Source organism: Aeromonas sp. R7-4 (assembly GCF_040908055.1).
Classification (GTDB): Bacteria; Pseudomonadota; Gammaproteobacteria; order Enterobacterales; family Aeromonadaceae; genus Aeromonas; species Aeromonas sanarellii.
In genome coordinates this window covers 54,144-108,550 of the sequence record NZ_JBFODA010000041.1, presented here as the reverse complement: position 1 = coordinate 108,550, position 54,407 = coordinate 54,144, and the positions used below count along the sequence as shown (strand labels likewise).

Annotated in this window: 55 protein-coding genes and 1 pseudogene (1 of these 56 only partly in view); 20 read left to right on the top strand and 36 right to left on the bottom strand. The window is 65.0% G+C overall.

Annotated features, from left to right (window positions below):
- The 12 genes in view from AB5Y72_RS11795 to AB5Y72_RS11740 are tightly spaced (at most 24 nt apart) and all read right to left on the bottom strand, a layout consistent with a single transcriptional unit that may run on beyond the window.
- A protein-coding gene (locus tag AB5Y72_RS11795) for a TrbI/VirB10 family protein (RefSeq protein ID WP_008786881.1) crosses the window boundary here: on the bottom strand, nt 1-918 show its 5' portion. The gene continues 357 nt to the left of window position 1, outside the view; 918 of the gene's 1,275 nt are visible here — the first part of the coding sequence; it begins with the start codon at nt 916-918; the stop codon falls past the left edge of the window.
- 2 nt (nt 919-920) lie between these two features.
- Nucleotides 921-1,919, bottom strand: a complete 999-nt coding sequence (trbG, locus tag AB5Y72_RS11790) for a P-type conjugative transfer protein TrbG (RefSeq protein WP_008786882.1) — start codon at nt 1,917-1,919, stop codon at nt 921-923.
- Entirely contained in the window at nt 1,916-2,620 is a 705-nt protein-coding gene (gene trbF, locus AB5Y72_RS11785) for a conjugal transfer protein TrbF (RefSeq protein ID WP_008786883.1), read from the bottom strand. The genes trbG and trbF overlap by 4 nt, the downstream gene beginning before the upstream one ends.
- Nucleotides 2,621-2,644: 24 nt before the next feature.
- Nucleotides 2,645-4,015, bottom strand: a complete 1,371-nt coding sequence (gene trbL, locus AB5Y72_RS11780; protein WP_270681761.1) for a P-type conjugative transfer protein TrbL — start codon at nt 4,013-4,015, stop codon at nt 2,645-2,647.
- On the bottom strand, nt 4,012-4,296 hold the full coding sequence (locus AB5Y72_RS11775; protein WP_008786757.1) for a hypothetical protein: 285 nt from the start codon (nt 4,294-4,296) through the stop codon (nt 4,012-4,014). Before AB5Y72_RS11775 ends, trbL begins: the two co-directional genes overlap by 4 nt.
- A 12-nt stretch (nt 4,297-4,308) precedes the next feature.
- On the bottom strand, nt 4,309-5,034 hold the full coding sequence (gene trbJ, locus AB5Y72_RS11770; protein WP_008786756.1) for a P-type conjugative transfer protein TrbJ: 726 nt from the start codon (nt 5,032-5,034) through the stop codon (nt 4,309-4,311).
- The gene (gene trbE, locus AB5Y72_RS11765) at nt 5,031-7,484 is read right to left on the bottom strand and encodes a conjugal transfer protein TrbE (protein WP_008786755.1); all 2,454 of its coding nucleotides are present in this window, start codon (nt 7,482-7,484) and stop codon (nt 5,031-5,033) included. Before trbE ends, trbJ begins: the two co-directional genes overlap by 4 nt.
- A gap of 12 nt (nt 7,485-7,496) precedes the next feature.
- Nucleotides 7,497-7,769 (bottom strand): VirB3 family type IV secretion system protein, encoded by a 273-nt coding sequence (locus tag AB5Y72_RS11760; protein WP_008786754.1) that lies wholly within the window; start codon nt 7,767-7,769, stop codon nt 7,497-7,499.
- Nucleotides 7,766-8,149 carry a TrbC/VirB2 family protein gene (locus AB5Y72_RS11755; RefSeq protein ID WP_008786753.1) on the bottom strand — a complete coding sequence of 128 codons (384 nt, stop codon included), beginning with the start codon at nt 8,147-8,149 and terminating at the stop codon, nt 7,766-7,768. Before AB5Y72_RS11755 ends, AB5Y72_RS11760 begins: the two co-directional genes overlap by 4 nt.
- Nucleotides 8,146-9,198 (bottom strand): P-type conjugative transfer ATPase TrbB, encoded by a 1,053-nt coding sequence (gene trbB, locus AB5Y72_RS11750; protein WP_019396556.1) that lies wholly within the window; start codon nt 9,196-9,198, stop codon nt 8,146-8,148. Before trbB ends, AB5Y72_RS11755 begins: the two co-directional genes overlap by 4 nt.
- On the bottom strand, nt 9,195-9,659 hold the full coding sequence (locus AB5Y72_RS11745) for a CopG family transcriptional regulator (RefSeq protein WP_008786751.1): 465 nt from the start codon (nt 9,657-9,659) through the stop codon (nt 9,195-9,197). Before AB5Y72_RS11745 ends, trbB begins: the two co-directional genes overlap by 4 nt.
- Nucleotides 9,656-11,659, bottom strand: a complete 2,004-nt coding sequence (locus AB5Y72_RS11740; RefSeq protein ID WP_019396555.1) for a conjugal transfer protein TraG — start codon at nt 11,657-11,659, stop codon at nt 9,656-9,658. The genes AB5Y72_RS11745 and AB5Y72_RS11740 overlap by 4 nt, the downstream gene beginning before the upstream one ends.
- Between AB5Y72_RS11740 and AB5Y72_RS11735 the strand changes: the two genes are divergently transcribed.
- On the top strand, nt 11,654-11,905 hold the full coding sequence (locus AB5Y72_RS11735; protein WP_124014400.1) for a hypothetical protein: 252 nt from the start codon (nt 11,654-11,656) through the stop codon (nt 11,903-11,905). The genes AB5Y72_RS11740 and AB5Y72_RS11735 overlap by 6 nt on opposite strands.
- Here the strand turns inward: AB5Y72_RS11735 and AB5Y72_RS11730 are convergent.
- The 3 genes and pseudogenes from AB5Y72_RS11730 to AB5Y72_RS11720 all read right to left on the bottom strand — a co-directional run.
- Nucleotides 11,895-12,173 carry an EexN family lipoprotein gene (locus AB5Y72_RS11730; RefSeq protein ID WP_008786748.1) on the bottom strand — a complete coding sequence of 93 codons (279 nt, stop codon included), beginning with the start codon at nt 12,171-12,173 and terminating at the stop codon, nt 11,895-11,897. The genes AB5Y72_RS11735 and AB5Y72_RS11730 overlap by 11 nt on opposite strands.
- Nucleotides 12,170-13,114, bottom strand: a complete 945-nt coding sequence (locus AB5Y72_RS11725) for a LysR family transcriptional regulator (protein WP_008786747.1) — start codon at nt 13,112-13,114, stop codon at nt 12,170-12,172. Before AB5Y72_RS11725 ends, AB5Y72_RS11730 begins: the two co-directional genes overlap by 4 nt.
- Before the next feature lie 286 nt (nt 13,115-13,400).
- Nucleotides 13,401-13,559: pseudogene (locus tag AB5Y72_RS11720) on the bottom strand (4-hydroxyphenylpyruvate dioxygenase); the annotation flags it as partial.
- Here AB5Y72_RS11720 and AB5Y72_RS11715 point away from each other — a divergent pair.
- Complete coding sequence (locus tag AB5Y72_RS11715; RefSeq protein ID WP_008786746.1) at nt 13,516-13,890, top strand: Lrp/AsnC family transcriptional regulator; 375 nt, start codon at nt 13,516-13,518, stop codon at nt 13,888-13,890. The pseudogene AB5Y72_RS11720 and the gene AB5Y72_RS11715 overlap by 44 nt on opposite strands.
- Before the next feature lie 57 nt (nt 13,891-13,947).
- Nucleotides 13,948-14,142 carry a heavy-metal-associated domain-containing protein gene (locus tag AB5Y72_RS11710; protein WP_003821167.1) on the top strand — a complete coding sequence of 65 codons (195 nt, stop codon included), beginning with the start codon at nt 13,948-13,950 and terminating at the stop codon, nt 14,140-14,142.
- A 74-nt stretch (nt 14,143-14,216) separates the two neighbouring features.
- Here AB5Y72_RS11710 and AB5Y72_RS11705 read toward each other — a convergent pair whose 3' ends face one another.
- The 4 genes from AB5Y72_RS11705 to AB5Y72_RS11690 form a co-directional block, all read right to left on the bottom strand.
- A complete protein-coding gene (locus tag AB5Y72_RS11705) occupies nt 14,217-14,975 on the bottom strand; it encodes a MauE/DoxX family redox-associated membrane protein (RefSeq protein WP_008786745.1) in 759 nt (252 codons plus the stop codon).
- A 217-nt stretch (nt 14,976-15,192) separates the two neighbouring features.
- Entirely contained in the window at nt 15,193-15,531 is a 339-nt protein-coding gene (gene fdx / locus AB5Y72_RS11700) for an ISC system 2Fe-2S type ferredoxin (RefSeq protein WP_008786744.1), read from the bottom strand.
- A 16-nt stretch (nt 15,532-15,547) separates the two neighbouring features.
- Nucleotides 15,548-16,027 (bottom strand): Cu(I)-responsive transcriptional regulator, encoded by a 480-nt coding sequence (gene cueR, locus AB5Y72_RS11695; RefSeq protein WP_270681758.1) that lies wholly within the window; start codon nt 16,025-16,027, stop codon nt 15,548-15,550.
- Nucleotides 16,028-16,042: 15 nt separating this feature from the next.
- Complete coding sequence (locus tag AB5Y72_RS11690) at nt 16,043-18,538, bottom strand: heavy metal translocating P-type ATPase (protein ID WP_017511447.1); 2,496 nt, start codon at nt 18,536-18,538, stop codon at nt 16,043-16,045.
- Between the two features lie 235 nt (nt 18,539-18,773).
- Here AB5Y72_RS11690 and AB5Y72_RS11685 point away from each other — a divergent pair, with 235 nt between their 5' ends.
- Nucleotides 18,774-19,130, top strand: a complete 357-nt coding sequence (locus tag AB5Y72_RS11685; RefSeq protein WP_015912826.1) for a metalloregulator ArsR/SmtB family transcription factor — start codon at nt 18,774-18,776, stop codon at nt 19,128-19,130.
- A gap of 109 nt (nt 19,131-19,239) precedes the next feature.
- Here AB5Y72_RS11685 and lpdA read toward each other — a convergent pair whose 3' ends face one another.
- From lpdA to AB5Y72_RS11655, 6 genes are all read right to left on the bottom strand, one after another.
- Nucleotides 19,240-20,667, bottom strand: a complete 1,428-nt coding sequence (gene lpdA / locus AB5Y72_RS11680) for a dihydrolipoyl dehydrogenase (protein ID WP_015912827.1) — start codon at nt 20,665-20,667, stop codon at nt 19,240-19,242.
- Nucleotides 20,668-20,772: 105 nt separating this feature from the next.
- Nucleotides 20,773-21,171, bottom strand: a complete 399-nt coding sequence (locus tag AB5Y72_RS11675; protein ID WP_015912828.1) for a hypothetical protein — start codon at nt 21,169-21,171, stop codon at nt 20,773-20,775.
- Between the two features lie 53 nt (nt 21,172-21,224).
- Nucleotides 21,225-24,371 (bottom strand): efflux RND transporter permease subunit, encoded by a 3,147-nt coding sequence (locus tag AB5Y72_RS11670; RefSeq protein ID WP_012614056.1) that lies wholly within the window; start codon nt 24,369-24,371, stop codon nt 21,225-21,227.
- 13 nt (nt 24,372-24,384) lie between these two features.
- Nucleotides 24,385-25,500, bottom strand: coding sequence for an efflux RND transporter periplasmic adaptor subunit (locus AB5Y72_RS11665; RefSeq protein ID WP_003821159.1), 1,116 nt, complete (start codon nt 25,498-25,500; stop codon nt 24,385-24,387).
- Entirely contained in the window at nt 25,497-26,048 is a 552-nt protein-coding gene (locus AB5Y72_RS11660) for a hypothetical protein (RefSeq protein ID WP_015912829.1), read from the bottom strand. Before AB5Y72_RS11660 ends, AB5Y72_RS11665 begins: the two co-directional genes overlap by 4 nt.
- Nucleotides 26,049-26,082: 34 nt before the next feature.
- Nucleotides 26,083-27,294 carry a TolC family protein gene (locus tag AB5Y72_RS11655; protein WP_223656232.1) on the bottom strand — a complete coding sequence of 404 codons (1,212 nt, stop codon included), beginning with the start codon at nt 27,292-27,294 and terminating at the stop codon, nt 26,083-26,085.
- Between the two features lie 399 nt (nt 27,295-27,693).
- Here AB5Y72_RS11655 and AB5Y72_RS11650 point away from each other — a divergent pair, with 399 nt between their 5' ends.
- The 13 genes from AB5Y72_RS11650 (at nt 27,694) to AB5Y72_RS11590 (ending at nt 43,577) form a co-directional block, all read left to right on the top strand.
- Nucleotides 27,694-27,951, top strand: a complete 258-nt coding sequence (locus AB5Y72_RS11650; RefSeq protein WP_003821156.1) for a metal-sensing transcriptional repressor — start codon at nt 27,694-27,696, stop codon at nt 27,949-27,951.
- Nucleotides 27,952-27,960: 9 nt separating this feature from the next.
- Nucleotides 27,961-29,271 carry an MFS transporter gene (locus tag AB5Y72_RS11645; RefSeq protein WP_003821155.1) on the top strand — a complete coding sequence of 437 codons (1,311 nt, stop codon included), beginning with the start codon at nt 27,961-27,963 and terminating at the stop codon, nt 29,269-29,271.
- A gap of 133 nt (nt 29,272-29,404) precedes the next feature.
- Nucleotides 29,405-30,427, top strand: a complete 1,023-nt coding sequence (locus AB5Y72_RS11640) for a cation diffusion facilitator family transporter (RefSeq protein WP_003821153.1) — start codon at nt 29,405-29,407, stop codon at nt 30,425-30,427.
- Nucleotides 30,428-30,470: 43 nt separating this feature from the next.
- Nucleotides 30,471-30,848 (top strand): helix-turn-helix transcriptional regulator, encoded by a 378-nt coding sequence (locus tag AB5Y72_RS11635; RefSeq protein WP_003821152.1) that lies wholly within the window; start codon nt 30,471-30,473, stop codon nt 30,846-30,848.
- Nucleotides 30,849-31,077: 229 nt separating this feature from the next.
- Complete coding sequence (locus AB5Y72_RS11630; RefSeq protein WP_003821150.1) at nt 31,078-31,647, top strand: DUF4148 domain-containing protein; 570 nt, start codon at nt 31,078-31,080, stop codon at nt 31,645-31,647.
- Nucleotides 31,648-31,813: 166 nt separating this feature from the next.
- A complete protein-coding gene (locus tag AB5Y72_RS11625; RefSeq protein WP_012614060.1) occupies nt 31,814-34,528 on the top strand; it encodes a heavy metal translocating P-type ATPase in 2,715 nt (904 codons plus the stop codon).
- A gap of 111 nt (nt 34,529-34,639) precedes the next feature.
- The gene (locus tag AB5Y72_RS11620; protein ID WP_003821145.1) at nt 34,640-35,947 is read left to right on the top strand and encodes an efflux RND transporter periplasmic adaptor subunit; all 1,308 of its coding nucleotides are present in this window, start codon (nt 34,640-34,642) and stop codon (nt 35,945-35,947) included.
- The gene (locus tag AB5Y72_RS11615) at nt 35,944-39,120 is read left to right on the top strand and encodes an efflux RND transporter permease subunit (protein WP_270681755.1); all 3,177 of its coding nucleotides are present in this window, start codon (nt 35,944-35,946) and stop codon (nt 39,118-39,120) included. The genes AB5Y72_RS11620 and AB5Y72_RS11615 overlap by 4 nt, the downstream gene beginning before the upstream one ends.
- A gap of 20 nt (nt 39,121-39,140) precedes the next feature.
- Nucleotides 39,141-40,646, top strand: a complete 1,506-nt coding sequence (locus AB5Y72_RS11610) for an efflux transporter outer membrane subunit (protein WP_008786734.1) — start codon at nt 39,141-39,143, stop codon at nt 40,644-40,646.
- Between the two features lie 50 nt (nt 40,647-40,696).
- The gene (locus AB5Y72_RS11605; protein WP_019396549.1) at nt 40,697-41,089 is read left to right on the top strand and encodes a MerR family transcriptional regulator; all 393 of its coding nucleotides are present in this window, start codon (nt 40,697-40,699) and stop codon (nt 41,087-41,089) included.
- A 91-nt stretch (nt 41,090-41,180) separates the two neighbouring features.
- Nucleotides 41,181-42,377: an MFS transporter gene (locus tag AB5Y72_RS11600; RefSeq protein ID WP_008786732.1), complete on the top strand. Its 1,197-nt coding sequence runs from the start codon at nt 41,181-41,183 to the stop codon at nt 42,375-42,377.
- A gap of 224 nt (nt 42,378-42,601) precedes the next feature.
- Nucleotides 42,602-43,300: a DUF305 domain-containing protein gene (locus AB5Y72_RS11595; protein WP_008786731.1), complete on the top strand. Its 699-nt coding sequence runs from the start codon at nt 42,602-42,604 to the stop codon at nt 43,298-43,300.
- A 10-nt stretch (nt 43,301-43,310) separates the two neighbouring features.
- The gene (locus AB5Y72_RS11590) at nt 43,311-43,577 is read left to right on the top strand and encodes a glutaredoxin family protein (RefSeq protein ID WP_008786730.1); all 267 of its coding nucleotides are present in this window, start codon (nt 43,311-43,313) and stop codon (nt 43,575-43,577) included.
- Between the two features lie 6 nt (nt 43,578-43,583).
- Here AB5Y72_RS11590 and AB5Y72_RS11585 read toward each other — a convergent pair whose 3' ends face one another.
- The 10 genes from AB5Y72_RS11585 to AB5Y72_RS11540 all read right to left on the bottom strand — a co-directional run bounded on the left by AB5Y72_RS11585 (nt 43,584) and on the right by AB5Y72_RS11540 (nt 51,066).
- Nucleotides 43,584-45,578: a relaxase/mobilization nuclease and DUF3363 domain-containing protein gene (locus AB5Y72_RS11585; protein ID WP_019396546.1), complete on the bottom strand. Its 1,995-nt coding sequence runs from the start codon at nt 45,576-45,578 to the stop codon at nt 43,584-43,586.
- Complete coding sequence (locus tag AB5Y72_RS11580; protein ID WP_071567547.1) at nt 45,575-46,030, bottom strand: hypothetical protein; 456 nt, start codon at nt 46,028-46,030, stop codon at nt 45,575-45,577. The genes AB5Y72_RS11585 and AB5Y72_RS11580 overlap by 4 nt, the downstream gene beginning before the upstream one ends.
- Entirely contained in the window at nt 46,027-46,626 is a 600-nt protein-coding gene (locus tag AB5Y72_RS11575) for a S26 family signal peptidase (RefSeq protein WP_047337404.1), read from the bottom strand. The genes AB5Y72_RS11580 and AB5Y72_RS11575 overlap by 4 nt, the downstream gene beginning before the upstream one ends.
- Nucleotides 46,623-47,180, bottom strand: a complete 558-nt coding sequence (locus AB5Y72_RS11570) for a DUF2840 domain-containing protein (protein WP_047337403.1) — start codon at nt 47,178-47,180, stop codon at nt 46,623-46,625. The genes AB5Y72_RS11575 and AB5Y72_RS11570 overlap by 4 nt, the downstream gene beginning before the upstream one ends.
- A complete protein-coding gene (locus AB5Y72_RS11565; protein WP_047337411.1) occupies nt 47,177-47,440 on the bottom strand; it encodes a hypothetical protein in 264 nt (87 codons plus the stop codon). Before AB5Y72_RS11565 ends, AB5Y72_RS11570 begins: the two co-directional genes overlap by 4 nt.
- Complete coding sequence (gene parA, locus AB5Y72_RS11560) at nt 47,437-48,075, bottom strand: ParA family partition ATPase (RefSeq protein ID WP_047337402.1); 639 nt, start codon at nt 48,073-48,075, stop codon at nt 47,437-47,439. Before parA ends, AB5Y72_RS11565 begins: the two co-directional genes overlap by 4 nt.
- A gap of 253 nt (nt 48,076-48,328) precedes the next feature.
- Nucleotides 48,329-49,174, bottom strand: coding sequence for a replication initiator protein A (locus AB5Y72_RS11555; RefSeq protein ID WP_113994982.1), 846 nt, complete (start codon nt 49,172-49,174; stop codon nt 48,329-48,331).
- Nucleotides 49,175-49,200: 26 nt separating this feature from the next.
- Nucleotides 49,201-49,485 (bottom strand): AlpA family transcriptional regulator, encoded by a 285-nt coding sequence (locus AB5Y72_RS11550; protein WP_011241663.1) that lies wholly within the window; start codon nt 49,483-49,485, stop codon nt 49,201-49,203.
- 111 nt (nt 49,486-49,596) lie between these two features.
- On the bottom strand, nt 49,597-50,367 hold the full coding sequence (locus AB5Y72_RS11545; protein WP_047337400.1) for a DUF2285 domain-containing protein: 771 nt from the start codon (nt 50,365-50,367) through the stop codon (nt 49,597-49,599).
- 348 nt (nt 50,368-50,715) lie between these two features.
- Nucleotides 50,716-51,066 carry a DUF2958 domain-containing protein gene (locus tag AB5Y72_RS11540; RefSeq protein ID WP_047337399.1) on the bottom strand — a complete coding sequence of 117 codons (351 nt, stop codon included), beginning with the start codon at nt 51,064-51,066 and terminating at the stop codon, nt 50,716-50,718.
- Nucleotides 51,067-51,383: 317 nt separating this feature from the next.
- Between AB5Y72_RS11540 and AB5Y72_RS11535 the strand changes: the two genes are divergently transcribed.
- The 3 genes from AB5Y72_RS11535 to AB5Y72_RS11525 are packed head-to-tail and all read left to right on the top strand — an operon-like array spanning nt 51,384 to nt 53,939.
- Nucleotides 51,384-51,677, top strand: a complete 294-nt coding sequence (locus tag AB5Y72_RS11535; protein WP_047337410.1) for a helix-turn-helix domain-containing protein — start codon at nt 51,384-51,386, stop codon at nt 51,675-51,677.
- The gene (locus AB5Y72_RS11530) at nt 51,670-52,923 is read left to right on the top strand and encodes a hypothetical protein (protein ID WP_047337409.1); all 1,254 of its coding nucleotides are present in this window, start codon (nt 51,670-51,672) and stop codon (nt 52,921-52,923) included. The genes AB5Y72_RS11535 and AB5Y72_RS11530 overlap by 8 nt, the downstream gene beginning before the upstream one ends.
- Nucleotides 52,920-53,939 carry a hypothetical protein gene (locus tag AB5Y72_RS11525; RefSeq protein ID WP_047337398.1) on the top strand — a complete coding sequence of 340 codons (1,020 nt, stop codon included), beginning with the start codon at nt 52,920-52,922 and terminating at the stop codon, nt 53,937-53,939. Before AB5Y72_RS11530 ends, AB5Y72_RS11525 begins: the two co-directional genes overlap by 4 nt.
- A 71-nt stretch (nt 53,940-54,010) precedes the next feature.
- Here the strand turns inward: AB5Y72_RS11525 and AB5Y72_RS11520 are convergent, their stop codons facing one another.
- Nucleotides 54,011-54,325 (bottom strand): DUF736 domain-containing protein, encoded by a 315-nt coding sequence (locus AB5Y72_RS11520; protein ID WP_047337397.1) that lies wholly within the window; start codon nt 54,323-54,325, stop codon nt 54,011-54,013.
- Nucleotides 54,326-54,407 lie beyond the last annotated feature (82 nt).

Genomic DNA, 54,407 nt, shown 5'->3' with positions numbered 1-54,407 from the left:
CGAGGACGTATCGGGCAGGATGACCCGGTTCCACACCACCTGCACGCGGCTCTGCCCGTAGCTGACCTGGCTGTTGTATTTACCCAGGATGCGCGACCCCTGCGGGATCAACAGGAACTTGCCCGTGGCCGAGTCATAGACCGGCTCCGTCACCGTGGCGATCACGTCGCCTGGCAAGTCCGACTTGATGCCCGTCACCAGCGCGCCCGCAATCACCGTTCCGGCCATGACCTGATACGGCGAGGCCGGCATTTTCAGGTTTCCGGAATTGCGGGTTTCCATAGAGCCGCCTTTCAGGAACGCCTCTTTCTGGTCTTGCCGGTTTTGCACAGCTGTCGGATCGGCAGGCTGGGGCGCCGCCGAGGCCGGCCCAGCCGCGAGCGGGTCGAAGGCCGCGAGCGTGTTGGCAGCACCAGGCACACCCGGCGGCGCCACCGTGGCCGTGGCGGCGGCCTGGCCCTGGCCGCCCGAGCGGAAAAACACCGACGAAGCCGCTGCGGCTTCCGCCTCCTTGCGCAAGGCGTCGTTGGGATCGTGGCCGGGGGCCGCGTAAGCGGCCACGGCGGACTGCTGCGAGTTCACGATGGCCGGGCCAAGATCGCCCGGCAGTGGCGGCCCCAGCTCGGGCACCTTCGGCGGCAGCTTCGAGTAGTCGGACGGCAGGCCGTCCAGCCCTTCGGACTTCGAGACGCGATCGACGTTGTAAAGCTCGGTCTGCTCGCCCGCGCCGCGCCGGTGCGGTTGCAATGACCAGATCGTGGCCCCGAGCACGGCGACCGACAGGCCGCCGACGAGGACGGCCAGCGTGCGCCGGTTCAACCGGGTCACGGCACGCGGCTGGGCGCGAAGCGCCACCGCCTCGGGCGCGACCTTGCCTGCCTGCCGCGTGGCGAGGTCGGGGGTATCGTCCTGGCTCATGGTCAGTTCCTCCGTGCCACGCCATCCGTGCGCTCGATCCGCACCACGTCGCCCTTGTCACCGCCCAGGCGCAACTCTGCCGCGCCAAACAGGCGATCCACGATGTAGTACGGCGAACGGAAGCGGTAGTTCACCAGTTGCCCGTCGCCTTCCGGCCCGATCACGAACAGCGGCGGCAGTTCGCCTTGCGCGATGCCGGCGGGGAACTGGATATAGACCTTCTGCCCGTCGTCGAAAGCGCGCAGCGGCTTCCACGACGGATTGCTGCCGCCGATCGCGTAGCGAAAGCGCAGGTTCTCCAGCGACAGGCCGCTATCCACCGGCGCGGCGGCGCTGGCCGCTTGCGCCTGGCGCTGCAAGGCCAGCATCCGGTCGCGCGGGTACTCCCAGGACACCGACGCCATCCACGTCTTTTCCGTGGAAGTCAGTTCCAGCAGGTACGTCCTCCGGCTGGTGATGATGACCAGATTGGTCTTGAGGCCCGAGCGGATCGGCTTGACCAGCACGTTGACGCGCAAGTCGGCACCGCTGCCGCTGGACGTGTCGCCCACGATCCAGCGCACGGTATCGCCGGCGGCCACCGTCACCAGCTCCTCGCCCGGCTGCAAGGCAACCATCGTCACCCGGCCCACGGCCGCATAGACCTGATACAGCGCGCCATCGGTGAAGGGCCACACCTGAATCGCGTTGACGTAGCCCTCGCGCGTGGGCGCGACACGCGCCTCGGCATTGGCGCGTGAAACGCGCACCTTCTCGTCGGCCGGCTCGGGCGTGGGCTTGGCGTCCTCGGCCTCGGGTGCCGGCATCAACTGCGCCGGCATCGGCAGCACCTCGGGCACGGCCACAACCTCCACGGGCGCGGGCGGCTCCGGCATCGGCTGGGCCTGCACCGGCACCGGCTCATCGAGCGAGATGGTCGGCGGCGGCTTGCCTTGCGTGGCGCAGCCCGCCAGGGCAACAAGCATCAACGGCAAAGCGTAAAAGCGGAAAGACAGGTTCATGGTTTTGCTCCTTCGGAAGAATCCAGCTCGCGGCTCCAGGAAAGGCCGTTGACGTAGATGCCCAGCGGGTTCTTGCGCAGGCGTTCTTCGGTGCGCGGCGGCTGGAGCACGATGGACACCACGGCCGTCCACCGTTCCAGGCCCGCCGCAGCGCCGTTGACGTAGCGGCGTTCCGTCCAGCGCACGTTGAAAGACGTGTCGCTGGCACGCACGACGCTGGTGATCTGCACCGTCACCGACTCCTTTCCGATGCGCGCGAACGGGTCGTTGACCCGCGCGTAGTCGTTGAGCACGGCCGCGCCTTTGTCGGTCGTGTAGTCGTAGGCGTCCAGCCAGTTCTGGCGGACGACGATGGGGTCGATGGACAGCGAGCGCACCAGCGTCACGAAGCGCGCGATGTGGTGCGCCGTCTGCGCATCGTTGGGCCGGTACGGCGTGGCGGCTTCGCCCACGGCGCGCACCTGGCCCGCGTTGTCCACCTCCACGACGTAGGGCGTGACGATGGATTGCGCCGAGCGCCACACCAGTCCGCCGGCCATCAGCAGCGCGAGCGTGAGGCAGCCGAAGGCCATGAATCGCCAGTTCTTGGCCTGGACGCGGGCCGAGCCGATACGGTCGTCCCACACCTGGCCGGCGGTTTGGTACGGCGTGGCAGGCTGCGGCGTGTCGGCGTAGCGCACCTGCGGTTTCTTGAATCGCATGGTCAGTTCTCCTTGTGAATCGCGTCAGTCGTCGGAGCCGCGCAGGCTCGGGCCTTGCCCGGAGCCGCCGCCGTCGCCACCGCGCAGCGCGTGGGCAGCGGTGGTCGCGGCGTGGGTGAGCTGCTGGCGGCGATGCAGCCGCTTGGCCCAAGCGGGCTGCTCGGGCGCCTGTGCAGCGGCAGCGCCTGCCGGCGCTTCGCTGGTGGCGGCCTGGCCGGCTGACGCGCCAGCGTCGCCGTTCCAGCCCGCGCGGAACGGTGCGGCCATGCGCTGCCCGGCAGCGGAAGCGCGGGATGCGGCAGCGCGTCCGGCAGACTGCGCGCCGGTCTTGGCGACGTTGCCCAAGCCCGCCATCGCGCCTTTGGCACCGCCGCCGGCGGCAGCGGAACCCGCCTGGAACGCCGACTTCGCGCTGCCAGCCGCCGACGTGGCGGCACGCGCGCCGCTGCCGGCCAGCTTGGCGGCAGCCGGGGCCATGTGCGCGCCAGCGGCCACCGCGCCGCCCACGCCCGTCGCGGCAGCACCGACAGCCACTGCCGTTCCGGCCGCGCCGACGGCGGCACCGGCCATCGCGCCCGCGCCGAGCTGGGGCGCGCCGGACACAAGGCCCGTGGCGATGCCGGGGCCGAAGATCCCGAGCGCGAGCAAGGTGAGCGAGGCCAGCATGATGACCAGCGCGTGGTCGATGTTCGGCTCGGCGGGGTGGACTTGGAACTGCGCGAACAGGCCCGAGCCGATGCCGACGATCACAGCCAGCACCAGCACTTTGATGCCAGCGGCCACGACGTTGCCCAGCACCTTCTCGGCGAGAAAGCTGGTCTTGTTCCACAGCGCGAACGGCACCAGCACGAACCCGGCGAGCGTGGTCAGCTTGAACTCGATCAGCGTGATGAAAAGCTGGATCGCCAGCACGAAGAAGCACAGCACCACGACCAGCCACGCGAGGAACATCACCACGATGGGATCGAGATTGGCGAACACCTCGGGGAAGCCCGCCATCTCGCCGATCTGCTCCAGAATCGGCGCCCCGGCGTCGATGCCGGTCTTGGCGAGCCGGCCCGGCTGCAAGAAGTTCTCCATCGTGATGGCCGAGCCGGTGGCGGTGATGCCCAGCCCCGCGAACGAGCGGAACACGATGCTGGCCAGCCAGTTGAAGTTGTTGAGGATGTAGGCGAAGGCACCGACGTAGAGCACCTTGCGCAGCAGCTTGGCGATCACGTCATCGCCTTGGCCGGTGGCGTGGCTCATGGCCCAATACAGCCCGGCGATCGTCATGTCGATGACGATCAGCGTGGCCGTGAGGAACGCCACTTCGCCGCGCAGCAGCCCGAAACCCGAGTCGATGTAGGTGGCGAAGGTGTTGAGGAACTGGTCGATGATGGTCACGTCATTCATGGCGTGCCCTCCGGTTCCTCGAAGCTGGGCGGGATCGGCGGCAGGTCGGCCAGCGTCTGGTATTCATCCGGCCCGGCCTCGCCGGAAAAGAAGCGCCGCCGGAAGGCTTCGGCGGCGGCGCGGCAAGCGTCCTCGCCCGTGGCCTGCCGGTCGGCCGCGCATTGCGCGCGCAATGCCTTGAGCCGCACGCGATCGGCGGCCAGGGCATCGGCGAGGTTGTCGGCCGGCTGCTCGCCGCAAGCGGCCAGCAGCACGGCACCAAGGACGAGGACGCATCGCATGGCGGCCTCCTGTCAGTCGCGGTAGAAGTTGACGGACTGCGGCGTGTACGGCGTGCCTTCCCCGAGGAAGCGCCGCCGCACTTCGCGGGCGCGCTCGGTGGCCGCCGCCTGCCGCGCCAGTTCCAGCGAGGCGGCCCGGTCTTGCGTGATCTGGAGCCGCTGCGACTGGATCGACTGCTTGGCCTGCAAGGCGAGCAACTGGTTCATGGCCTGCATCGCCTGCAACGCGCCTTGCGCCGACTGGCTCTTGCCGACCAGATCGGCCAGCACGCTTTCGTCTTCGCCCAGGTTCTGCGACACCTGCGCCTGCATCTGCATGGTGGTCTGCAAGCCGCCCAGCGTGTTCTTCCACCGCTCCTGGGCGTCGCGGTACATCTGGTCGCCGCTGACGGTGGCGGCGTACTGCTCCGGGTACAGGCGGGCAAACTCCCGATCCAGATTCGTCACGTCGTAGGCCAAGCCTCGGGCCTGGGCGATCAGCCGCTCGGTCGTCGCCAGGTTGGCGCGCAACTGGCCGACCACGCTGGATGGAAGGCTGGCGAGGTTGCGCGCCTGGTTCATCAGCATTTGCGCTTCGTTCTGGAGCTGGCGAATCTGGTTGTTGATCTGCTCCAGCGTGCGGATCGCGGTCATCGTGTTCTGCACGAGGTTGGTGGGGTCGATCACGACCCATTGCGCATGGGCAGTGGCGGTGCAAAGCATGGCCGCGATGGCAGCGGCGACAAGGCGCTTCTTCATGGCAGGATCTCCTGTGGTTGGTCAGCGAGGGAATCCGGCGCGAGGCCGGGGAACGAGGGCAGCAGGTCAGCCGCCCAATCGAGGCCGCGATGGCGCAGCCAGGCACCCGCGAAGCCGGGCGTGCCGGCGTCCAGCAGCACGCGGTCTATGTCGCGCTGGTCTTGCGGCGTGGAAGCGCCCGCGAAGGCCAGCGTCGCCGCCCCCAGGTCGAGGTCGAACAGGCGGTTGCCGAGGCGGGATTGGTAGTAGTAGTCGCGCTTGGGTTGCGCGGTGGCGACGATCTCGATCTGGCGCGAGTTCAACCCGAAGCCCTCGTAGATCGTGCGAATCTGCGGCTCGGTCGCCTGCGGGTTCGGCAGGAAGATGCGGCTTGCGCAGCTCTCGATGATTGCGGGCGCGATGCTCGAATCCTTAATGTCCGCGAGCGACTGCGTGGCGAAGATCACCGACACGTTTTTCTTGCGCAGCGTCTTGAGCCACTGGCGGATGCGCGCGGCAAACACCGGGTCATCCAGGAACAGCCACGCTTCATCGAGGATCAGCATCGTGGGCGCACCGTCAAAGCGTTCGTCAAAGCGCGCAAAGAGGTAATGCAGCACGGCCATGACGGCGGCCTTGCTGTGCATCAGCTCCTCCATCTCGAAACCCTGCACGTCCGCCATGCCCAGCCGGTCGTGGTCGGCATCCAGCAGCTTGCCGTGCGCGCCGCCCAGCACATAGGGCGCGAGCGCCTGGCGCAGCGCGTTCGATTGCAGCAGCACCGACAGGCCGGTCATCGTGCGCTGCTCGACGGGCGCACCGGCCAAGCTGCCCAGCGCCGACCAGATGGCGGCTTTCTCGTCCGGGCCGACTGCTACGCCTTCATGCAGCAAACGGCCTTCGATCCATTCGGCGGCCCAGGTGCGGTAGCCTTCGCGGTCAATGCGGGCGAGCGGCTGGAAGGCGATTTCGCCGTCCGTGCCCAAGTCGTAGTGCTCGCCGCCAAGCCCGAGGATCGTGGCGCGCATCGAACGCCCCATATCGAACGCGAAGATGCGCGAGCCGAGGTAGCGGCGGAACTGCATCGCCAGCGTGGCGAGCAGCACTGACTTGCCCATGCCCGTCGGGCCGGCCACCAGCATGTGGCCCACGTCGCCATCGTGCGTGACCAAGCGAAACGGTGTGGCGCCATCGGTGCGCGTCACGATGAGAGGCGGGCCGTCCAGATGCGCGTTGCGCTCGGGGCCGGCCCACACGGCCGACACCGGCATCATGTGCGCCAGGTTCAGCGTCGAGACGATCGGCTGGCGCACGTTGGCATAGGCGTTGCCGGGGAGCGAGGACAGCCACGCATCCACGGCATTGAGCGTTTCGGAGATGGTCACGAAGCCCCGGCCCTGGATGACGCGCTCCACCATGCGCAGCTTCTCGTCGGCTGCGGCCGGGTCGGCATCGAGCACCGTCACCGTGGCGGTGAGGTAGCCGAAGGCGACTTGATCACTGCCCAGCTCCTGCAACGCGGCATCGGCATCGGTCGCCTTGTTCGAGGCATCCGTGTCCACCAGCGGCGACTCCTGTTGGAAGATCGTTTCGCGCAGCAGCGCGATGACGTTCTTGCGCTTGGCGAACCACTGGCGGCGCAGGCGGGCGAGGTCTTTTTCCGCCTCGGATTTGTCCATGCAGAGGAAGCGCGTACTCCAGCGATACGCAAATCCGAGGCGGTTGAGGTCGTCCAGAATCCCCGGCCAGGTCGAGGTCGGAAAGCCCCGCACCGACACCACGCGCAGGTGCCGGTCGCCCAGCATGGGGGCCAGGCCGCCAACCAGCGGCGAGTCGGCCAGCAGCGCGTCGATGTGGAAAGGCACCTCGGGCACACCGACGCGATAGCGTCGCGTCGAGATGGTCGCGTGCAGGTAGGTCAGGGTCTGCGCGTCATCGAGCCAGGCAATTTCCGGCATGACGCCATCGAGCTGGTCAAAGACCCGATCCGTTTCCGCGACGAAGGCTTGCAGCCGCTCGCGCCAGTCCACGCCATTCGTCGGCGTGTTCTCGTAGAGCATCTTGGCGGCACGAGCGCGCGATTCTTCAGGCGGCAGGTACACCAGCGTCAAGTGATAGCCGCTCTCGAAGTGATGGCCGGTGTCCTCGAAGGCCGAGCGGCGTTCTTCGTCCACCAGCCACGACAGCGCCTCCGGAAACTCTGAGTGCGGGTAGTCCGCGGCGGCGCTGCGTTCGGCCTCGATGAACAGCGCCCAGCCCGATCCCAGCCGGCGCAGCGCATTGTTCAAGCGGGCCGACGTGGCGATCAGCTCGCCTTGCGTGGCACTGTCGAGGTCAGGCCCGCGAAACCGGGCCGTGCGCTGGAAACTGCCGTCCTTGTTCAAGACGACACCCGGCGCGACGAGCCCGGCCCACGGCAGCCAATCGGCGAGCAAGGCCGGGCGCTGGCGGTATTCGGCGAGGTTCAGCATGGCGGCGTCCCCTCACACGTCCAGCAGCGGGCGGTGCTTGATGTGCCGGGCGAACACGGCCATGAACTGCGGATCGACGCGCGCACCCCATACCGCCAGCGAATGGCCGACGATCCAGAGCACCACGCCAGGAATCCACAGTTGCAGGCCCAGCCCGACGGCGGCGGCCAGCGTGCCGTTGGCAATCGCCACGGTGCGCGGTGCGCCGCCCAGCAAGATCGGCTCGGTGAGCGAGCGATGCAAAGGCACCTCGAACCCGGCCGCGAAGCTATCCGGGCCGCTCATACGACAGCCCCGCCCGAGAACGAAAAGAACGACAGGAAGAAGCTCGAAGCCGCGAACGCGATGGACAGGCCGAACACGATCTGGATCAGCTTGCGAAAGCCGCCCGACGTGTCGCCGAAGGCGAGCGCGAGGCCCGTGGCAATGATGATGATGACCGCGACGATGCGCGCCACCGGCCCCTGAATCGACTCCAAGATCGACTGCAACGGGCCTTCCCAGGGCATCGAGGAACCAGCGGCCTGCGCGGTGCCGGCCAGGAACAGCAACAGCGCGGCCAGCAGCAGCCCTCGCCCCGCAGGGCGGGCCAGGCAGCGCAGCCGTGCAAGGCGCAAAGCCGGATTTACGGAAACACGGAAAGCAGGAATGGTCATCTGCGTCATAGCAGTTCTCCAGGTTGGTCAGGGGACGAGGAAGTCGCCGCAGCGGGTGCGGCATCAGGGATCGGCGGCAGCTCGGGAAACGGCGTTTCCAGCGCGTCCACCAGTTGGTAGCCCACGCCGTCGAAGCCGACGATGCGGGCGATGTTCTCGATGCGGCGCTTGCGTCCGCGCCCGGCGATCTGGATCACCACGTTGACCGCCTCGGCGATCAGCGCACGCGGCGGATTCACCGCCACTTCGAGAATCAGTTGCTCCAGGCGCAGCAACGCGCCCAGCGCGGAGCCGGCGTGGATCGTGGCGACGCCGCCGGGGTGGCCGGTGCCCCACACCTTGATGAGATCCAGCGCCTCGGCACCGCGTACCTCGCCGACGACGACGCGATCAGGTCGCAGGCGCATGGACGAGCGCACCAGCTCGGTCATGGACACCACGCCGGAGCGCGTGCGCAGCGGAACGTGGTCGCGGGCCGCGCATTGCAGCTCCACCGTGTCTTCGAGCACCAGCACGCGGTCGCCCGTGGCAGCTATCTCGGCCAGCAGCGCGTTCGCCAAGGTCGTCTTGCCGCTGCTGGTGGCCCCCGCGATCAGGACGTTCTGGCGCTCGCGCACGGCGCGCACCAAAAAGCCCGCCTGGGCGGCGGTCATCATTCCGTCCACGACGTACCGCTCCAGCGGGATCACGCCGATGGCGCGCTTGCGCAGCGCGAAGGCCGGCCCCGGCGCGGCTGGCGGCAGGATGCCCTCGAAGCGTTCACCGGTTTCGGGCAGTTCGGCGGACAGCAGCGGCTGGCCGCGATGCACCTCCGCGCCGACGTGGGCCGCGACCAGGCGGATGATTCGCTCGCCATCGGCTTCGGGCAGCTCCACGCCCATAGGCGCGCGGCCCGACGACAGGCGATCCACCCAAAGGGTGCGGTCAGGGTTGAGCATGATTTCCACCACGTCGGGGTCTTCGAGCGCGGTGGCGATCAGCGGCCCCATTGCCGTGCGCAGCATCTGGATGCGCCGGTCGAGCGACGTGGCACTCATGGATTGGGAAACGGCGCTCATGACGCACGCTCCTGCGCATCGGCGGCTGCCGCCGCGTCCTCCATCCGCACCGAATCGGGATGCAATTCCTCCACCACGTCGCGCACCAGGCTGCGCCCACGCATCAGGTGGCGGCCAAGCTGCTCGGTGAACTGCTCGAAACGCGCCTTGCCCAAGGCGCGGGCCGCCTCTTGGTGCGCCTCGGGAACCGGCGTGCTGACGGTCAGGTAGTAGCGGATGAACAGCGCCAGCGTCTCGATGGCGATGCTCTGGTCGCGCTCCATTCGCTCGGCCTGGCGCGAGAGGCGATCAAGGCGCTTGGCGATGGCCGCCTCGCGCTGGTCGGCCGCGTCCGGCGACAGCCAGGACGCCAAGGCAGCGGCGACGATGCTGGACTTGGACACGCCTTTCTTGGCGGCCAGTTCATCGAGCCGCTGGGCGTGCTCGGGCTGGATAAAGAGGTTCAGGCGATAGTGGCTCATAGCTCGATTCCGTCGTTGGGGTCGAGGGACGCCAGCCGGGCCGTGCGCTGCATGGCCGGATCAAGCTGGCGAGGAAGGGGAAGCGGCAGGTCGTCGTCGTCATCGAGCAGGCCGAGGTCGGCCGCGGGCGCGGCCAGCTCGGGGTCGTAGGCGACGGCCTCAGTTAGCTCGGGCTGACGGCGCGGGCCGCCGTCGTCGGCCGACGCCCGGAAGCCTTCGGCGGCATCGGCCGCAGGCGCGGCAGGCACGGCAGGAATCGCCAGGCCACTCCAGTCGTCGGGGCGCAGTGGCGGCGCGTCGGCGTACCGGCCGTCCGCCAGCTCGGGCGGCGGCAGCACGCGCTGCTTGAAATTGGCGTCGGCGTAGTAGCGCAGCTTCCGGGCCTTGATCGGCGCCATGCTGGACACCATCACTACGGCATCGTCCGGCGGAAGCTGCATCACCTCGCCCGGCGTCAGCAGCGGGCGGGCCGTCTCCTGGCGCGACACCATGAGGTGGCCCAGCCACGGCGCGAGCCGGTGGCCCGCGTAGTTGCGTTGCGCGCGCAGCTCGGTCGCAGTGCCCAGCGTCTCGGAAATGCGCTTGGCGGTGCGTTCGTCGTTGGTGGCGAACGTCACCCTGACGTGGCAGTTGTCGAGAATGGAATGGTTCTGTCCATACGCCTTGTCGATCTGGTTGAGTGACTGCGCGATGAGGAAGCTGCGGATGCCGTAGCCCGCCATGAAGGCCAAGGCTGTCTCGAAGAAGTCGAGCCGCCCCAGGGCCGGGAACTCGTCGAGCATCAGCAGCAGCTTGTGGCGGCGTTCGATGCCGTCGCTGCCGTCCAGCGATTCGGTGAGGCGTCGCCCGATCTGGTTGAGGATCAGGCGGATGAGCGGTTTGGTGCGCGATATGTCCGAAGGCGGCACCACCAGGTACAGCGACACCGGATGCTCGGCCGCGATCAGGTCGGCGATGCGCCAGTCACAGCGCGAGGTGACTTCGGCCACCGTGGGATCGCGGTACAGGCCGAGGAACGACATGGCGGTGCTTAACACGCCGGAACGCTCGTTGTCCGACTTGTTGAGCACTTCACGCGCCGCCGACGCGACTACCGGATGCGGCCCCTCGCCCAAGTGGGGCGTGGTCATCATTCGATGCAAGGTCAGCTCGAACGGGCTGGCCGGGTCGCTGAGGAAGTTGGCGACGCCGCGCAGCGTCTTGTCTTCGCCCGCGTAGAGCACATGCAGGATCGCGCCGACCAGCAGCGCGTGGCTGGTCTTTTCCCAATGGTTGCGCTTCTCCAGCGCGCCTTCGGGATCGACCAGAATGTCCGCGATGTTCTGCACGTCGCGCACTTCATGCGCGCCGCGCCGCACCTCCAGCAGCGGGTTGTAGGCCGCCGACTTCGCATCCGTGGGGTTGAACAGCAGGCAATGCGAGAAGCGCGAGCGCCAGCCTGCGGTGATCTGCCAGTTCTCGCCCTTGATGTCGTGGATGACGGCGGACGCGGGCCAAGAAAGCAGCGTCGGCACCACCAGGCCGACGCCCTTGCCCGAGCGCGTGGGTGCGAACGTCAGGACATGCTCTGGCCCCTCATGGCGCAGGTACTGGCGGTCGTGCTGGCCGAGGAACACGCCCTCTGGCTGCGTGAGGCCCGCCTTGCGAATGTCATGCGCGTTCGCCCAGCGGGCCGATCCGTAGGTCGTGACAAGGCGTGCCTGCCGCGAGCGCCAGACCGACATGGCAATGGCGACGGCCACGGCGACCATGCCACTGCTGCCAGCGATGGCTCCGCCGGTGTCGAAGATTTCCGGGGTATAGGCGCCGTAAGAAAACCACCACTCAAACAGCTTCCACGGGTGATAGATCGGCGTGCCAAGAAGATCGAACCAGGGCGAGCCAAGGCGTACTTGATAGCCAAGGGCTGCTGCTGTCCATTGTGTGGCACCCCACACTCCGGCGATCACGATGCCGAATACCACGGCGATCTGACCGAACAGCACGTTCGTCCCTTGCATGACCTGGCCTCCGATTTCTCCTGCGCCGATTCCTCATGGAAAAAGCGGCACAAGGACGTGCCGGAGGCGTCAGGATCGGTGCCGCGTCAGTGCCGGTCAAAGACCGTTTTAAGCAGAAAGATCGAGCAAAAAGAAAGAATTAGCGCGGTGGCGAGCCAACGAAAAACGTCGCAAGCGCAGGCGCGTTGCGGCGTGTCGGTCAGGAAATCCAATATTCGTGGCGAAGCGGCCACGATCAAAACTTAGGCGGCTCCTTCGGCGGTGTGTAGGGCGTTTCCCCGTCGCCATAGAACCGCTTGCGCGTGGCCTCGGCCACCCGGTTGCACAACACGTCGCCCAGCTTGGGGCGGTCGGTCTTGCACTGCTGGCGCAGTTCCTTGAGCCGTTCGGGGTTGGCCGCCAGCTCTTCCACTGTCGGGATGTTGGCTGCGGAACCGGCGGACTTCTGTGGCCCATCGGACTGGCCGCAGGCAGTCAACACGGCAACCAGCAAGAATGGGATGATCTTCTTCATGGCGTCAGTTCCTCCGGGTGATCGGGATTACGGCCTCGTATGGGCCTGGGGGTTTCCGGCTGTTCGATGGCCTGTGCGCGCTCAATAAACCGCGCCAACTCGTCGGACGGATCTCCGTCCAGCCGCAACAGATAGGTCGTGAGGGGCGACACGCGCGAAGCTAGCGGCCGGGCCACTACACCCGGCTCACGGCTGGCGGCAATGTGTGCACTGCCTGCTAGGCCGAGCGCAAAACCGGCCGAGACTAGGGCCATCATCAGGTCGGTGGACGAAACCCTCTCTGCAATCAGTGGCTCCACATCCGCACGGCGCAACACCCGTTCAACTTGCTTGGCATGGCCCTCACATGCCTGTGGATCGCACAGAACCAGTGGATAGCGAAGCAACTCATCCAAGGGGATGCGCTTGTGGGCCAGAAGCGGATGCCGAGCTGGCACGGCCACCATCAGCGCATCGCTCCATGCGGGCGTGGCGACGATACCGTCGCCCACTTCGTCGGATTGAGCAAACCCTACGTCATACAGATCGCTATGCAGCCCCTTGATCTGTTGCGATAGGGGCACCTCGAAGAACCGGATTTCGACCTCGGGTTCTTCCTGGCGGCAAAGTACGAGCAACGCAGAAAGGCGCGACGGCGTGATGCCGTCGGACAATGCCACGCGCAACTGGCCATGAAAACCGTTTGCTGCCGCTTTCACGCTATCGCGTGCCTGCTCCAAGGCGGAGAGCACGCGGCGCACGTGCTCCAGAAACAGCTCGCCCGCACGGGTCAGCCGAGTGCTGCGCGTGGTGCGGGCAAACAGCATCACGCCCAGTTCTTCTTCCAGTTCCTTGATGGCCCGTGACAGTGGAGACTGCTCGATGTGCAGCCGCTCGGCAGCGCGGGCGAAATGGAGTTCCTCAGCAACCGCAATGAAGCAGCGCAAGTGACGAAGTTCCATAGTCTTGTCCTTCCATGATCCATGTTGATTCGGGGGACGAGATGCACGCCTGCTGTAGCACCAGTCGAGCTGAGGCCAAATATTGAATAAACAATTATACATGTGTTCATATATTAGTCAAAGAAGCCTGCACCGTGCCGTGGTGATGTTCGATTGTGAGGAGATGAATGGTGCAAGCTGCACGAGGGCCAATGGGCATCGTGGAGGCCGCTTGCCAAAATAGTGCGAGCCCCACCGGGGCTCGCGAGATGCGGAAGGTGCTATGCCTTCAGGGGGAAAGCCCGAATCAGGCTGGGTTGATTTCCAGCGCGCCGCGGTTGATCTGGTCGCGCTCCATCGACTCGAACAAGGCACCGAAGTTACCTTCGCCGAAGCCCTCGCGGTAGTTGCCCTTGCGCTCGATGAACTCGAAGAACACCGGGCCGAGCAGCGGCTCGGAGAAGATCGGCCTCACGCTCACGGCCTACCTGAACGTGCGTCTCGAAAAGCACTCCGACTCGCACAAGCGCAATCCCATGGACGTGTTCCGCGCGTCGGTCCAGAAATGGCCGGAGGTCGTGGAATGCCATGCGCTGACCGGCGACATGGACTATCTGCTGCGGGTGGTCGTCAGGAACATGGCTCACTACTCTCGCTTCGTGCTCGACACGCTGCTCAAGCACCCCAGCGTGCAGGACTGCAAGACAAGCTTCGTGCTGGATCGGGTAAAGAGCACCACGGCCTTGCCCTATGAGCATTCGGCCGATTGGTGTAGCGGGGATGCAAATAGCGCTTGACCTTCCAACCGTGGCAAGGACCAGACTTCAAACACCCCAACCCGAAAGGAGTTTTCCATGCAATTCCATCTCGAAGACATGACCTGCGGCGGCTGCGCCCGCACCGTTACGAAAACGATCCAAACGATCGACCCCAACGCCAAGATCGTCACGGACCCGCCGACCCGCCGTGTCGAGGTCCAGACCTCGGCCTCGCAAGAGCAGATCGCCGCGGCCCTGAGCGAAGCTGGCTTCCCGCCGCGCGCGCAGTAACACCGCGTCGTGGCCGGCCTGCACACAGGACGGCCGATGCGAGCACGTGCGCTGCGCCGTACCTGGCGCGGCGCTCAGTGCATCCCAAGGTAGGCGACCTTGGCCCACATCCACAGGGCCATCGCCACCATCATCAGGTTCTCGGTCAGGGACACGAAGCCCAGCGGCACGTTGCTGTCCCCGCCCACACAGGCGCACTTGAGTTCCCGGCGATCGACATAGACCGCCTTGAAAACCGACACGGCCCCGACGGTCCCGATGAACAGCGCCAACGGAATCGACACCCACATCCCCACGCCCGCGACCATCAGGACGCCTGCGATGGCCTCCGCGAACGGGTAGAAATAGGCATACCGAACCCAGCGCTTGGCCAGCAGGTCGTAGTTGAGGAACATCGTCGCGAAGCCGTCCACGTCCTTGAGCTTCTGCAGCGCCAGGAGACACATGGCAAAGGCCACGAACCACTCTGCCGCCTGAATGCTCCAGAGCTGGCCGAAGGCCGCCCAGCTCGCCGCCAGCGCCATCGCGGCCGCCATGGCGAACAGCGCGATCACAGGGGTGTAGGTCACGGCGTTCTTGTCCTTCACGGACATGCCGAAGAATTTGCGCAGGTCGTCGTAGCCGCCCACGCGCCGCCCGTTTATGAAGACCTGGGGCGTGGTCTCGACGCCATGCTCCTTCTTGAACGCATCCGTCTGCTCGCGGCTCGCCAAGTGTTTGTCCTCGACCTCGTAGCCCTTGCGGTTGAGCAGATCGAGCGACTTCAGCCCGTAGGGGCAGGTATGGCCGGGCATGACCATCCGGTAGAGCGTGGCTTGTTTGGGCGCAGACATGCTGGACTTCTCCTGTGGGACTTTTCATGGGCCGGCCGCAGCGCCGACTATCACGGATTGAAGGACTTTGACGACATTTCCAGCCTAACCGGCGGTGGTGCAAGGGGGTGTAGGCATCTGGCTCCCGGGGCGGTCGTCAGGCTGCAACGCCGTCAGTCCTCCGTCTGCCAGAGCAACCCCGCCGCAGGCCGGCGCGCCCGCGGCGGCACGCTGGGTCCTAGTGGTTCTCCTTGGCATGGTTGATCGTGTACTTCGGGATCTCGACGGTCAGGTCCTCGTTCGCCACGATGGCCTGGCAGCTCAGGCGCGATTGCGCCTCTAGCCCCCAGGCCCGGTCAAGCAGGTCGTCCTCGCACTCCTCGACCTCGTTGAGGGAATCGAATCCCTTGCGCACGATGCAGTGGCAGGTCGTGCAGGCACAGCTCATGTCGCAGGCATGTTCGATCTCGATGCCGTTGTCTAGCAGCGCCTCGCAGATCGAGGTGCCGACCGGCACGTTCAGCTCGGCGCCCTCGGGCGCCAGTTCAGGATGGGGCAAGACGGTGATCTTGGGCATGGTCTCTCCCGGCTGCTCAGTGCGCACGCGGCTTCTTTGCCGCTGCGTTGCCACTTGCACGCCGTGGCACGGCGCCGGTGCGCGCTTCGGGCTCGTCGTCGCTGGTATCGAGTTGCTCCAGCGTGTGCAGGATCGGGCAGTCGGGCCGTTCGTCGCCGGCGCAGCACCGGATCAGCGCCTTGAGCGTCTCGGCCATCTCCAACATGCTCGCGATGCGCCGGTCCAACTCGTCGATGTGTTGCTGGGCCAGACGCTTTACATCAGCACTCTGGCGCGACTTGTCATTCCACAGTCCCAGCAAGTCCGTGATCTCGGCCACCGAGAAGCCGAGGTCGCGCGAACGCCGGATGAAATGCAACCGGTGAACGTCGTCCTGGGTATAGGCGCGGTAGCCCGAATCGGTGCGGTCAGCCGGAGGGATCAGACCGATTTGCTCGTAGTAGCGGATCATTTTGGCCGAGACCTTCGAGGCCTTGGATGCTTCACCGATGTTCATGGTGTTCCTCCTTTCTCAATGAGCGGTATCCGCCGCCAGCGGCGGCTGGAAGCGGCGCAGGCGCAGCGCGTTGCCGAGCACGAACACGCTGGACAGCGCCATCGCGCCAGCCGCGAAGATCGGCGACAACAGCACACCGTATGCGGGGTACAGGACGCCAGCGGCCACCGGGATCAGGGCCGTGTTGTAGCCAAACGCCCAGAACAGGTTCTGGCGGATGTTGCCGATGGTCGCCTTGGACAGCGCGATGGCGTTGGGCACGCCCTGCAGGTTGCCCGACATCAGCACTACGTCGGCCGACTCCACCGCCACGTCGGTGCCGGTGCCGATGGCCAGGCCCACGTCGGCCTCGGCCAGCGCCGGGGCGTCGTTGATGCCGTCGCCCACGTAGGCGATCTGGCCGTGGCTGGCTTTCAGCCGGCGCACGGCTTCGACCTTGCCCTCGGGCAGCACTTCGGCCACCACCTCGTCGATGCCCAGTTGCTTGGCGATGGCCTGCGCGGTACGCGCGTTGTCGCCGGTGATCATCGCCACCTTCAGGCCGAGCTGGTGCAACGCGGCAATGGCCGCGGGCGTGCTGGACTTGATCGGATCGGCCACCGCGATGATGGCGGCCAGCCGGCCGTCGATCGCGGCGTACAGCGGTGACTTGCCCTCGTTGCCCAGGCGCTCGGCCGTGCGAGCGAAGCTGCCCACGTCCAACCCCAGCTCACGCATGAAGCGATCGGCACCGACCTCGACACGCGCGCCGTCCACGGTGGCGCGCACGCCCATGCCCGTGACCGAATCGAAGTCTGTCATCGTCGGCAGCGCGATGCCACCTTCCACGGCCGACTCGACGATGGCGCGTGCGATCGGATGCTCCGAGCGCGATTCGACAGCGGCGACCTTCGCCAGCACCTGGTTGCGGTCAAAGCCGTCGGCAATCTCCAGGTCGGTCAGGACCGGGCGGCCCTCGGTCAGCGTGCCGGTCTTGTCCACGGCCACCACCTTGGCGTCCTTGAGCAGTTGCAGGGCTTCACCCTTGCGGAACAGCACGCCCATCTCGGCGCCCCGGCCCGTGCCGACCATGATGGAGGTCGGCGTCGCCAAACCCATGGCGCAAGGGCAGGCAATGATCAGCACCGCCACGGCATTGACCAGCGCGAAGGACAGCGCGGGCGACGGGCCGAACACCAGCCAGACCAGGAAGGTCAGCACCGCGGCCAGCATGACGGCGGGCACGAACCACAGCGTCACCTTGTCCACCACGGCCTGGATCGGCAGCTTGGAACCTTGCGCCTGCTCGACCATGCGGATGATCTGCGCCAGCATGGTCTGACCGCCCACGGCGGTGGCACGCAGCGTCAGCGCACCCTTCTGGTTGACGGTGCCGCCGACCACGGTGCTGCCTTCCGCCTTTTCGACGGGAATCGGCTCGCCGGTGATCATCGACTCGTCCACGAAGCTGCGGCCCTCGGTCACTTCACCATCGACCGGCACGCGCTCGCCGGGGCGCACTTCCACGATGTCGCCCTGCGCCACGTCGTTGATCGGGATGTCCACGATGCGGCCGTCGCGCAGCACGTGCGCCTCCTTGGCCTGCAGGCCGATCAGGCGCTTGATGGCCTCGGAGGTGCGGCCCTTGGCCCGTGCCTCAAGAAAGCGGCCCAGCAGGATCAGCGCCACGATGACGGCTGCCGCCTCGTAGTACACGTTCACCGTGCCGGCCGGCAGCAGACTGGGCGCGAACGTGGCGACCATCGAATAACCGAAGGCCGCGGCCGTGCCGACCGCGACCAGCGAGTTCATGTCGGGACCCAGGCGGAACAGCGCCGGGAAGCCCTTCTCATAGAAGCGCCAGCCCGGAATGGCGAGCACCAGCAGGGTCAGCACGAACTGCAGATACCAGCTCTGCTGGATGCCAATGGTGGAAGCCACCCACTCGTGCATGCCGGGAATCATGTGCGAGCCCATTTCGAGCACGAACACAGGCAGCGCCAGCACGGCGGCCAGGGTCAGGTCGCGCTTGAGTTCGGCGCGCTCGGCGTCCTTTTTCTCGGCAGCTTCCTCGTCGGCCTGCATGCCTGTATCGACCGGGCTGGCCTCGTAGCCGACCTTATCGACAGCAGCAATCAGATCCTGCACGGATGCTACGCCACGCACGGTAGCGCGCTCGGTCGCCAGATTGACCACAGCCTCAGTGACGCCCGGCACCGCCTTGAGCGCCTTCTCGACGCGGCCCACGCACGAAGCGCAGGTCATGCCTCCGATCGCCAGCTCGATGGTGCCCTGAGGCACGTCGTACCCTACCTTCTCGATCGCCTGGATCAGCGCCATGCGATCGACAGGACGGTTCAGGCGAATGTCCGCTCGCTCGGTGGCGAGATTGACAGACACGCTTGCCACGCCCTCGACCTTGGCAAGGGCGGCCTCGACTCGGCCGACACAGCTTGCGCAGGTCATGCCCTCGATGGGCAGGCTGATTGCCGCTGCTTGGGCGCCAGCACTACTCGTTGTTGCCATGCTCATGGTGTGCTTCCCATAGTTGAAATTCGACATGGAGGGAGCTTAGGGTTTACCATCGTGGGAAGGTCAAGCGCTTTTTCGGATGCTGTCAGGTTTCAGAAATGACCCGGTGCACGGGGAACGGAGGCCTTGCCTGCCAGGCTCGCACTGGTTCTTTGCTGCGCGCGCCTAAGCGGCCGCTGCCTTGTTAATTCTGAAGGGCGAAAACAGCCATTCGAGGTTAGGAAATATTTTAAAAATGAATACAAGTAAGCCATTCAGTACCCCACCGAAGGGTCCCAGCGCCGATTTGGAATCGCTGTCACAGAATGACGTGACCATCTTGGCTGAGACATTCCGCCTCCTGGGTGACCCGTCCCGGCTGAGAATCATGCTGTGCTGCATGAAAGGCTCTTCCTCGGTCGGGGACATCGCTGAAACCCTCGAACTCTCGCAGTCGCTGGTGAGCCACCACCTGCGGCTGCTGCGCGGTGCTCGCCTGGTCAAGGGCGTGCGCCAAGCCAAACAGATCTTCTATGAGGTGGCGGACAAGCACGTGAACCAGGTGCTGCTGGATATGGCCACCCACATCGCGGAAGACCACAACGACGAGTAACTGTTGGGCATAGCATGCCGTTGCGGCGTGGCCTACGTTCCATGGCGATATGCGCCCCACCGCCCGCAGCTGCGTTCGGTGAGGTGGTTTGGATGCCGCTTCCGATCAATCAGAAGTTGAGCGCGCGCTTGTCCACGGCCAGCGAGGCCTCTTTGAACGTCTCGGAGAGGGTCGGATGGGCAAAGCAGATGCGGGCGATGTCTTCGCTGCTGGCCTTGAACGCCATGGCGATCACGGCCTCGGCCACCAGTTCACTGGCCTGCGGGCCGACCACATGCACGCCGAGTATCTCATCAGTGGCAGGATCGGCGATCACCTTGACGAGGCCCGGCGTGTCGCCCAGCGCACGCGCGCGGCCATTGGCCATGAACGGGAAGGAACCGATTCGATAGGCGGTGCCCTGCTCTTTGAGCTGCTGCTCGGTGCGGCCTACCCAGGCAATCTCTGGGCTGGTGTAGATGACGTTGGGGATCGTATTGAAATCGACGTGACCGTGCTGGCCGGCAATGCGCTCGGCCACTGCGACACCTTCCTCTTCCGCCTTGTGCGCCAACATCGGGCCACGCACCACGTCACCGATGGCCCAGATGCCGGGCACACTGGTGCGGCATTCATCGTCCACCAGCACGGCGCCGCGCTCATCCAGTTGGAGTCCCACGGCGGCCGGATTCAGGCCTTCGGTGTTGGGCACACGGCCGATAGCCACGATCACTTTGTCTGCCTGCAAGGACTGCGTCTGGCCCTGGCTGTCGGTGTAGTGAATAGTCACGCCAGCCTCGGTTGCATTGACTTCGCGAACCTTCGCACCTAGTTCGATCTTCAGGCCTTGCTTGTCGAACGCCTTCTTCGCCTCCTTGGCGATGGCTTGGTCGACGATTGGCAGGAAGCTGGGCAAGCCTTCGAGGATCGTGACATCCGCCCCCAGGCGGCGCCAAACGGAGCCCAGCTCCAGGCCGATCACGCCGGCACCGATGACGGCCAACCGATCGGGCACGGCCGCGATGTCCAGCGCGCCGTCGTTGGAGAGCACGACCCGCTCATCGAACGGTAGGTTGGGGAGTGGCCGCACGTTGGAGCCTGTGGCAACGATGATCTGCTTGCCCACCAAGGTAACAGCCTCATCGGCGGCGACGCTCACCTCGAAGCCACCATCGACAGTCCTGGTGAAAGACGCCAGGCCGTTGAAAAACTGGACCTTGTTTTTGCGGAACAGATAAAGGATGCCTTCGTTGCTGGACTTCACGACCTGATTCTTACGTTCCAACATCGTGGTCACATCCATGCGCAGATCACCCGTGGAGATGCCGTGCGTGCCAAAGTGGTGCTTGGCTTGTTCAAAGTTCTCTGACGACTGCAGTAGCGCTTTCGAAGGGATACAACCGATGTTGTTGCAGGTGCCGCCAGGTGCTGGCTTTCCGTCCTTGTTCTTCCAGGCATCTACACAAGCGACCTTCATGCCTAATTGGGCAGCGCGAATGGCCGCGATGTATCCGCCTGGGCCGGCACCGATAACAATGACGTCGAAATGCATTTCCATGATTTACATCTCCAAAGTTTTTGAGGAAATAGTGAGCGCCTATGTCGCGCCTTTTGTCAGGTGGTCGCCAGATTACAGCTCGTTCCCTGACGATCACGTTGAACACTACGGCAGAACGAACCGGGCGCTCGCGGTATTGCCCCCACGTTCGACTTGGACGACGGCCTTCGTGCCCTTGGCTGCGGCGAAGGTCCCGCTGCCTTCGAGGCGGCTTCCGTCCGCGGCAGGCGTGAGTTGCACCTCCTGCTTTTGTGAGCCGGTCAACAGTGTGAGCTTGGCTTTGGTGTTGCTTACATTGACCTGCTTGCCGTGGTCGCGCAGGTAGAGTTGCGCTGCTGCGGGCTGAACGACCAACTCGTAGTCCACGTCCCGGACTTCGGTCACGACGCCACCATGCAGCGGCTTGTGGTCATGCGCGTGGTCATGGTCGCCTGCGGCGAAGGCGGTGACGGATGCCAGGGCGAGGGCGGTGCCGGCCGTGAGGGAACGAAATCGAACAGACATGAAAGCTCCTATAGGGTTACGGTGGTTGAAATCGGGTGACAGAAGGCGTTGCATCAGAATGCCTCCGCGTCGCGGTCGTCCAGCAGGCGTTCGGCAGGCTTGCGGCCGAACAGCCAGAACATGGCGGGTGTAAGGAAGGTGTCTAGCAGCGTGGAGCTGACCAGCCCCGAGAAGATCACCACCGCGACGGGGTGCAGGATCTCAGTACCGGGTCGGGACGCCTCGAACAGCAGCGGGGCCAGCGCGAAGGCCGTGACCAGCGCGGTCATCAGAACCGGGGAAAGCCGTTCGAGCGAGCCACGCACGATCATCTTCTGGTCGAAGTCCTCGCCCTCCATGCGCATGAGGTTGAGGTAGTGGCTCACCTTCAGGATGCCGTTGCGCACAGAAATACCCGCGAGCGTGATGAAGCCGACCAGGGCGGCCACGGACAACGGCTGGCCAGACAGCCACAGCCCCAACACGGCGCCGACCAGGGCCAATGGAATGTTCACCATGATGAGCGCTGATAGGACGACCGACTTGTAGCGCGTGTACAACACCACGAACATGAGCGTCAGGGAGACGATGGACAGCAGGCCCACCAGTCGCGAGGCTTCCTCTTGTGCCTGGAACTGGCCGCCCAGCGTGATGAAGTAGCCTTCGGGCAAGCGCACTTCTTGGACGACGCTGCGTATGTCGGCCACTACTTCGGACAGCGGCCGTCCCTGAGCGTTGGCCGACAAAACTATGCGTCGACGGCCATCGTCGCGGCTGACCTGGTTGGGGCCGTCGCTGTCTTCGATGGTGGCAAGGCGCGACAACGGGACCCGACCCATGGGCGTGTCGATGAGGATGCGGCTCAAGCCCTCAATCGACCGCGCCTGCTCGGGCAGGCGAACCACCAGCGCGAAGCGGCGGTTGCCCTCGATGACCTCGGTGATCTTTTCGCCTTCGACCAGGCTTTGCAGCGTGGACAGAATTTGCGGTGCGGCCACGCCGTAGCGTCCCGCCGCCGCATAATCCACGCGGATTTTGATCTGCGGCGCTAGGACCTGCTTTTCGATCTCCAGGTCAGCAAGCCCCGGAATTCCGGCCAGCTTGGCGCGCAGCAGATCCGCCTGCCCGCGCAGGACGTCCAGGTCCTCGCCGAACACCTTGATGGCGATCTGCGAGCGCACCCCCGACAACATGTGGTCGATGCGGTGCGAGATCGGCTGGCCAATGCCGATGGAGCCGGGCAAGTGAGCCAGACGCGAACGGATGTCGGCGGTGATCTCCTCCATGGAGCGCTTTAGCTCCGAGGCGGGCAGCAGGCCCACGTCCAGCTCGCTGACATGCACGCCTTCGGCATGCTCGTCCAGCTCGGCCCGTCCGCTGCGCCGGCCCACGTGCTGCACCTCTGGCACCTGCGCGACCAGCAGCTCGGCTTGCTGGGCAAGCGCCGAAGATTCGGCCAGCGTCACACCGGGATTCAGGCGCAGGCCCACCAGCAACGTTCCTTCATTGAACGGGGGCAGGAACGTGGTCGGGAAGAATGGCACCGCGGCGACAGCCAGTGTGACAGCCACAGCGGCCATGCCAAGGGCGGCACGCGGCCGCTGCAAGACCCGCTGCAGGCCGCCCTGATAGCGCGTCTTCAACCAGGCTAGAAGCCGAGTGTCGCCATGGTCCAGCGTCCTCATCTTGGGCAGCAGGTAGTACGAAAGCACCGGAGTGACCGTCACAGAGACCAGCAGCGAGGCCAGCGTGGAGACGATGAAGGCGATGCCCAGCGGCACGAACAAGCGCCCCTCCATCCCCGGCAGCGCGAACAGGGGCAGGAACACCAGCACAATGATCATCGTGGCGTAGAGAATCGCCGAGCGAACCTCCATCGAGGCCCTGGCAACGATGACCAGGGGCGTCAGCCGGTTCTCAGGGTGGCGGGTGCGGTCCTCCTTGAGCCGCCGCATGATGTTCTCCACATCGACCACAGCATCGTCCACGAGACCGCCGATGGCGATCGCCAGCCCACCGAGCGTCATGGTGTTGATTGATAGGCCGAAATAGTGGAACACCAGCCCGGTCACGAAGATCGAGGCAGGAATCGCGGTCAACGCGATCACCAGGGGGCGCAAAGTGCCCAGGAAGAAGAACAGGATCACCGCCACGAAGACCGATGCGCCGATGAGCTTGCCTTGCAGCGTGCTGATGGACGCCTCGATGAAGTTGGCTTGTCGGAAGGTCACCTGTGGCTCGGCCATGCCAGCCGGCAGTGAGCCCTTCATGTCCGCCAACGCTGACTCGATCGAGCGGGTCAGTGCAATCGTATCGGCCGTGGGCTGCTTTTGGATGCCCAGGATCACGGCTGGCAGGCCCTCGAAGCCCGCATCGCCGCGCTTGATGGCTGGCGCAAACTGAACATCGGCGACCTGGTGGAGCAGGATGGGTTGGCCCGCACGCACCGCGAGAGGCAGGTTACGCAGGTCGTCGAGTCGGGACGTGCGGCCCAGGTTGCGGATCAGGTACTCGCGGCCATTGATCTCCAGGAAGCCGCCGGAAGTGTTCGCGGAGAAGCCCTTGAGAGCCGCATCCAGATCGGACGCAGTCACGCCCAGCTCTGACATTCGCGTGGTGTTGGGCTGGACCTGGAACTGACGGACCTCGCCTCCGATCGGGATGACTTGGGCAACACCAGGTATGGCCATCAGCCGGGGGCGTAGCACCCAGTCCGCGTACTCGCGAGTGTCCATGGCCGACAGCGGCGGGGCTGCGTTCTTCTGCCCTGAGGGCTTGGCACCGATGGGGATTGCAATCTGCATGATCTCGCCCATCACTGAGCTGATTGGCCCCATAGTGGGCGTCACGCCCGGGGCTAGCCCTTCCTCCATGGACGTCAGGCGTTCGGAGACCATCTGGCGCGCCCGGAAGATGTCGGTCTTCCAGTCAAATGTCACGTAGATGAAGGAAAGCCCGGCGCTGGAGACCGAGCGCACGCTTTCGACGCTGGGCAGGCCGTTCATGGCCGTTTCGAGCGGGAACGTGATGAGTTGCTCGACTTCTTCGGCAGCCATGCCGCCAGCCTCCGTCATGAGAGTGACGGTCGGCTTGTTGAGATCGGGAAAGACATCTACCGGCGTGCGCGTCAGGGTGAACGCGCCATACGCCATCAGCACCAGCGCCCCGATGATGACCAGGAGCCGGTTTCGTAAGCTATTTTCGAGAAGCCACTTGAACATGGAATGGTGCCCCTCAACGAACTTGATTGATCAGGGACGCGCCCTCGACAACCACGCGGTCGCCGTCCGCCAGGCCCGAAGTGACAGCGATGGATGCACCATCCAAAGGAGTGATGTTCACGACACGCGGCTCGAAGCGCTCGGCCTGGTCTTTGACCCAGACGATGTTCTGGTTGGCAGGGTTCTTCATCAGCGCACCGGAAGGCACGCGGTAGCCAGGTACCGTCGTCGCCTCTTGCACGAAGACCACCACCGGCATACCGACCGCCAAGCGCGAGAGGCTTTCGCTGGTGCCCTTGAACAGCATGGGCAGGGCCTGCTCGCGCAGGCTGCTGGCGGCACCGACGAAGCTCAGCGGCACCTTCTGACCGCCTACTGCGAGTGCAGCACCGGCCAGGTTCTGTGCCATTGCCGGATCGTAGGCAAGCGCCTCGATGCGCAGTTGGGTCGGATCGACCACCTCAAACACCAGTTCGCGCGCATCCACGACCTGCCCGGCAACTGCGGGGCTGGATGCGATGACGCCGCTGACTGGGGCCTTCAGTACGTCCCTGCCGGCGAGGCCCCCGCTCAAGGCGCGGGCGCGTTCGGTCAGGCTGTTCACTTCGCTTTCGGCTGCTTCGATCTCCTTGCGGGGCACGGTCTCCGACAGCTCGCGCAGCCGGGCCAAGCGCTTCTGCGCGAGCGCTTGGCCCGCACGCAGCTCGGCAACCTGGGCCATCTGGCCTGAGCGCTCCAGCACACCGCTGGCCGGTTCGATGTAAGCCAGCACCTGGCCCTTGCGCACGGATTGGCCGATCTGCGGCAGACCATCCGGCCCGGGCACCAGCCGGCCCATTACCATTGCCTGGACCTTGCCGCCTGTCGTCGGGTCCATGATTACTTTGCCAGCCAGTTCATGGCTGCGGGCCAAGGGCTCCTGCTTGATCAGCTGGGTGCGTACACCGATCTGACGTTGCGACGGTTTCGGAAGAAACACGCTGCCATCAGGCTGGCGCTGGGGGCCATTGGAAGACGCAGCCGGCGCTTCGTCGCCGTGGTCATGGCCGTCGTGAGCGAACGCGGGAGCAGCCAGAGCCAATGCAGCCGCCATGGCCGTCGTCATTAGGAAACGGAAGTTGCGCTTCATGCTGCACCTCGCAGTGCACCGTTGGTGCGTGTACGTCTGCGCAGCGCCCACGCTAGGACACCGACGCCGAGGACTGCGGCACCGCCACCTAGTACGACCACACGGCCGGATGCGACGGCATGCTCGTGTTCGGCGTCTTCGCTATGAACATCGAGAACGCCCGTCAACAGGTCCGATTGGCCCTGCGCAGTAATAGTGGCCATGATTGAGGTCTCGCCATCGGATAGCGGCTCAGTCAGATCGGCCTCGAACTCTCCAACCCCGTGTGAGCTGACCTTTACCTGTTGACCACCCAGCTCGAGGGTCAGCTCGCCATCGGTCACCGGCCGGTTGTCGGCAGCATGGTCGAGGTAGAGTGTGAGACGCTGGCCGTTCAGCACACCCACCAGTTCGAAGTCATCGGAAACTGCGGCAAAGCGCGGAAGCGCGGCCGCTGCGGGGGCAGGAGCGGCTTCGCCATGGTCATGGCCGTCGCCGGCCCACGTTGCGCTACTGCCAAGCAGGAGGCTGGACAAGGCAGCTGCACGCCAGAAAGAGGATTGCGACATTTCTAAGGTTCCAGGATGGTTGAGCGCGCGCCGATCAGCGCGTGCCGGAGATGTCAGTGAAAGTCTCGGTCGGCTGCGGCAGCGTGCCTTGTGCCTGCAACAGGGACGAGATGGCCGCGGCATGCTCCACCTTGGCGAGCAGCGCCGCGCGCTCGGCCTCGGTGGCCTCCTGCTCGATGCGAAGGCGTGTCGGCATGTCCGTCTCGCCCATCGCGAACGACTTTTGGTAGAAGGTGCGCGTTTGTTGGGCTAGTCGCTGGCGCTCCGAAGCGGCCTGCATCTGGGTGCTGGTTGCCAGTTCGCGCGATTGGGCAGTTCGAATTTCCGAGAGTAGCCGGGTGCGCTGGGCCGCGAGTGCCGACTCAGCCTCCAGTGCCTGCGCATTGGCGCTGGACAATTGCTCGGTATGACGGCTACCCGTACCGAAGGGAATGCGCACACCCACCGTGATCGTCTGGTTGTAGCGTTCGCCGTAGCCGCCCCGATCCCGCGTGGTCGCCAGGGTCAGTTCGGGGTTGGCGTACTTCTGATGGGACACCAGTTCCGCAGAGCGGCGGGCCGCCAGCGCCTTGTGCTGCAGTTCCAGCAGCGCAGGGTGGTTACCCAACAACGCGCCGGACGGCTGTGCCGATGCCGGTTGAACTCGGACACCTGACTGCTCCGGCTGCGCGGAATCGGCCTGCGACGGGATACTCTCGATGCCGGTCAGTGCCAACAACGCCTCGCGCTGCGTGATTTCTTCGGCCTGAGCAATGGCCAGGGCACTACGAGCCGACGCCAAGGCGCCATCGGCCTGGTTTCTGTCGGCTTGCGCCAGGTCGCCCGCGCGAACCCGGCGAGCCACATCTTGCGCCAACTCGTCCGCGCTGCGGGTGCGATCCTGCGCCGCCACCAATTCGGCCTGGGCACGCTGCCATGCCCACCATGCCTGGCGAACCTGTCCGGCCGTGCGTAGCTTGGCGGCCAGCATCCGGCTGGATAGCGCGAGGCTTTCCGCGTCCGCCCAGCGTGCCGACGAGGCGCGCTCACCAGGCATCCAAAGGGGAATAGCCACCCCGACTTCATATTCGCGCTGTCCGTTGCGGTTGTTGAACCGATCAGTTTTGGTGGAGGCTTCCAGCGCCATCGGACCTGCCACCCAACTGCCGGCCGTCTCTTGGCGTGCTTGGGCGGCCTGCTGCCAGGCGCCTTCTCCAGCGGCTTCTGGCTGCCGCTGCCAAGCTGACTCCCACAATTGGGCGACCATGTGGCTGTCTGGTCTGGATGGGACGTGAGGGGCGGCTACTGGCTGGGCTAGCACGGTGCCGGCCCAAAGCGTGGATACCGCCCATATCCATCCCTTGCGTATGTCTTTGCGAAGCATTCAATTCTCCATCGGTGTTGCATCAGTACTTACCCCCGGCTGGGTGTTCTCTTTCCGAGCAAGTGCTTGTCGTTGAAAAGCCACTGTTCACTGGCTTAGATATGAACAATTGTATATCTATTCATATGAATGGGAAAGAAAACCTTACATCCTTTGAGCACCAATCGCCTTAGAGAGGGCGTCGGGCGCAAGACATCGAGAGGCGAGGTGGGGCTAATCCACTGCGCAAACAGCTATGCAGACTCCTTGAGCATATCCCCCGGGGGGGGATATGATTGCTGCATGAAAGAGATGCACAAGCACACCAGCCACCCAGATCTCGTGAAACGGCTCAAGCGCGCCGAGGGTCATCTGCGACACGTCATCGGGATGATCGAAGGAGAAGAAACCTGCCTGGACATCGCTCGCCAGCTCGCTGCGGTGGAGAGCGCCGTCACAGCGGCCAAGCGCGTCCTGATCCATGACCACATCGACCACTGCCTATCTCATGATGAGGACTCCGTTCTAGCCGAAATGAAGGCGCTAACCAGACTGCTCTGAGGTCTCTCGATGCTCTCCGTCCTAAAGAACCGCACCTACCGCCACCTGTTCACCGCGCAGGTGATCGCACTCGTCGGCACAGGCCTGATGACGGTAGCGCTCGGCCTACTTGCCTACGAGCTGGCCGGGGCCGATGCAGGTGCGGTGCTCGGGTCGGCGCTGGCTATCAAGATGCTGGCCTATGTGGGAGTCGCTCCAGTCGCACAGGCCTTCGCCGACCAGTTCCCGCGACGGTCATTGCTCGTAGCGCTGGACCTGGTACGAGCGGTTGTCGCGATCTGTTTGCCCTTTGTCACCGAGGTCTGGCAGATCTATCTGCTGATCTTTGTCCTGCAAGCGGCATCCGCCGGCTTCACGCCGACTTTCCAAGCCACTATCCCGGACATCCTTCCCGATGAAGAGGACTACACGAAGGCGCTGTCGCTGTCCCGGCTGGCCTATGACCTGGAAAGCCTGATTTCCCCGATGCTGGCTGCTGCGCTGCTGACCGTCATCAGCTTTCACAACCTGTTCGCGGGAACAGTGCTCGGTTTCCTCGTTTCAGCCGCGCTCGTGGTCAGCGTGCGGTTGCCCACAACTATTCCCGGACCGCGCCGCGGCATTTGGGATCGCACGACCCGCGGCACACGCATCTATCTCGCTACGCCACGCCTGCGGGGCCTGCTGGCGATCAGCTTGGCCGTCTCGGCGGCGGGCGCCATGGTGATCGTGAACACGGTGGTTCTCGTGAAGGCGCGCTTTGGCCTAGGCGAGGTCGAAGTGGCGTCGGCACTGGCGGCATTCGGAGGCGGTTCGATGGTGGCAGCCTTCGTTCTGCCATCCTTACTGGAAAAGGTGGCCGACCGAACCGCGATGCTCACCGGCGCTACCGTACTGGTCGTGGGCACGGGGATCGGCGCACTGCTGCCGAGCTATGCATTGTTGCTGCCGCTGTGGTTGATCATCGGCTTTGGCTACAGCGTGGCGCAAACGCCATCCGGCCGTCTTCTGCGCCGCTCGGCCCATGCCGAGGACCGTCCTGCGATCTTCGCGGCACACTTCGCGCTGTCGCACGCCTGTTGGCTCATCTGCTACCCACTTGCCGGCCGCTTCGGCGCGGTCATGGGCTTGCCATCGACCTTCATTGTCATGTCCCTGGTCGGCTTGGCCGGCGTGGCGCTGACGCTCTGGCTGTGGCCGGCCAGCGACCCTTCTGACGTGGCGCATGACCACCCCAGCTTGCCGCCGGATCACCCTCATTTACGCACACACGCAGACCAAGGCAGGCACCATCACCAGCTGATTCTGGATGACCTGCACCGTATCTGGCCGAAAGGATAGGCACATTTTCTCGTTGCGGCATCACAACGCATGGCTTCGGAGGCTGAGAAGGGTGAGCGAAAATATATCACATGAACACATAGTCATGTGTTATATTTCGCCATAGTCAAACACTCAACCAGCAGAGGCGCCCATGTCCCAATCCAATGCACATGACCATGGTCACGACCATGATCACGACCACACCCCCACAGTGACGAGCGCCAACGAGCGCAAGGTTCTGGTTTCCTTCTTCCTGATCTTCGGCTTCATGCTCGTGGAAGCTGTCGGCGGCGTGCTGTCGGGCTCGCTAGCCCTACTTGCCGATGCTGGCCACATGCTGACCGACGCCGTGGCACTTGCCCTGGCTTACGCTGCCTTCCGATTCGGTCGCCGCGCAGCCGACAGCAAACGCACATTCGGTTACCTGCGCTTCGAGGTCATCGCCGGCTTCCTGAACGCCGTGACCCTGTTCGCGATCGTCGCATGGATCGCCTACGAGGCGTGGGAGCGGCTGCAGGCGCCGCCCGTCATCCTCGCCGGCCCGATGATGATCGTCGCCGTGCTCGGCTTACTGATCAACGTCCTCGTGCTGTGGATCATGACCCGCGGCGAAACCGATCACGTCAATGTGAAAGGTGCCATCCTCCACGTGATGGGTGACCTGCTCGGCTCTGTCGGCGCCATCGTTGCAGCGATCGTCATCTACTTCACCGGCTGGACTCCGATCGACCCCATCCTGTCGGTTCTAGTAGCGGCGTTGATTCTGCGCAGCGCCTGGAAGCTCCTGGCCAAGTCGATCCATATCCTGTTGGAGGGTGCGCCAGAGGACGCTTCGCCGGAAAAGGTGGAACAAGGCCTGATGAGCACTGTGCCCGGCCTGGCGGCTGTCAGCCATGTTCACGTGTGGCAACTCACTTCCGGTCGCACGATGGCCACGCTACACGTTCGACCCAACGTGGACGAGGAGGCGCGAGCTGTGGTCAAGCGCGTCGAGGCGGTGCTGCGAGAGCAGTTCAGCATCGAACACGCCACAGTCGGAATCGACTGGAACTCGGAGGCTGACGAGAACATCTGCAGCCTGCAACCCACGACAGGCCGTCAGGACCACAGCGGCCACGACCACAGTGAGCACAATCATGACCATGACCACTCCGCTCCCGGTCACAAGCATTGAGGCCGTGCTAGACGGTTCGCAGTTCACTTGAGGGTTTGAATCCATGACATCCCGCAAAACCACCAGCGCCGCTATTGTGCAATGTTCGACCTCTAACCACGGCACGACCACTGATGTCCTCGCACTATCGCAAAGTGACGTCGCTGTTCTGGCAGAGACCTTCCGCCTGCTGGGCGACCAATCGCGATTGAAAATCCTGTTGCAGTGCATGCGCGGATCGGTCGCAGTGGGCGACATTGCTGGCTCGCTAGACCTGTCGCAGTCCTTGGTCAGCCATCACCTGCGCCTGTTGCGCGGCGCGCGCCTCGTGCGCGGCGAGCGCCAAGCCAAGCACATCTTCTACGGCATTGCCGACCAGCACGTCAGCCAGGTACTCCAGGACATGGCGGTTCACATTTCGGAGGACAGACACGACGATTGACTGAACATGTGAGTGCGCGCCGGCCTACGCCTTCAAGGGGTAGGCTTTTTTTGGCTATTAATCTAGAGAGACACCGGCGCGCCTTGCTGAATGCCTAGAAGACCCCAAGCAAAAAGCACTCTAAAAATAAACACTTGAACATATCTTCATGTGTGTTATTATTTGTCTACGGGGTATCCGAAAGGCGTAAGGACCACGCCATTATTTTTAACGTCAAGGAGTATTGACCATGTCCAAGAAAATTCGCTTTGCTGTTCTGCTTTCCGCACTTTTTGCTGCTGGAGTAAACGCTCAACCGTTCGCCGCAGATATGACACGGCAACAGGTCCAGGAGGATCTGGCTGCTTGGAGGCAATCTGGGTTGGAAGCGTTGTCTCGCGGCGAAAGCGGCCCGGATACGTTCAGCCCTCAATACCAGGCTGCCTTTCAGCGCTACTTGCAATTGACCCAAGGTGATATGTATCAGGCGCCCTCAGCAGGAAAGACTCGTGCTGAAGTGATGGCTGATTTGGAACTGTGGAAAATCTCCGGCATGCACGCGTTCACCTCGCGCGGAATCACCACCGCTTCGCACACCCAAGCCTACCAACAAGCCTACGAGAGCTATCTCCAGCTCAAGCTGGGTGCGGCTTACAAGGCTCCGGTGGCATTGACTCGTGCTCAAGTAAAGAGTGATTTGGCAGATTGGCAGGTTGCGGGAATGGCTGGATTCTGGGCTGGTGAGCAGACGCCTGATACCTATAGTGATGCCTACCGCACCGCATTTGAAACCTACCAGATGCTGCGCAACAAAAAATGACTTAATGGCAGCTGCATAAAGCAGCGGTCGGATGGTTCAGCCAGAAAGAGATTCTTTCTTTTTTTTGAATAAACATACAAACAAGTGTTCATTTGTTTGCATAACATTCCGATCGCTGATTTGTGCGTCCTGCCACGGCGATTACTCAGAGAACCAGGAGATTGATATGTCTTTGGAAACATTGGACGGCACAGGAGCGCAGGACGAACAACTGGGCTTTCGGGTCGAAGGTATGGATTGCGCCAGTTGCGTCGGCAAGATTGAAACAGCGCTTGGTCGAATTGATGGCGTATCAAATGTACAGGTTAATTTTACAAATGAGACGCTGACGTTGACGCGCAGCACAAGTAGCCGAAATACTGCACGCGACATTGCCAAGAAAATCCGGTCCCTGGGCTTCGACGTGCAGGCACTGCCCGCGTCCGAAATGTCCGCAGCACCTGCACCGTGCCATGCGGCCCACGCGCATGACCACGCCGGCTGCGGCGGCCACCATGACCATGGGCATGCCCACGACCACGGGCACGATCATTCGCACGGCAAAGCGTGCGGTGATGACCATGGGCATGGCCATGCTCACGGCCATGCCCATGCCCATGACCACGGTCACGATCACGGGGCCTGCAGCGGGCATGACCATGCGCCGGCCTCTGCCTCCCGTGGAGCACCCAGCACGCCCCCCAACGTGTCCATGCGCGTCGAGGGCATGGACTGCGCCAGTTGCGTCGGCAAGATCGAAACGGCGCTCGCTCGCATGGATGGCGTGTCCGATGCCCGCATAAACTTCACCGCAGAAACGCTGGAATTGACGCTCGCGTCTGGCGGCCCCACGCAGCTCGGCCACATCGAGAAGACCATCAAGAGCCTGGGCTTCGGCGTCTCCGACGTGCGCCGCCATGATGGCTCAGCACCCGCGGCCCCAGCAGCAGCATCGACGGCGCGCCATCAGCGCTGGTGGCAGACGAAGAAAGGCAAGCACGTGCTGGGCCTGGGCGGCCTGATGGGCTCGGCCTACGCGATCGCGCAGTTCGTTCCTGGCTACGCTGAATGGATCTTCGCCGCTGCGGTGATCGCGGGCGTGCTGCCGTTCGCTCGCAAAGCCTTCGCGCTGGCTGTGTCAGGCTCGCCGTTCTCTATCGAAACGCTGATGGTCGTCGCCTCGCTGGGCGCGCTCGTGATAGGCGAGGCCGAGGAAGCTGCTGCCGTGGTGTTCCTGTTCGCGATCGGCGAGCTGCTGGAAAGCGTGGCCGCCGGCCGCGCGCGCGCCGGCATCAAGGCGCTGGCCTCCCTGGTGCCTAAGACGGCGGTACTGCTCGATGCCGCGGGCGGGCAGCGCGAAGTGCCCGCCGCTTCCCTGCGCGTGAGCGACCGCGTGCTGGTGCGCCCTGGTGACCGGGTGCCTGCGGACGGCAAGATCCTCCGCGGTGAAAGCAGCCTGGACGAGTCGCCTATCACCGGCGAGTCCGTACCGCGTCAAAAGGCTATCGGTGCCGACGTGTTCGCCGGCTCCATCAACGTCGATGGCGTGCTCGAAGTACAAGTCGAGAAGACGGCATCGGACAACACCATTTCTCGCATCATCCAACTGGTGGAGCAGGCGCAGTCCTCCAAGGCGCCCACGGCTCGCTTCATCGAAAAGTTCAGCCGCTACTACACCCCTGCCGTCATGGCCATCGCGGCGTTGATCGTGGTGGTTCCGCCACTTGCCATGGGTGGCGACTGGGGTACCTGGCTGTACCGCGGCCTCGCACTGCTGTTGATTGCCTGCCCATGTGCGCTGGTGCTCTCCACACCGGCGGCCATCGCCTCGGGCCTTGCGGTGGCCACGCGACGGGGCCTGCTGATCAAGGGTGGCAACGCGTTGGAAACCATCGGCCGCGTGCGCGCCATTGCCTTCGACAAGACTGGCACGCTGACCGAGGGCAAGCCGCGCATCACCGAGGTCCTGCCCTTCGGGCTGTTCAAGCATCAACAGGTCCTTGCGCTTGCCGCCGCTGTCGAGTCCGGCTCAAACCATCCCTTGGCGAAGGCCATTGTCGCCCATGCCAAGAGCCTGGACGTGGCGATTCCCCAGGCCACGGGCGCATCGGCCATTGCCGGCAAGGCGGTGCGCGCCACCGTGAACGGCAGTGCGCTCGCTGTCGGATCGCCCGCCCATGCGGAACAGACGGCCACGCTGACAGCCGCGCACCGCAGGGAAATCGACAAGCTGGAGGATGGCGGCAAGACCGTGGTGGTCCTGTTCGACGAAGCCAGCAAGAACGTTCTGGGCCTGCTGGCCCTGCGCGACGAGCCCCGCCGCGACGCGCGCGAAGGCGTGGCCCAGCTCAACGCCATGGGCGTGCGCTCGGTCATGCTGACCGGCGACAACCGCCGCACCGCGCAGGCGATCGCCGGCAAGCTGGGCATCGAGTGGGAGGCCGAGCTGCTGCCGCAGGACAAGCTGCGCTTGGTCAACGAGATGAAGCGTGATGCCAAGGTGGCGATGGTCGGCGACGGCATCAACGACGCGCCGGCCCTGGCGACCGCCGACGTGGGTATCGCCATGGGCGGCGGCACGGACGTGGCGCTGGAAACCGCCGATGCCGCGCTGCTCAAGAGCCGCGTCACGGACGTGGCCCACCTGGTGGCCCTGTCGCGGGCGACGATGGCCAACATTCACCAAAACGTCGTATTCGCCATTGGCCTCAAGGGCTTGTTCCTGGTCACCACCGTGTTGGGTATCACCGGCTTGTGGGTTGCCGTGCTGGCCGACACCGGCGCCACGGCCCTGGTCACGCTGAACGCACTGCGCCTGCTGCGCTTCAAGGGCGCGCCGGAGGCCAACCACGGCGACGACGCCGGGCGTCCCACCACCTTGTCCGTGCCGTCTGCCCGCTGAGGCAACAAGAGGGCTTGACCTTGCCGTCGTTGTAACGCCTAGCCTCCACACAAATGTCTGCAGAGCGCTTCGGAAGGGCCGGAGTCCTGCATCCAAGAAAGGGTCACTTCCATGCGTAAAAAAATCAGAATCATTGTGGTGGCAGGCGTCATCGCAGCCGTCGGGGGGATAGCGATCGCTGCCCGCGACGCCAAGGACGAGGGCAAGGCCGCGGCGCCCCCGGCGGGCGCGCCGATGGCGCCGCAGGTGCCCGTGGCCGAGGTCATTACCCGCACGGTCGCGCCATCGGCCGAGTACACCGGCTTCCTGGCCGCGCCCAAGACCGTCGAGCTGCGCTCGCGGGTCGGCGGCGCCGTCGATGCGGTGAGCGTTCCCGAAGGTAGCCTCGTGCGCAAGGGCCAACTGCTGTTCCAGATCGACCCGAGGCCGTTCCAGGTTGCGCTCGACACGGCCGTGGCGCAACTGCGTCAGGCCGAGGTGCTGGCCAGCCAGGCCCAGGCCGACTTTGACCGCGCCGAGCGCCTGGTGGCGACCGGCGCCGTCGCGCGCAAGACCTATGACGATGCCGCCTCCGCACGCAACGCGCGCCAGGCTCAGGTGCAGGCGGCTAAGGCCGCCGTTGCTGCGGCTCAGCTGGACCTGTCCTACGCCCGCGTCACTGCGCCCATCGCCGGGCGCGTCGACCGCGTGCTCGTGACCGAGGGCAACTTGGTCAGCGGTGGCGGCGCCGGCGCGGCCACGCTGCTGACCACGATCGTATCCATCGACCCGTTGCACGTGTACTTCGACATTGATGAGGCCACCTATCTCAACGTCGTCAGCCGCTCGCGGCCCGCTGCGGGCGCCGGTAGCAAGGCTTCGCTGCCCGTGCAGGTCGGGCTGACCACGGACAAGGGTTTCCCGCACAGGGGCGCGCTCGACTTCGTGGGCAACACCATTGACCGAAGCACCGGCACGATCCGCGCGCGCGCCGTTGTGCCCAACCCGGATGGGCGCATGGCACCCGGCATGTTCGCCCGGGCCAAGCTGTCCACCGGCGCGGCGCGCGAGGCCGTCCTGATCGACGATCAGGCCGTGGGCACCGACCAAGGGCGCAACTACGTGCTGGTCGTGGGCGAGAACAACCAGGCCCAGTACCGGCCCATCGAACTGGGGCCGGTGGTGGACGGGCTGCGCGTCATCAACGGCGGCCTGCAGGCCGGTGAGAAGATCATCATCAAGGGCCTCGTGCGCCCCGGCATGGCGGTCACGCCGCGCATGGTGCCCATGCAGGCGCCCGCGGCACCGGCCGCCGGCGCGACCGGCGCGACCAAGGCTGCGGCAAACGCTCCGGCTCCCGCTGCGGCGCCTGCCAAGGCCGGTGGCGCGGACCCCGCCAAGGCTGACGGCGCGGCCGGCTCGGCGGAGGCCCGCAAATGAATTTCCCCCGCTTCTTCATCAACCGGCCGATCTTCGCCATCGTCCTGTCGGTGCTGATGCTGATCGCGGGCGCGATCAGCTATTTCCAGCTCCCCCTGAGCGAGTACCCCCAGGTCACGCCGCCGACGGTGCAGGTCACCGCCAGCTATCCCGGCGCCAACCCGCAGGTGATCGCCGACACCGTGGCATCGCCGCTGGAGCAGGCGGTCAACGGCGTGGAAGGCATGATGTACATGCAGTCCCAGATGTCCACGGACGGGCGGATGGTGCTGACCATCTCGTTCGAGCAGCACATCGACCCCGACGTCGCGCAGATCCAGGTGCAGAACCGCGTCTCACGCGCGCTGCCCCGGTTGCCGCCCGAGGTCCAGCGCATCGGCGTGGTCACCGACAAGACCGCGCCCGATATTCTCATGGTGGTGCATATGCTCTCGCCGGGGGACCGCTACGACCCGCTGTACGTGTCCAACTACGCGATGCTCAACGTGCGCGACGAACTGGCGCGCCTGCCGGGCATCGCCAACGTGATCATCGGCGGTGAAGGCGAGTACGCAATGCGCGTCTGGCTCGACCCCGAGAAGGTCGCATCGCGGGGCATGACCGCCAGCGATGTGGTCGCCGCCATCCGCGAGCAGAACGTGCAGGTCGCAGCCGGCTCGATCGGCCAGCAGCCGAATGCGTCGGCCGCCTTCCAGGTCAGCGTCAATGCGCTGGGGCGCCTGACCACCGAAGAGCAGTTCGGCGACATCGTGATCAAGGCCGGCGCCAACGGCCAGGTGACCCGCCTGCGCGACGTCGCACGCCTGGAACTGGGCTCGGACAACTACACCATGCGCGGCCAGCTCGACGGCGAGAACGCGGTCGGCCTGCAAATCCTGATGACGCCCGGCTCCAATGCCCTGGACACGTCCAGCGCGGTGCGCGCGACGATGGAGCGGCTGCAGGCCAAGTTCCCCGAAGGCATCGAGTACAAGATCGCCTACGACCCCACAGTCTTCGTGCGCGCCTCGCTCCAGTCCGTCGCCGTCACGCTGCTGGAGGCCATCCTCCTGGTGGTGATCGTGGTGGTGCTGTTCCTGCAATCTTGGCGCGCGTCGATCATCCCGCTGATCGCCGTGCCGGTCTCGCTGGTCGGCACGTTCGCGGTGATGCACATGTTCGGTTTCTCGCTGAACACACTGTCGCTGTTCGGACTGGTGCTGTCCATCGGCATCGTGGTGGATGACGCCATCGTGGTGGTGGAGAACGTAGAGCGCCACATAGCGCTGGGCGAATCACCCAAGGACGCGGCGCGCAAGGCGATGGATGAAGTGACTGGCCCGATCCTGGCCATCACCTCGGTGCTGGCAGCGGTCTTCATCCCCTCGGCGTTCCTGTCGGGGCTGCAGGGCGAGTTCTATCGCCAGTTCGCGCTAACCATCGCGTTCTCGACCATCCTGTCGGCGATCAACTCGCTTACGCTGTCGCCAGCGCTGGCCGCCATCCTGCTCAAGCCGCACCACGGCGCGGCCAAGCCCGATCGCGTCACGCGCATCATCGACGGCGTGTTCGGCGGCTTCTTCCGCCGCTTCAACCGCTTCTTCGACCGCGCCTCGAATTCCTACGTCGGGGGCGTGCGCCGCGCGGTGCGCGGCAGCACCATCGTGCTGCTGCTCTACGTCGGCTTCCTGGGCCTGACCTGGCTGGGCTTCCACAAGGTGCCTGCGGGCTTCGTGCCCGCCCAGGACAAGTACTACCTCGTGGGCATCGCCCAGCTTCCGACCGGCGCCTCGCTGGATCGCACCGAGGCGGTCGTCAAGGAGATGACCAAGATCGCACTGGCTGAGCCGGGCGTCGAGAGCGTGGTGGCCTTCCCGGGCCTGTCGGTCAATGGACCGGTGAACCAGCCGAACACCGCGCTGATGTTCGCCATGCTCAAGCCCTTCGATGAGCGCAAGGACCCGTCGCTGTCGGCCTTCGCCATCCAGGGCAAGCTCATGGGCAAGTTCAGCCAGATCCCGGACGGCTTCGTCGGCATCTTCCCGCCGCCGCCGGTGCCGGGCCTGGGTTCTATGGGCGGCTTTAAGCTGCAGATCGAGGACCGGGCGGGCCTGGGTCCCGAGGCGCTTGCACAAGCACAGGGCCAGATCATGGGCAAGGCCATGCAGGCGCCCGAGCTGGCGAACATGCTCGCCAGCTTCCAGACCAATGCGCCGCAGTTGCAGGTGGACATCGACCGGGTGAAGGCCAAGTCGCAGGGCGTGTCGCTGACCGAGGTGTTCGACACCCTGCAGGTCAACCTTGGCTCGCTCTACGTCAACGACTTCAACCGCTTCGGTCGCACCTACCGGGTAATGGCCCAAGCCGATGCGCAGTTCCGCATGCAGACTGAGGACATAGGCATGCTCAAGGTGCGCAATGCAGCGGGCGACATGATCCCGCTGAGCGCGTTCGCGACCATCGAGCGCAGTTCCGGCCCCGACCGGGTGATGCATTACAACGGCTTCCCCTCGGCGGACATCAGCGGCGGGCCAGCGCCGGGCTACTCATCCGGCCAGGCCACCGCCGCGATTGAGAAGATCGTGAGCGAATCGCTGCCTGACGGTATGACCTACGAATGGACGGACCTGACTTTCCAGGAAAAGCGAGTTGGCAATACTGCTATCTATATCTTCGCGCTGGCGGTGCTGCTCGCCTTCCTGTTCCTGGCGGCCCAGTACAACAGTTGGTCGCTGCCGTTCGCTGTGCTGCTGATTGCACCCATGGCGCTGCTCTCGGCGATCGCCGGCGTCTGGCTCTCTGGGGGGGACAACAACATCTTCACGCAGATCGGTTTCGTGGTGCTGATCGGCCTGGCCGCCAAGAACGCGATCCTGATCGTGGAGTTCGCCCGCGCGAAGGAAAGCGAAGGGGCCGATCCGCTGGCAGCCGTGCTCGAAGCCGCGCGCTTGCGGCTGCGCCCGATCCTGATGACGTCGTTCGCCTTCATCGCTGGCGTGGTGCCGCTGGTGCTGGCCAGCGGTGCGGGCGCCGAGATGCGCCACGCCATGGGCATCGCGGTGTTCGCCGGCATGCTGGGCGTGACGGTATTCGGCCTGGTGCTGACGCCGGTGTTCTACGTCGTGGTGCGCAAGCTGGCGCTGCGCCGCGAAGCGCGCCATGCCCGTGTCGGCATGACCGACCAGCACGCATGACGGCCAGGAGGACATACGACATGAAAACATCTTTCGCATTCACACGACCCGCCAGGACGCTGGCGCCGCTCGCCCTCGCGGCGGCGTTGACTGGCTGCTCCATGGCACCGAAGTATGACCGGCCCGCAGCGCCGATCGACACGGCTTATCCCTTGGGCGCGGCCTATGTGGAACCGGCGGCCGCGACGCCCGACGACGCGATCACGGCCGAGATCGGCTGGCGGGACTTCTTCCGCGACCCGCTGCTGCAGCAGTTGATCGGCATTTCACTGGAGAACAACCGCGACATGCGCAAGGCCGCGCTCAACGTGGAGGCGGCTCAGGCGCTGTACCGTATCCAGCGTGCCGAGATGCTGCCGAACCTGGGCGTTTCCGCCCGCGGCGCGTCAGAGCGCGTACCGGCCGACCTCAGCACCACGGGGCAAAGCGACGTGCTCCGGCGCTACGACGTGGCCGGGGTGACGGCCGCCTGGGAACTGGACCTGTGGGGCCGCATCCGCAGCCTCAGCGACCGGGCGCTGGCGTCCTACCTGGCCCTCGACGAGACCCGCATCGCCACGCAGATGAGCCTGGTGTCCGAGGTGGCCAGCGCCTACCTCACGCTGCGTGCCGACCAGGAACTGCTGCGCCTGACGAGCGACACCCTCGCCACGCAGAAGCGCTCCTACGGGCTGACCACCCAACTGGTGGAAGCGGGCAACTCCACGCAGCTCGACCTGCGCCGCGCAGAGATCGCGTTGCGCACCGCCGAGGCCAACCATGCCGCCTACACACGGCAGGCGGCCAAGGACCGCAACGCGCTGGTGCTGCTGTTGGGCCAGCCGCTGACGCCGGAGCTGTCCCGGCAGCTTGACGAGGCCATGGCGCTGCCGGACGACATCGTGCCGACCGGCCTGCCGAGCGGCCTGCCGTCCGAACTGCTCGCGCGCCGGCCGGACATCCGCGCCGCCGAGCAGATGCTGATCGGCGCCAACGCCAACATCGGCGCGGCGCGGGCCGCGTTCTTCCCGACGATCAGCCTTACGGGCTCGGCGGGCACGGCCAGCGCTTCGCTGGACGGCCTGTTCGATTCGGGCTCGCGGGCCTGGAGCTTCCTGCCGCAGATCACGCTGCCCATCTTCCGCGGCGGCGCGCTGCGCGCCAACCTGGACGTGGCGCACGTACAGAAGCGCATCGAGATCGCCAACTACGAGAAGTCCATCCAGGCGGCCTTCGCCGAGGTGGCCGACGGCCTGGCGGGCAAGCGCACGCTCGATGAGCAGATCCGCGCGGAGCAGCTCCTGGTGGCGGCCAGCCAGAAGGCCTACGAGCTGGCCGAGCAGCGCTTCCAGGAGGGCGTGGACGACAACCTCACTGTACTCGACGCGCAGCGCACGCATTACGGCACGCAGCAGACCCTGGTGCGCACGCGCCTGACGCGGCTGAACAACCTCATCCATCTGTACAAGGCGCTGGGCGGCGGCTGGACTGAGCACACGGTGCAATCGGGCGCCACGGCGCAGCAGTCCGCCCGGTCGCCGGGATGAGGGCCGGCGCGCAGCGGTGGCGTCCCCCATCGCTGCGCGCGGAGAGCTGGATGAGGATTGGTGAACTCGCGCGCTTGACCGGCACGCCCCCTGAGAACATCAGGTTCTACGAACGGGAGGGCCTGCTGCCCGCTCCCGAGCGGTCCCGCAACAACTACCGGCGCTATGGCCCGGCCCATGTCGAGCGGCTTTACCTGATTCGCAACTACCGCGCGTCGGGCATCGGCCTGGATGACATGCGCAACTTGCTGGGCTGGACGCATCGCGAGTCCCCGGAACCCGAGCTGCTGACGCAGGCTGTCCGGGACCATCTCGCCTATGTCGAGGAACGCATGGCGCAACTGACCCGGGTGAAAGAGCACCTGCTCGCATTGGAACGGCAGGCTGTTCCTTCTGCCGCTCGGGAGATTTGCGAGGAGCGACCAGGTTGCGGCGGTTCATGAGCATCGCATGGCCGAATCATGGTCGGATAACTGAACATATATTCATGCGTGTAATATTTCCGGCCAGACAAACGAACAAGAAAGACCGCCCATGACCGACCAGAGCATCACGCGCCGAAACATCGGCGTTCTCACCGCCGCGCAGGCGCTCGGTGGCGCCAGCGCGCCCATCGTGATGTCGCTGGGCGGGCTGGTCGGCCAGCAGCTTGCCAAGGACTCGGCCTGGATCACCTTGCCCGTGAGCCTGTTCGGCCTGGGTCTTGCCATCGGCACCTTGCCTGCGGCGTTCATCATGCGGCGCCATGGCCGCCGCAACGGATACGTGGTCGGGGTCGGCTTCGGCGTGGCCTCGGGCCTGATCGCCGCGCTGGGCATCATGCTGGCCTCGTTCTGGATCTTCTGCGCCGGCACCTTCCTGGCGGGCTTCTACGGCGCGTATGTGCAGAGCTACCGCTTCGCAGCCGCCGACACCGCCGAGGACGCGCTCAAGGCCAAGGCGATTTCCTGGGTGATGGTGGGGGGTCTCGCGGGTGCCATCATCGGGCCGCAGTTGGTGATCTTCACGCGCGACGCGGTAGCGGGCACGCCCTACGTCGGCAGCTTCCTCAGCCAGGCGCTGCTGCCGCTGATCGCCCTGCCGATCTTGCTGATGCTGCGCACGCCGCGCCAGACCCCGGCCGAAGCCGCCGCCGACAGCGGCCGCACGGTGCTGCAGCTCCTGGCGATGCCGCGCTACGCGCTGGCCGTGGCCGCGGGCGTGGTGTCCTATGGGGTGATGGCGTTCGTGATGACCGCCGCGCCGGTGGCGATGGTCAACCACGGGCATTCGGTGGACAACGCCGCCCTGGGCATCCAGTGGCACCTGCTGGCGATGTTCGGGCCGAGCTTCTTCACTGGGCGGCTGATGGTGCGCTACGGCAAGGAGCGCGTGACCGCCGTGGGCATGGTGCTGCTCGCCGCCTCCGGGGTGGTGGCCCTGGGCGGGCTCGGCCTGTCCCACTTCTGGGGCTCGCTGGCGCTGCTGGGCATCGGCTGGAACTTCAGCTTCATCGGCGCGACGGCGGTGGTCACCGATTGCCACACCCCGGCCGAGCGCAGCAAGGCGCAGGGCATGAACGATTTCTTCGTCTTCGCCGCCACGGCGGCCGTGTCGTTCCTCGCGGGATCGATCCTGCACAGCTCGGGCTGGCAGGCGGTCAACTGGATGATCTTCCCGGCCCTGGCGCTGATCTTGGTGCCGCTGCTGTGGCAGACCGCGCGAAAGCCGGTGCGGCTAGGTCCGGGCTGATCGGGCCGATGCGGGAGGTGTTCCATCTAGCGGTCGCCTCAGGCGCTACATCACCTGCTTCCACCGCTGCAGCTTCGACAGCGCGTTGTCGTAGGCGGCGGAAGTGAAGGACTGGATCTTGCGCCGAGGGTCTTCATCGGCATCAACGGCGAAATGAGGGGCTTGACCTTCCAACAATGGGAAGCCCTACAGTGACTCCATCAATCTCATTCAAGGAGTTTTTCATGAGAGTCAACAAGTTCAGCCTGTTGTTCATTGCGGGCGCCGTCGTGGTCGCCATCGGCCTGATGGCCGTTCAGAAGAAGGTGGTCCCGTCGGGTGAAGTGATGCAGGCCAATGCGAGCGGAGATCACCAAGGGCACGCGATGCCCTCCAGCGCCTCGGCCAATGACAGCCCTTCCACGACCGCGTATCGCGCCGTGAACGACCAGATGCACGCGGGGATGGGAGCGCAGTTCACTGGCAACGCCGACGTCGATTTCATGCGCGGCATGATCCCGCACCACCAGGGCGCGATCGACATGGCCAAGGTGGCGTTGCAGTACGGCAAGGACCCGGAGGTCCGCAAGTTGGCTGAGGAGGTTATCTCTGCGCAGGAAGGCGAGATCGCCATGATGAATAAGTGGCTTGGAGAACGCGGCCAACAGGCGGCGACCGGCAGCTCGGGCGACGCCTCGACGACCGCCTACCGTGCCGGCAATGACCGCATGCACGCCGACATGATGATTGACTTCAGCGGCGATGCCGATGTGGACTTTATGCGCGGCATGATCCCGCATCACCAGGGCGCGATCGACATGGCCAAGGTGGCGTTGCAGTACGGCAAGGACCCGGAGGTCCGCGAGTTGGCTCAGGAGGTTATCTCTGCGCAGGAAGGAGAGATCGCCATGATGAAGAGCTGGCTTGCCGCTCGGGGAAAGTGAAGGCACGACCATGAACCAAGCCAGCACCCCGCGCATCATCATCTATAGCACTCCAGCCTGCCCGGACTGTCGGGTGCTGAAGGAGTGGCTGTCCCAGCAGAGCATCGTGTTTGAAGAACGCGACCTGACCGACCCGAAGATTTCTGCGGAAGCCAAGTCACGAACCGGCGTGCGCGTGGCTCCGATCACGCTCATCGGTAATGAGGTCTTCTATGGCACCTTTGCGAGCCAGAAGCCGGGGCTGATGAAGGCGCTCGGCCGTTCGACAAGTAGATGAAGGGTCTCAAGAAATACTTGGCCCGCGCTGCCGTCCAAGCTCCCAAGATACGCCGCCACCGCGCACCACGGCGGCGATATGCTGCCCCAGCCGCTGCTCGATCACCGGCCGCCACGGCACCAAGCTGAATCCCATGCCGTCGTCCAGCATCGCGTAGCGCCCGCTGGCGAGCATGACGCTGCGCCGGTAGATGCCAGCCACGCGCTGCCCGTCGGCCACCGGGCGATGCTCCAGGCCGGTTTCAGCGGCAATGCCCTTCGCGGCCTGTGCCAGTTCCCGGTTGCGCAGTGTGCCCAGCAGGTTGCGCGCCAGGATCACGCGCTGCCCGCGCCGCTCGGCCAGCCCCTGTTCGGCCAGGAAGTCGGCGCGCTGTTGCATGGCCTGTTTGGCCTCGCCACCAAAGCCCAGGTCGCCCAGGCCCGAGCCGCCGCCGATCAACTGCTGGTCGAGCCACGTGGCCCCGATCACGCGGGCCTGCCGCTCGATGGGCAAGTGCGATTTCAGCTCCACGGCCACGCCGCCCAGGCGCTGCGCGTCGTACTGGCGGCCACGCTCGGCCAGGTCGTCCGGCACCTTCCATAGCCCTTCGGCAACGCGCTCCACAATGCCGGCCCGACGCAGGGCCTCCAGCCGGCGGATGTGGGCGGCGACGACTTCTTGCGGGTCGCGTCCGGCCTTGGCCCGGCCCTGCCCGATCGCCAGGTGATGGTCAGTGCGGTACAGGCCATCGCTCGCCAGCGCGGCGATGTTCTTGTCGGCTGCGCGCACGTCGGCCGAGCCTTTCACCTCCACCACGGCGCCGCTCGGGTAGTTCGCCAGCTCGTCGCGGGCGTTGAGCGCGACGTAATGGGCCTTGCCGTCCACCCCGTCGATGACCAGATAGCCCCGGTCGCGCAGCTCGTCGGCCAGCCCCTTCGCGGCCACACGGCCGAGGATGGTTCGGCCATCGTCCCCCGGCTCGAACACGGCCAGCTCGCGCGGCTCGCCGCGCATGGCCCGCTGCACGGTGCGGATGATGTCGCCGCGCTCGCCCAGCGCGCGCAATGTCTTTTCCGCATCGGCATGGATGGCCCAGGTGCCGGGCTGCGTCTCGTCGGCCAGGCCCAGGCGCTGCAAGTGTTGCAGGCGGCCGATTAGCATCAGGCGTTGGCGCTGCAAGCGGGGGGCGTTGAACCTTTCGACGCGCACCAGGCCATCGCCGCCGGCCTCGCCTATCTCACGCTTGAGGGTGCGATCCAGGCTCGTCCACCGCTCTTGCTCCACCTCACGCTGCAAGGTCTGCTGGATCTCCAGTTCGGTGCGCGGCCCCAGCCATTCGGTCGCCAGCTCGGCGGCGCGATAGCGGAAGCCATCGGCGATGTAGTCGCCCGCGATGATGAGGTCTTTGCCGGTGTCGTCGCGCCCGCGCACGACGATGTGCGTGTGCGGGTTGTCGGTGTTCCAGTGGTTCACGGCCACCCAATCGAGGCCCGTACCCAGGTCGGCCTCCATGCGGCCCATGAGGTGCCGCGTGTAGGTGCGCAGGTCTTCCAGCTCCGCGCCATCCTCGGGCGAGAGGATGAAGCGGAAATGGTGCCGGTCGTCGGCGCAGCGTTCCTTGAAGGCGTCGAGATCGGCCACGTCTGTCTGCGGCCCGTAGGCTTGGCCCGGCTCGCCGTCGCGGCCCACGCCGTCGCGCTCGATGTAGCGCAGGTGCTTGGCGAGCGACTGCGGGCTGGCCCGCTGGTGGTTCACCAGCAGCGTCTTGATGGTCGCGCGCCGCGACATAGGCGTCAGCTTCGCCCCGGCGAAGCGTGCTGCCGTGTGGCCGCGCCCCAGGCGCGAGCCGGGCCGCTGGCCGGTGCCACTCGCCGATGCCGGACGGCGCACCGTGGACTTGCCGCTGCTGGCTTTGCCCGCCTGTTTGAGCACCTTGGAAACGAAGCTCTGCCCCTGGCCCTTGCCCCGGTTCTTCGGGGCGCTGGGGCGCACGCGGAAATCGTCGTCGCGGCGGTCGGTCATGGCTGCGCTCCCTGCAAGCTCTGGCGTGTCCTGTCGTGCGAAGCACGCGGACATGCCTGCATTGGCGCGACCTTCGCGCCGAACGCGGCACGGCGGCAAAGCCGCTCCGTGCCGCGCCACCCCCATGTGCAGACTGGCTTTCGACGCGGCCCGGTGCCGCGTCCTTTTGTCTTGCCTTCCGCCTTTGCCCTTCGCTGTCGCTCCGGGCAGCGGCGGCCCGGCGGCGCCGCTGCGCGAGCAGCCAGCGCGCCGGCGAACGCGCCAATGGCCGCAGGCTGGGCGCGTTCGAGGTAAGACGCCTGCACGTTGGACGGCTGCGCCGGATGTTGCGCGAAGCGCGGCGCGGATGCGCTCGCGCTGCACGCGCGACGACACGGCGGCAGCAGCCGGAACGACTTGCCCGATGGCACGATGAGAGGCACGGCAACGTGCTGCGAATCGGCGGCCATCATGGGCTTGTCTCCAGCCAGACCGGATGCGCGACGCCGATCACGGCGGACGCACTGACCGGCCCGAAATAGCGGCTGTCGAACGACGCCGGATTGGTCACGCTCAACAGGAACAGCTCGCCCGGTTCGAGGCGGCGGCAAAGCTGCAAGGATGGCAGCGGCCGGCCCAGCCGGTCGGCAGGCAGCGCGGCGGCCGCAGGCACGCCGTCGATGCTTACCTGCCCGGCGACGATGCAAACGTGTTGCGGCGCGACCGCGCCCACACGTTTGAGCAGCGGCATGCGCATCGGCAGGTAGCCGCGATGCGCAGCCAGCATGGCGGCCCTATCGGGCAGCGGCACCAGCACGATGCTGTCCACGGACAACGGACGTGGCAGCGAGGCGGTGCGCGGGTCGAACGGCTCGATGCGATACCAACCGACCGCCACGCTGTCGGACGGGTTGTAGGTCAGACGCGGCAGCGGCGACACGAAAGCCGCCCAGGCCAGCGCAGCGAGGCCGACGGCGGCGAAGCACGCCAGCACGATGCGAGCGCGCAGGCGCGAGCGAGGATGCGGCGCGGCTTCGTGCGTGCGCGCGGTGGTGGATTGGGTCGTCATGGCAGCGCCCTCCCGGCCAGCCAGGCGGCGTACCGCTCGGCGGTGTATTCGGGCAGCGGCAGACGGGCCGCCAGACGGTTGCCCAGCGTGCGCCAGTACGCGGGCGACACATCGATGGCGGCGATGCCTTGCGCGTCGATGCCGTCGATGCATTCCAGCACGGAACGCACCGCGTTCTCGCCTTCGGCGTGCAGCAGCAGGCGTGCGCCCGGCCGCACGCCGGGGATGCGCTGCATGTCGTCCAGCGGCGTGGCGGCTTGCATCACCATGAGCTGCCAGCGGATCGTGCCGTAGTCGTTGGCCTCCCAGCGCACGCGGCAGAACATGGCTCGCGGCAGGAACACCGCGCAGCGCCGCCAGCGGTCGAGCCGCAGCGTGCGCGCCGGCTCACCGAAGCGCAGGTAGAGCTTGAAGCGCGGTTCGATGTAAGCGAGCGATACGCGAGTCAGCGGCACGCTGCCGGCCTGGCCGGCGAGTGCCGAAAGCGAAGGCGGCGGCGCAGCAGCCGGTGCAGCCGTCGCCGCGTGAGCGGCAGGCAAGGCGGATGCGTTCATGGCGGGTTCTCCAGGCGCTTGTCGGGAAACTCGCGCTCCAGCAGGCCGCGCAGCAGTTCGGCCACGGTCACGCCCTGGCCAAAGGCGGCGATCTTGATGCGCGCGCGGAGCGCGGGCGTCACGTCGAGCGTCAGGCGTGCGGTGTAGAGGTCGCCCTTGTTGAGCGCACCGGCATCGCCCTGGCGAATCCACGCCTCGGCGTGCGGATTCGCGGGCGGACGTGCGCCGATGCCAACGCGCTTGCTGCGCGGGCTGCTCATGTCGGCCACCGCAGCAGTTCATCGGCGAGCGCGGCAATCTCGCGGGTGGCGACGCTGTCGGGTGCCGTCTCGCGGGCGAGCCGGCCGGCGGCCACGCTGTCGGCGAAGACGATGCGCTGACGTACTTCGCTACGCAGCGCCGGCAGCGGCTGTTCGGCCAGCGACTGCCGCGCTTCCCTGCCGATGATGGTGGTGCTGACGCGCCGGTTGATGACGAAGGCCGCGCGCAGTGCAGGCCGGAACACCTGCGCCTCGCGGATCAGCGCCACCATCTCGGCGCTGGCCCACAGGTCGTAGGGGCTGGGCTGCACCGGGATCAGCACGCGCTCGGCCGCCAGCAGCGCGGAGCGCGCCAAGGCGGCGATGCGCGGCGGGCCGTCGATGATGACGTGATCGGCGCGGCGGGCCAGCTCCGGCGCTTCCTGATGCAGCGTTTCGCGGGCGAGGCCCACGACGCTGAACAGCCGTGGCAAGCCCTGCTGGCTTCTGCGCTGCGTCCAGTCCAGCGAAGAACCCTGCGGGTCGGCATCCAGCAGGATGACGTGCTGGCCGCGCAGCGCGAGTTCGCCCGCGAGGTGCGTGGCGAGCGTGGTCTTTCCGACACCGCCTTTCTGGTTGAGCAGCGCGACGATCATGGCGCGGCCCTCCGGGTTGGAAAGCCGGGCTTTGGCTGTTGCGCGTGGTGCCGTTTCGCAGTTGTCCACCGAAGCGGCGCGCTTCTACTAAAAGTTATGTATTTCTTGTTAGGTATGTTAGAGGGCGCGCAAAGCCAGCAATGGCGCGGGTTTTCAGCCGATTTTTGTGCCTGATAGCACGAGGATGTGTTGCCTGATAGCACGAGCCTCCTGTTGCCTGATAGCACGAGTGAATCCACAGGTTTTCCCGCACTTATCCCCGTGCCGTAGGCAGCACGGGCCGGAAGGTCAGCAGCTCGGTTTTCTCGCCAGGCATCCGCTCGATGCCCAAGACGTAGCCGGGCAACGATTGCCGCGCCACCAGGGCGCGCAAATCGGCGGCGAAGTCGTAGAAGCGCGCTACGCTGCCCGACTTGCGGTACAGGTGCTGAAAGTCGAATTGCCAGCCGTGTTCTTGCCGCCCGCCATGCTTGCGCACCAATCGGTACAGCCAGCGTTCGATGCCACCGGTGAGCCGGAAATACGTCGGGTCGATGGTCAGCACCAGGGCCGCGTCCACCACGCCCGCATAGAACCAGTCCGGCAGGATCAGTTCGATGCCCAGCGGCGTGCCGCTGGCATCGGCCAGTTCCTTCCACTCGTTGATCCACGAGAAGCGGTGCAAACGCCTTCCCGTGGTTTCGCGGATGGACGTGGCCACCGTGGTCGATTGCAGCCGGTCGAGCGCCGCTTTCAGGCGCTGGTAGTCGCGCAGCGACGTACCGCGCCCGATGAAGCGCAGGATCTCGTAGGGGCGCACCTGCATCAGCCGCGAGGTCGGTATGCCCGCATCGCGGGCTTCCACGATCTGGCTGGCGGCCCAGATCAGGATGTCGGCATCCCAGATCGTGGCGATGCCATGCTCCTGCGTGCCTTCCACGCGGATGGTGATACCGCCAGTGCGAAAGTCGATCGGCGTTGTGCGCCGCGACTTGGCGAGCGAAAAGAACGGAAAGGCCATCAAGTCCTGGCTGTCGCGCGGCGCCATGTCGCCCGGCAGCGCGCGGAACAGGTCGAGTTGTTCGCGCTGCGGCAAGGCTTGCCCTGGCGGGCTGGGCATGGCGAAGGCCATCCACGCGCCGAAGGTCAGCGACCATCACGGTAGTCGCCCGCGTGGCGCTCGGCGTACTCGGGATCGGACGTAGCCGCGTAGCTGCGCGCATCGGCCCAGGCGTCGAGGTCGGACACCGCGTACATGACGCGGCGGCCGAACTTGCGGAATTTCGGCCCGCCGCCGATCACGCGCTGCTTTTCCAGCGTGCGCGGCGAAAGGCGCAGGTAGTCGGCGGCTTCGTCGTTGGTCAGGTAGCGTTGGGGCTGCGCGGGCGCAGCGACAGCAGCGGCGGCAGGCCGCAAGGGAGCGGGTCGCATGGGATGGTCCTCCATCAAGCCCGGCCACACCACGCGACCGGATAGAGGCACTTTCGAGAAATCCGGGCTTCCTGCTAAGGGACGAATTGCAGGGACTGCAAAACGTCCCCCTTACTGCGATGCAACTGGCGGAAGCTGCGCCAGGCTGCGATAGCCGCCGCGCATCAACGCCTCGCCACGCCGCACCAGCCGGCGCACGCGGGCGCGCAAGGCGCTGTCCTTGTGCCAATCGGCCACGACGATATCGGTGCCGAACAGTCCTTCGGCCACCTCGCGTAAGGATGCGCCCGCCAGGGTCGCGTCGAGCGCCTGCAAGCTGTGTAGCTCCAGCACCGCGGACGGCGTAGGCCGGGAGCGGGCCGCTGCCGCAGGCGCGGCCACGGTCGCGGCGGACAGCGCATCCAGCTCGGCCGCCAGCGTGCGATAGCGCGCGCAAGGCGCGGCGCAAGCACGGGTGGCGTAGAGATACGCCATGCCGTCTTCCAGGCCGGGCGCAAGTGCGAGCCGCAAGCAGCAGCCGGGCCAGTGCGACACCAGCACCAGGCGCTTGCCATCGTGGATCAGTTGCTTGCGGCCAGGCACGCGCCAGAATTCGAAGACAGCGGCTTCGGGCGGTGGATCGGCATCGGGAAGAAGCTGCACCACGGCATCGTGATCGGGGAACCAGGCCGGATGCGCGTCCCGCGCATCCAGGGCGGGATCTTCCAGCAGGCGCAGGCCCCAAGCCTGCGCCGCGTCCGGCCGGCGACGACGGCGCAGCCAGTCGCGGCGGTAATCGGGATTCCGTCGCAGGTACTCCCAGGCCAGTGCCGGGCCGTCGAGGTGCAGTGTGTAGAGATAGGCGGCGGTGGGATACCAATGCTCGGCGCTCGCTTCGGCCATGACGCAACCTCCCGTGTAGCAGGAACGTCGCCACGGATTTCGCCGTACGGAGCTATCGAATCGCCATCAAGCTGTCATCGGGTCGGGGTGAACTGATGTGGCAGGTGTCAAGACCGATTGGCTCCGAAGCATTGCGAAAATCGTCTCGATGCGACGGCTGAAACGCCAGAAAATCGGAGTCAGCATCAGGCACCGTGCCGAAACCCGCGCCAAAGATCATGTCTGTTTCGGTCAGGCACGCACCGATTTCGTGCAATAAAGCCGAGCAAGATCTATTCGGTCTTGACCAAGACCGAAATAGTCACAATGTGCTCGCCTTGGCTCGGCCTTCTCTGTCTTCGTGGCCGCTCAATCCGTGATCGAGCCGTTCTCCTGCGCCCGTCGGACGTACTCCGACAGCGGGCGCTCTGCCAGAAAGTAGAGATCACGCATCACCGGATGCTGGCTCGGCCCGACGATGGATGCCAGATCGGATAGCTTCACCGTTCCCAACGTCGGCAGGCCGATACCCAGGTCGATCAGTCCCCAGGCCGTATCACCGTCGTCCGGGTCAAGCGCGGCTAGCAGCCAGGTGGCGTGCGCGTCAGGGGTGAACAGTCGCACCGCCGGCATCGGGTCGATGCTCCGGCCAGCGGTGCGTGCCGCGCCGACGGCCAGCAGTTGCGCCCGCTGTTCAGCGGTGACGAGCGGCTGGGTCATGCCCCGAATCCCCACGCATCCGAAGATGCACGGGTACGCTTTTCCACCGAAGCGCGGAACCGCTGAAGCGGCTGCGTGCTTTGGCGGGAAAGCACGAAGGCGCAAGCCATCGAATCCGTACATGCACAGAAACGCAGAAGCGCAATTGTGAGGGTCAGGAAAGGCACGGAAGTAACTCTCTGGCTCCGGCTAAATCCGCAGTTGCGGATTTCCGTAAAAGCATGAGGCGGATTGCTCAGCAGGAATGAATACTATAGATTGTAGCCCTATTGGGTGCAATGAGCTGTCATCTTGGTTTTCTAGGGGAAACCAAGTTGGTGGCAGCGAAACACTCATTGGCGACGGCGATACGGACAGTCAGGAAGGCGCGCGGCTTGAGCCAGGAAGCGTTCTCCGACGTGTCCAGCCGTACCTACATGAGTTCGCTGGAGCGCGACTTGAAAAGCCCGACCATGCACAAGCTGACCGAACTGTGCAAGGTCATGGACGTGCATCCGCTCACGTTGCTGACTCTGGCCTATGCAGGCGACGACATGGACAAGGTAAGGCGTGTGCTTAAGCAAATAGAACAAGAGCTGCTATCTATCAAGCAACGGGATGTTCATGGATAAGAAGACCCAAGGCGCGTGGTTGCTGCACCACGCAAGAAAACTTCAAGCAACAACGAACCAAGATTTTGACTCGATCGCCTTCGCTGGGAAAAGTGGCACGTTGTTGTCCGCAATCTCCGCGGAAAGGCAAAGCGTTGTCACGCAACAACGCCTAGAAGCCCTCGCACGTGCCAACCACATCAGCCCCAAAACGGAACTCCCTGCAATCGTTGCCGAACTCGCGCGACAAAAGCTAATCCTGCCGGGCAGCGGGGGGGTGGAAGTCCTCGGTTTGACTGGACATAGCGTGCTCGAGCACACATCCAGAATTTTCGATGAAAGCAGCCACGAGGCACATGAAGAAGCCGTAATCTTCGTATCAGAGATTGCCTCCGAGACGCCCACGACGGACAAAGCTATCGCCGAGGTCGTTTCCGATAATTTGAAGCTTTCACGCAAGGAAGTCGGCGATACGCTGGATCTTGCGACCAACATCGGCTTCTTTGACTCTGAGCCGATCTCGGCTCAAGAGAAATTACTTTTCAATGGCAACCTGTTCCGGCGCGATGATGCGCGGAAGGTCAATGCAATTCTATCAACCTTGAAAGCCCCCGAGGCTGCGCTTCTGACAGAAGTGAATCAGAAGCTTCAAGAAACAGGCTGCCTACCATTGGAGACGGTCAACAGGATTCTCGGGCAGGATCTTTTCGCACGCCTTCACTCCATTGGTCTATTCGATGTCAGCGTCGTGGGTAATGATCAGGGAAAGAGCTACTTCGTTACCCGTCCGGCTGCATTCTCCAAATTCAGCAACTCCATTGCGGACGACGCGTTGGATTTGGCCAAGGCGCTGGTAGCCTCGCTCACCTACGGGATGACCGTCAGCAGCTATTACCGTGGCCGTATCCAGATGGTTTCGGCACTCATGAATAAGCTGATCGCAGGCCATAGCGTCGGTCCCGCCACCGCTATTGGAAGCGACTATCAGGCCCTTGAGCTCAAAGGCGTCGTCGCCGTGACACCTGCTGATAACGGCATGTTCAGCATGAGGCTCCTGAAGCCGGAAGTGGGGCGTCTTGCACTCGCCGTAATCGAAGATGGCGACATAACGGCCGAGAGCGTTTCGCATATTCCTGGTGCACGTATCACTGAATACATCGCGCCGGAATTGAATCGAGAGGTGCAGCGGAAAAATGCCACAGAGGCAGTGAAACTGAAGGCGCGCAACCTGCTCCAAGAAATTCGAACCGGCGGGCTCAAGCGATGAAAAGCCAACCACTAAAGGGCTCTGTCGCCGAGGAAGCACTGCGGAATTATTTCCTAAGCATTGGCTACTATGTTGCCAGAGGCATCAAGTTTACATTCCATCGATTCGATGTGACGGATGTCGATCTGTGGCTATACGCGCGCAATTCGCCTCTCAGCAGAGAACGCATCTGCGTCGACATCAAGAACAAGAAGACACCGCAGGCTCTCGAACGCATTTTTTGGGCAAAGGGCCTGCAGTCAGTTCTAGATCTTGACTCGTGCATTGTCGCGACAACGGATTCTAGGCCGGATGTTCGCGAGTTTGGCCTCCAACACGATGTCCGGGTATTGGATGGCAAGTTTCTTTCTCGATTAACCAATAGCGCACGCAGCCACAAGGAGCGCATCACCGAGGAAGATTTCCTTGCGGATCTTGAATCGGGCTCTCTAGGCCGATTGAGTGGTGACTGGCGTGGCAGGTATGAGGAAAGCAAATCTCGCCTGCTTCACTCCTTGAACTTCGACGGATGCAACGCCTGGCTTGAAGACATCGAATATTTATTGACCCAGATCGCCTCCGGAAATCGGGCGTGGAGACTCTTCTATGCCTCATGCTCGCATTTCATGATCGCGATGGACTTCATCCTCAGGGAATTCATTGCTGAGGATCAGGAGCAACGCCGTCAGATCATCGAGCGTGGAATACGCTACGGCGTATCAGGGCAGGCTTTCACGGAGAAGGTCGGTCGCATGGCGGCAGCACTAGTGGAAGGTGTTGCGGCTCAACCTGGTCTCGCTGATACGCTACAACAGGAACTTCAGCAACAGGCTAGTAACGTCAAAGCCGATCTGTTGGCCGAGTTCTTCGCCAGAAACCTAACGGGGTCAGCGGCGTTCGATGTGGCACTTGCGTTAGAGTCCGCAGCCTTCTCTCCCCAAGCTCCCACGCCATCCGCACTGCCTTCACAGGCGCAGGCGGTGGTTGGGGTGATCGCTGATTTTTGCGGCGTAGATCGGAAGATTGCGCTCGCCTAACGCTCAGGCGAGCGATTGGAACTGAGAGATGCCGCGCCCCGCCGCAATGGGCGGGGCGCGGTAGGCGGCCGTCAGGCTGCCTTGGGTTTGCTACGCGACCAGATCAGGTCGTGCGTGCCGTCCTCGTTCTCGATCAGGCGGGCATAGACCGTCGCGGGGAACGAAGGGTCATCGAGTGAAACCGACAGGTACGGACGGTCGGCCTGGCTGGTTTTCTTCCACGCCGCGCCGATCTCGTGGCCGGCCGCCTGAAGGTGGAAGTCGGGGGCGTTCTCGGTGTCGCCCTTGTCGTTGGGAACCAGCTTGACCTTGACGTTGAGCGTCAGGGTGCGGAGCGTGCCGGTGAAGCCGTCTTTCTCTGCGATGAAGGTGCCGATGTTAGCCATGATGTTTCTCCTTTCGGGTTGAACAAGGTCGCGCCAGTGCGTCCTTGTTGTGATCCGTCCGGCGGGGGATGGGCTGGCCGCA

What these genes read in the sequence shown, in the direction of transcription:
- trbG (WP_008786882.1), bottom strand. Translation starts at nt 1,919, where the DNA reads ATGAACCTGTCTTTCCGCTTTTACGCTTTGCCGTTGATGCTTGTTGCC.
- trbF (WP_008786883.1), bottom strand. Translation starts at nt 2,620, where the DNA reads ATGCGATTCAAGAAACCGCAGGTGCGCTACGCCGACACGCCGCAGCCT.
- trbL (WP_270681761.1), bottom strand. Translation starts at nt 4,015, where the DNA reads ATGAATGACGTGACCATCATCGACCAGTTCCTCAACACCTTCGCCACC.
- AB5Y72_RS11775 (WP_008786757.1), bottom strand. Translation starts at nt 4,296, where the DNA reads ATGCGATGCGTCCTCGTCCTTGGTGCCGTGCTGCTGGCCGCTTGCGGC.
- trbJ (WP_008786756.1), bottom strand. Translation starts at nt 5,034, where the DNA reads ATGAAGAAGCGCCTTGTCGCCGCTGCCATCGCGGCCATGCTTTGCACC.
- trbE (WP_008786755.1), bottom strand. Translation starts at nt 7,484, where the DNA reads ATGCTGAACCTCGCCGAATACCGCCAGCGCCCGGCCTTGCTCGCCGAT.
- AB5Y72_RS11760 (WP_008786754.1), bottom strand. Translation starts at nt 7,769, where the DNA reads ATGAGCGGCCCGGATAGCTTCGCGGCCGGGTTCGAGGTGCCTTTGCAT.
- AB5Y72_RS11755 (WP_008786753.1), bottom strand. Translation starts at nt 8,149, where the DNA reads ATGACGCAGATGACCATTCCTGCTTTCCGTGTTTCCGTAAATCCGGCT.
- trbB (WP_019396556.1), bottom strand. Translation starts at nt 9,198, where the DNA reads ATGAGCGCCGTTTCCCAATCCATGAGTGCCACGTCGCTCGACCGGCGC.
- AB5Y72_RS11745 (WP_008786751.1), bottom strand. Translation starts at nt 9,659, where the DNA reads ATGAGCCACTATCGCCTGAACCTCTTTATCCAGCCCGAGCACGCCCAG.
- AB5Y72_RS11740 (WP_019396555.1), bottom strand. Translation starts at nt 11,659, where the DNA reads ATGCAAGGGACGAACGTGCTGTTCGGTCAGATCGCCGTGGTATTCGGC.
- AB5Y72_RS11730 (WP_008786748.1), bottom strand. Translation starts at nt 12,173, where the DNA reads ATGAAGAAGATCATCCCATTCTTGCTGGTTGCCGTGTTGACTGCCTGC.
- AB5Y72_RS11725 (WP_008786747.1), bottom strand. Translation starts at nt 13,114, where the DNA reads ATGGAACTTCGTCACTTGCGCTGCTTCATTGCGGTTGCTGAGGAACTC.
- AB5Y72_RS11715 (WP_008786746.1), top strand. Translation starts at nt 13,516, where the DNA reads ATGAACTCGAAGAACACCGGGCCGAGCAGCGGCTCGGAGAAGATCGGC.
- AB5Y72_RS11710 (WP_003821167.1), top strand. Translation starts at nt 13,948, where the DNA reads ATGCAATTCCATCTCGAAGACATGACCTGCGGCGGCTGCGCCCGCACC.
- AB5Y72_RS11705 (WP_008786745.1), bottom strand. Translation starts at nt 14,975, where the DNA reads ATGTCTGCGCCCAAACAAGCCACGCTCTACCGGATGGTCATGCCCGGC.
- fdx (WP_008786744.1), bottom strand. Translation starts at nt 15,531, where the DNA reads ATGCCCAAGATCACCGTCTTGCCCCATCCTGAACTGGCGCCCGAGGGC.
- cueR (WP_270681758.1), bottom strand. Translation starts at nt 16,027, where the DNA reads ATGAACATCGGTGAAGCATCCAAGGCCTCGAAGGTCTCGGCCAAAATG.
- AB5Y72_RS11690 (WP_017511447.1), bottom strand. Translation starts at nt 18,538, where the DNA reads ATGAGCATGGCAACAACGAGTAGTGCTGGCGCCCAAGCAGCGGCAATC.
- AB5Y72_RS11685 (WP_015912826.1), top strand. Translation starts at nt 18,774, where the DNA reads ATGAATACAAGTAAGCCATTCAGTACCCCACCGAAGGGTCCCAGCGCC.
- lpdA (WP_015912827.1), bottom strand. Translation starts at nt 20,667, where the DNA reads ATGGAAATGCATTTCGACGTCATTGTTATCGGTGCCGGCCCAGGCGGA.
- AB5Y72_RS11675 (WP_015912828.1), bottom strand. Translation starts at nt 21,171, where the DNA reads ATGTCTGTTCGATTTCGTTCCCTCACGGCCGGCACCGCCCTCGCCCTG.
- AB5Y72_RS11670 (WP_012614056.1), bottom strand. Translation starts at nt 24,371, where the DNA reads ATGTTCAAGTGGCTTCTCGAAAATAGCTTACGAAACCGGCTCCTGGTC.
- AB5Y72_RS11665 (WP_003821159.1), bottom strand. Translation starts at nt 25,500, where the DNA reads ATGAAGCGCAACTTCCGTTTCCTAATGACGACGGCCATGGCGGCTGCA.
- AB5Y72_RS11660 (WP_015912829.1), bottom strand. Translation starts at nt 26,048, where the DNA reads ATGTCGCAATCCTCTTTCTGGCGTGCAGCTGCCTTGTCCAGCCTCCTG.
- AB5Y72_RS11655 (WP_223656232.1), bottom strand. Translation starts at nt 27,294, where the DNA reads ATGGTCGCCCAATTGTGGGAGTCAGCTTGGCAGCGGCAGCCAGAAGCC.
- AB5Y72_RS11650 (WP_003821156.1), top strand. Translation starts at nt 27,694, where the DNA reads ATGAAAGAGATGCACAAGCACACCAGCCACCCAGATCTCGTGAAACGG.
- AB5Y72_RS11645 (WP_003821155.1), top strand. Translation starts at nt 27,961, where the DNA reads ATGCTCTCCGTCCTAAAGAACCGCACCTACCGCCACCTGTTCACCGCG.
- AB5Y72_RS11640 (WP_003821153.1), top strand. Translation starts at nt 29,405, where the DNA reads ATGTCCCAATCCAATGCACATGACCATGGTCACGACCATGATCACGAC.
- AB5Y72_RS11635 (WP_003821152.1), top strand. Translation starts at nt 30,471, where the DNA reads ATGACATCCCGCAAAACCACCAGCGCCGCTATTGTGCAATGTTCGACC.
- AB5Y72_RS11630 (WP_003821150.1), top strand. Translation starts at nt 31,078, where the DNA reads ATGTCCAAGAAAATTCGCTTTGCTGTTCTGCTTTCCGCACTTTTTGCT.
- AB5Y72_RS11625 (WP_012614060.1), top strand. Translation starts at nt 31,814, where the DNA reads ATGTCTTTGGAAACATTGGACGGCACAGGAGCGCAGGACGAACAACTG.
- AB5Y72_RS11620 (WP_003821145.1), top strand. Translation starts at nt 34,640, where the DNA reads ATGCGTAAAAAAATCAGAATCATTGTGGTGGCAGGCGTCATCGCAGCC.
- AB5Y72_RS11615 (WP_270681755.1), top strand. Translation starts at nt 35,944, where the DNA reads ATGAATTTCCCCCGCTTCTTCATCAACCGGCCGATCTTCGCCATCGTC.
- AB5Y72_RS11610 (WP_008786734.1), top strand. Translation starts at nt 39,141, where the DNA reads ATGAAAACATCTTTCGCATTCACACGACCCGCCAGGACGCTGGCGCCG.
- AB5Y72_RS11605 (WP_019396549.1), top strand. Translation starts at nt 40,697, where the DNA reads ATGAGGATTGGTGAACTCGCGCGCTTGACCGGCACGCCCCCTGAGAAC.
- AB5Y72_RS11600 (WP_008786732.1), top strand. Translation starts at nt 41,181, where the DNA reads ATGACCGACCAGAGCATCACGCGCCGAAACATCGGCGTTCTCACCGCC.
- AB5Y72_RS11595 (WP_008786731.1), top strand. Translation starts at nt 42,602, where the DNA reads ATGAGAGTCAACAAGTTCAGCCTGTTGTTCATTGCGGGCGCCGTCGTG.
- AB5Y72_RS11590 (WP_008786730.1), top strand. Translation starts at nt 43,311, where the DNA reads ATGAACCAAGCCAGCACCCCGCGCATCATCATCTATAGCACTCCAGCC.
- AB5Y72_RS11585 (WP_019396546.1), bottom strand. Translation starts at nt 45,578, where the DNA reads ATGACCGACCGCCGCGACGACGATTTCCGCGTGCGCCCCAGCGCCCCG.
- AB5Y72_RS11580 (WP_071567547.1), bottom strand. Translation starts at nt 46,030, where the DNA reads ATGATGGCCGCCGATTCGCAGCACGTTGCCGTGCCTCTCATCGTGCCA.
- AB5Y72_RS11575 (WP_047337404.1), bottom strand. Translation starts at nt 46,626, where the DNA reads ATGACGACCCAATCCACCACCGCGCGCACGCACGAAGCCGCGCCGCAT.
- AB5Y72_RS11570 (WP_047337403.1), bottom strand. Translation starts at nt 47,180, where the DNA reads ATGAACGCATCCGCCTTGCCTGCCGCTCACGCGGCGACGGCTGCACCG.
- AB5Y72_RS11565 (WP_047337411.1), bottom strand. Translation starts at nt 47,440, where the DNA reads ATGAGCAGCCCGCGCAGCAAGCGCGTTGGCATCGGCGCACGTCCGCCC.
- parA (WP_047337402.1), bottom strand. Translation starts at nt 48,075, where the DNA reads ATGATCGTCGCGCTGCTCAACCAGAAAGGCGGTGTCGGAAAGACCACG.
- AB5Y72_RS11555 (WP_113994982.1), bottom strand. Translation starts at nt 49,174, where the DNA reads ATGCCCAGCCCGCCAGGGCAAGCCTTGCCGCAGCGCGAACAACTCGAC.
- AB5Y72_RS11550 (WP_011241663.1), bottom strand. Translation starts at nt 49,485, where the DNA reads ATGCGACCCGCTCCCTTGCGGCCTGCCGCCGCTGCTGTCGCTGCGCCC.
- AB5Y72_RS11545 (WP_047337400.1), bottom strand. Translation starts at nt 50,367, where the DNA reads ATGGCCGAAGCGAGCGCCGAGCATTGGTATCCCACCGCCGCCTATCTC.
- AB5Y72_RS11540 (WP_047337399.1), bottom strand. Translation starts at nt 51,066, where the DNA reads ATGACCCAGCCGCTCGTCACCGCTGAACAGCGGGCGCAACTGCTGGCC.
- AB5Y72_RS11530 (WP_047337409.1), top strand. Translation starts at nt 51,670, where the DNA reads ATGGATAAGAAGACCCAAGGCGCGTGGTTGCTGCACCACGCAAGAAAA.
- AB5Y72_RS11525 (WP_047337398.1), top strand. Translation starts at nt 52,920, where the DNA reads ATGAAAAGCCAACCACTAAAGGGCTCTGTCGCCGAGGAAGCACTGCGG.
- AB5Y72_RS11520 (WP_047337397.1), bottom strand. Translation starts at nt 54,325, where the DNA reads ATGGCTAACATCGGCACCTTCATCGCAGAGAAAGACGGCTTCACCGGC.